This window comes from Rummeliibacillus suwonensis (assembly GCF_007896435.1).
In the GTDB taxonomy this organism is placed as follows: domain Bacteria; phylum Bacillota; class Bacilli; order Bacillales_A; family Planococcaceae; genus Rummeliibacillus; species Rummeliibacillus suwonensis.
Genome location: NZ_VCBL01000002.1, coordinates 173,014 through 230,684, shown reverse-complemented (window position 1 = coordinate 230,684; position 57,671 = coordinate 173,014). Strand labels below are relative to the sequence as shown.

General features: G+C 37.1%; 54 protein-coding genes and 1 riboswitch (2 of these 55 only partly in view). Of the genes, 49 read left to right on the top strand and 5 right to left on the bottom strand.

Annotated features, from left to right (window positions below):
- Window positions 1-1,070 carry the 3' portion of a CTP synthase gene (locus FEU33_RS14435; RefSeq protein WP_146550183.1) on the top strand. Its footprint begins 523 nt before the window's first position, so 1,070 of the gene's 1,593 nt are visible here — the last part of the coding sequence; its start codon lies beyond the left edge, outside the window; it ends in the stop codon at window positions 1,068-1,070.
- A gap of 680 nt (window positions 1,071-1,750) precedes the next feature.
- Here FEU33_RS14435 and FEU33_RS14430 read toward each other — a convergent pair.
- Window positions 1,751-2,269: a DUF2529 family protein gene (locus tag FEU33_RS14430; RefSeq protein ID WP_146550182.1), complete on the bottom strand. Its 519-nt coding sequence runs from the start codon at window positions 2,267-2,269 to the stop codon at window positions 1,751-1,753.
- Between the two features lie 166 nt (window positions 2,270-2,435).
- Here FEU33_RS14430 and FEU33_RS14425 point away from each other — a divergent pair, with 166 nt between their 5' ends.
- From FEU33_RS14425 to FEU33_RS14370, 12 genes are all read left to right on the top strand, one after another.
- Window positions 2,436-2,786 (top strand): response regulator, encoded by a 351-nt coding sequence (locus FEU33_RS14425; protein ID WP_146550181.1) that lies wholly within the window; start codon window positions 2,436-2,438, stop codon window positions 2,784-2,786.
- 94 nt (window positions 2,787-2,880) lie between these two features.
- Window positions 2,881-3,735, top strand: a complete 855-nt coding sequence (locus FEU33_RS14420) for a class II fructose-bisphosphate aldolase (RefSeq protein ID WP_146550180.1) — start codon at window positions 2,881-2,883, stop codon at window positions 3,733-3,735.
- An 89-nt stretch (window positions 3,736-3,824) separates the two neighbouring features.
- Window positions 3,825-4,472, top strand: a complete 648-nt coding sequence (fsa, locus tag FEU33_RS14415) for a fructose-6-phosphate aldolase (protein ID WP_146550179.1) — start codon at window positions 3,825-3,827, stop codon at window positions 4,470-4,472.
- 15 nt (window positions 4,473-4,487) lie between these two features.
- Window positions 4,488-5,780 carry a UDP-N-acetylglucosamine 1-carboxyvinyltransferase gene (locus FEU33_RS14410; protein WP_146550178.1) on the top strand — a complete coding sequence of 431 codons (1,293 nt, stop codon included), beginning with the start codon at window positions 4,488-4,490 and terminating at the stop codon, window positions 5,778-5,780.
- Window positions 5,781-5,873: 93 nt separating this feature from the next.
- Window positions 5,874-6,842 carry a class II fructose-bisphosphatase gene (glpX, locus tag FEU33_RS14405; protein ID WP_146550177.1) on the top strand — a complete coding sequence of 323 codons (969 nt, stop codon included), beginning with the start codon at window positions 5,874-5,876 and terminating at the stop codon, window positions 6,840-6,842.
- Window positions 6,843-6,976: 134 nt separating this feature from the next.
- On the top strand, window positions 6,977-8,260 hold the full coding sequence (gene rho / locus FEU33_RS14400) for a transcription termination factor Rho (RefSeq protein ID WP_146550176.1): 1,284 nt from the start codon (window positions 6,977-6,979) through the stop codon (window positions 8,258-8,260).
- A 196-nt stretch (window positions 8,261-8,456) separates the two neighbouring features.
- A complete protein-coding gene (rpmE, locus tag FEU33_RS14395; protein ID WP_119414086.1) occupies window positions 8,457-8,657 on the top strand; it encodes a 50S ribosomal protein L31 in 201 nt (66 codons plus the stop codon).
- A 200-nt stretch (window positions 8,658-8,857) separates the two neighbouring features.
- The gene (locus tag FEU33_RS14390) at window positions 8,858-9,454 is read left to right on the top strand and encodes a thymidine kinase (RefSeq protein WP_146550175.1); all 597 of its coding nucleotides are present in this window, start codon (window positions 8,858-8,860) and stop codon (window positions 9,452-9,454) included.
- A gap of 527 nt (window positions 9,455-9,981) precedes the next feature.
- The gene (gene prfA, locus FEU33_RS14385) at window positions 9,982-11,061 is read left to right on the top strand and encodes a peptide chain release factor 1 (protein WP_146550174.1); all 1,080 of its coding nucleotides are present in this window, start codon (window positions 9,982-9,984) and stop codon (window positions 11,059-11,061) included.
- Window positions 11,045-11,911: a peptide chain release factor N(5)-glutamine methyltransferase gene (gene prmC / locus FEU33_RS14380; protein ID WP_146550173.1), complete on the top strand. Its 867-nt coding sequence runs from the start codon at window positions 11,045-11,047 to the stop codon at window positions 11,909-11,911. The genes prfA and prmC overlap by 17 nt, the downstream gene beginning before the upstream one ends.
- A gap of 45 nt (window positions 11,912-11,956) precedes the next feature.
- Window positions 11,957-12,577, top strand: coding sequence for a stage II sporulation protein R (locus tag FEU33_RS14375; protein WP_186731436.1), 621 nt, complete (start codon window positions 11,957-11,959; stop codon window positions 12,575-12,577).
- A 114-nt stretch (window positions 12,578-12,691) separates the two neighbouring features.
- On the top strand, window positions 12,692-13,729 hold the full coding sequence (locus FEU33_RS14370) for an L-threonylcarbamoyladenylate synthase (protein WP_146550171.1): 1,038 nt from the start codon (window positions 12,692-12,694) through the stop codon (window positions 13,727-13,729).
- Between the two features lie 151 nt (window positions 13,730-13,880).
- Here FEU33_RS14370 and FEU33_RS14365 read toward each other — a convergent pair whose 3' ends face one another.
- A complete protein-coding gene (locus FEU33_RS14365) occupies window positions 13,881-14,426 on the bottom strand; it encodes a GNAT family N-acetyltransferase (protein ID WP_146550170.1) in 546 nt (181 codons plus the stop codon).
- A gap of 204 nt (window positions 14,427-14,630) precedes the next feature.
- On the opposite strand from FEU33_RS14365, the gene FEU33_RS14360 reads away from it, so the two are divergent.
- The 29 genes from FEU33_RS14360 to FEU33_RS14220 all read left to right on the top strand — a co-directional run bounded on the left by FEU33_RS14360 (window position 14,631) and on the right by FEU33_RS14220 (window position 40,940).
- Window positions 14,631-15,128, top strand: coding sequence for a manganese efflux pump (locus FEU33_RS14360; RefSeq protein WP_146550169.1), 498 nt, complete (start codon window positions 14,631-14,633; stop codon window positions 15,126-15,128).
- Between the two features lie 56 nt (window positions 15,129-15,184).
- Complete coding sequence (locus tag FEU33_RS14355) at window positions 15,185-15,625, top strand: low molecular weight protein arginine phosphatase (RefSeq protein ID WP_146550168.1); 441 nt, start codon at window positions 15,185-15,187, stop codon at window positions 15,623-15,625.
- Between the two features lie 2 nt (window positions 15,626-15,627).
- Window positions 15,628-16,920, top strand: coding sequence for a methyl-accepting chemotaxis protein (locus FEU33_RS14350; protein WP_146550167.1), 1,293 nt, complete (start codon window positions 15,628-15,630; stop codon window positions 16,918-16,920).
- Window positions 16,921-17,335: 415 nt separating this feature from the next.
- On the top strand, window positions 17,336-17,779 hold the full coding sequence (rpiB, locus tag FEU33_RS14345) for a ribose 5-phosphate isomerase B (RefSeq protein WP_146550166.1): 444 nt from the start codon (window positions 17,336-17,338) through the stop codon (window positions 17,777-17,779).
- Between the two features lie 25 nt (window positions 17,780-17,804).
- A complete protein-coding gene (locus FEU33_RS14340; RefSeq protein ID WP_146550165.1) occupies window positions 17,805-18,353 on the top strand; it encodes a TIGR01440 family protein in 549 nt (182 codons plus the stop codon).
- A gap of 21 nt (window positions 18,354-18,374) precedes the next feature.
- Window positions 18,375-19,637 (top strand): serine hydroxymethyltransferase, encoded by a 1,263-nt coding sequence (gene glyA, locus FEU33_RS14335; protein ID WP_146550164.1) that lies wholly within the window; start codon window positions 18,375-18,377, stop codon window positions 19,635-19,637.
- A gap of 124 nt (window positions 19,638-19,761) precedes the next feature.
- Window positions 19,762-21,945 carry an EAL domain-containing protein gene (locus FEU33_RS14330; protein ID WP_244951061.1) on the top strand — a complete coding sequence of 728 codons (2,184 nt, stop codon included), beginning with the start codon at window positions 19,762-19,764 and terminating at the stop codon, window positions 21,943-21,945.
- An 86-nt stretch (window positions 21,946-22,031) separates the two neighbouring features.
- Window positions 22,032-22,661: a uracil phosphoribosyltransferase gene (gene upp / locus FEU33_RS14325; RefSeq protein WP_146550162.1), complete on the top strand. Its 630-nt coding sequence runs from the start codon at window positions 22,032-22,034 to the stop codon at window positions 22,659-22,661.
- A gap of 16 nt (window positions 22,662-22,677) precedes the next feature.
- On the top strand, window positions 22,678-23,802 hold the full coding sequence (gene wecB, locus FEU33_RS14320; protein ID WP_146550161.1) for a non-hydrolyzing UDP-N-acetylglucosamine 2-epimerase: 1,125 nt from the start codon (window positions 22,678-22,680) through the stop codon (window positions 23,800-23,802).
- Window positions 23,803-24,383: 581 nt separating this feature from the next.
- Window positions 24,384-24,755 (top strand): ATP synthase subunit I, encoded by a 372-nt coding sequence (locus FEU33_RS14315; protein ID WP_146550160.1) that lies wholly within the window; start codon window positions 24,384-24,386, stop codon window positions 24,753-24,755.
- A gap of 28 nt (window positions 24,756-24,783) precedes the next feature.
- Window positions 24,784-25,497, top strand: coding sequence for a F0F1 ATP synthase subunit A (gene atpB / locus FEU33_RS14310; RefSeq protein ID WP_146550159.1), 714 nt, complete (start codon window positions 24,784-24,786; stop codon window positions 25,495-25,497).
- A 76-nt stretch (window positions 25,498-25,573) separates the two neighbouring features.
- Window positions 25,574-25,786 carry a F0F1 ATP synthase subunit C gene (gene atpE / locus FEU33_RS14305; RefSeq protein ID WP_066791746.1) on the top strand — a complete coding sequence of 71 codons (213 nt, stop codon included), beginning with the start codon at window positions 25,574-25,576 and terminating at the stop codon, window positions 25,784-25,786.
- A 169-nt stretch (window positions 25,787-25,955) separates the two neighbouring features.
- On the top strand, window positions 25,956-26,480 hold the full coding sequence (gene atpF / locus FEU33_RS14300; RefSeq protein WP_146550158.1) for a F0F1 ATP synthase subunit B: 525 nt from the start codon (window positions 25,956-25,958) through the stop codon (window positions 26,478-26,480).
- Window positions 26,477-27,013 carry a F0F1 ATP synthase subunit delta gene (locus FEU33_RS14295; protein WP_146550157.1) on the top strand — a complete coding sequence of 179 codons (537 nt, stop codon included), beginning with the start codon at window positions 26,477-26,479 and terminating at the stop codon, window positions 27,011-27,013. The genes atpF and FEU33_RS14295 overlap by 4 nt, the downstream gene beginning before the upstream one ends.
- A 28-nt stretch (window positions 27,014-27,041) precedes the next feature.
- On the top strand, window positions 27,042-28,562 hold the full coding sequence (gene atpA / locus FEU33_RS14290; protein WP_146550156.1) for a F0F1 ATP synthase subunit alpha: 1,521 nt from the start codon (window positions 27,042-27,044) through the stop codon (window positions 28,560-28,562).
- 53 nt (window positions 28,563-28,615) lie between these two features.
- Window positions 28,616-29,476, top strand: coding sequence for an ATP synthase F1 subunit gamma (atpG, locus tag FEU33_RS14285; RefSeq protein WP_146550155.1), 861 nt, complete (start codon window positions 28,616-28,618; stop codon window positions 29,474-29,476).
- A gap of 48 nt (window positions 29,477-29,524) precedes the next feature.
- Window positions 29,525-30,940, top strand: coding sequence for a F0F1 ATP synthase subunit beta (gene atpD / locus FEU33_RS14280; protein WP_146550154.1), 1,416 nt, complete (start codon window positions 29,525-29,527; stop codon window positions 30,938-30,940).
- Window positions 30,941-30,964: 24 nt separating this feature from the next.
- Complete coding sequence (locus FEU33_RS14275; RefSeq protein ID WP_146550153.1) at window positions 30,965-31,369, top strand: F0F1 ATP synthase subunit epsilon; 405 nt, start codon at window positions 30,965-30,967, stop codon at window positions 31,367-31,369.
- Window positions 31,370-31,531: 162 nt separating this feature from the next.
- A complete protein-coding gene (locus FEU33_RS14270; RefSeq protein ID WP_146550152.1) occupies window positions 31,532-31,777 on the top strand; it encodes a DUF1146 family protein in 246 nt (81 codons plus the stop codon).
- A 458-nt stretch (window positions 31,778-32,235) separates the two neighbouring features.
- The gene (gene murA / locus FEU33_RS14265; RefSeq protein ID WP_146550151.1) at window positions 32,236-33,534 is read left to right on the top strand and encodes a UDP-N-acetylglucosamine 1-carboxyvinyltransferase; all 1,299 of its coding nucleotides are present in this window, start codon (window positions 32,236-32,238) and stop codon (window positions 33,532-33,534) included.
- A 155-nt stretch (window positions 33,535-33,689) separates the two neighbouring features.
- The gene (gene spoIID, locus FEU33_RS14260) at window positions 33,690-34,700 is read left to right on the top strand and encodes a stage II sporulation protein D (RefSeq protein ID WP_146550150.1); all 1,011 of its coding nucleotides are present in this window, start codon (window positions 33,690-33,692) and stop codon (window positions 34,698-34,700) included.
- Between the two features lie 10 nt (window positions 34,701-34,710).
- Window positions 34,711-35,376: a M23 family metallopeptidase gene (locus FEU33_RS14255; RefSeq protein ID WP_243881201.1), complete on the top strand. Its 666-nt coding sequence runs from the start codon at window positions 34,711-34,713 to the stop codon at window positions 35,374-35,376.
- Between the two features lie 83 nt (window positions 35,377-35,459).
- A complete protein-coding gene (locus tag FEU33_RS14250) occupies window positions 35,460-35,741 on the top strand; it encodes a sporulation transcriptional regulator SpoIIID (RefSeq protein ID WP_146550148.1) in 282 nt (93 codons plus the stop codon).
- A gap of 246 nt (window positions 35,742-35,987) precedes the next feature.
- Entirely contained in the window at window positions 35,988-36,989 is a 1,002-nt protein-coding gene (gene mreB, locus FEU33_RS14245) for a rod shape-determining protein (RefSeq protein ID WP_146550147.1), read from the top strand.
- Window positions 36,990-37,363: 374 nt separating this feature from the next.
- Window positions 37,364-38,203: a flagellar hook-basal body protein gene (locus FEU33_RS14240; protein WP_146550146.1), complete on the top strand. Its 840-nt coding sequence runs from the start codon at window positions 37,364-37,366 to the stop codon at window positions 38,201-38,203.
- 114 nt (window positions 38,204-38,317) lie between these two features.
- Window positions 38,318-39,157 (top strand): flagellar hook-basal body protein, encoded by an 840-nt coding sequence (locus tag FEU33_RS14235; RefSeq protein WP_146550145.1) that lies wholly within the window; start codon window positions 38,318-38,320, stop codon window positions 39,155-39,157.
- A gap of 27 nt (window positions 39,158-39,184) precedes the next feature.
- A complete protein-coding gene (locus FEU33_RS14230; protein ID WP_146550144.1) occupies window positions 39,185-39,472 on the top strand; it encodes a DNA-directed RNA polymerase subunit beta in 288 nt (95 codons plus the stop codon).
- A 26-nt stretch (window positions 39,473-39,498) separates the two neighbouring features.
- Window positions 39,499-39,945, top strand: coding sequence for a 3-hydroxyacyl-ACP dehydratase FabZ (fabZ, locus tag FEU33_RS14225; RefSeq protein WP_146550143.1), 447 nt, complete (start codon window positions 39,499-39,501; stop codon window positions 39,943-39,945).
- Window positions 39,946-40,565: 620 nt separating this feature from the next.
- Window positions 40,566-40,940 (top strand): hypothetical protein, encoded by a 375-nt coding sequence (locus FEU33_RS14220; protein ID WP_146550142.1) that lies wholly within the window; start codon window positions 40,566-40,568, stop codon window positions 40,938-40,940.
- Window positions 40,941-41,335: 395 nt separating this feature from the next.
- Here FEU33_RS14220 and FEU33_RS14215 read toward each other — a convergent pair whose 3' ends face one another.
- A complete protein-coding gene (locus tag FEU33_RS14215) occupies window positions 41,336-41,773 on the bottom strand; it encodes a YwpF family protein (RefSeq protein WP_146550141.1) in 438 nt (145 codons plus the stop codon).
- A 251-nt stretch (window positions 41,774-42,024) separates the two neighbouring features.
- Between FEU33_RS14215 and FEU33_RS14210 the strand changes: the two genes are divergently transcribed.
- Complete coding sequence (locus FEU33_RS14210; RefSeq protein WP_146550140.1) at window positions 42,025-42,486, top strand: single-stranded DNA-binding protein; 462 nt, start codon at window positions 42,025-42,027, stop codon at window positions 42,484-42,486.
- A gap of 581 nt (window positions 42,487-43,067) precedes the next feature.
- On the opposite strand, the gene FEU33_RS14205 is transcribed toward FEU33_RS14210, so the two are convergent.
- Both FEU33_RS14205 and FEU33_RS14200 read right to left on the bottom strand, forming a co-directional pair.
- The gene (locus FEU33_RS14205; RefSeq protein WP_243881200.1) at window positions 43,068-45,842 is read right to left on the bottom strand and encodes a DEAD/DEAH box helicase; all 2,775 of its coding nucleotides are present in this window, start codon (window positions 45,840-45,842) and stop codon (window positions 43,068-43,070) included.
- On the bottom strand, window positions 45,839-47,410 hold the full coding sequence (locus FEU33_RS14200) for a hypothetical protein (RefSeq protein ID WP_146550139.1): 1,572 nt from the start codon (window positions 47,408-47,410) through the stop codon (window positions 45,839-45,841). Before FEU33_RS14200 ends, FEU33_RS14205 begins: the two co-directional genes overlap by 4 nt.
- Before the next feature lie 367 nt (window positions 47,411-47,777).
- On the opposite strand from FEU33_RS14200, the gene FEU33_RS14195 reads away from it, so the two are divergent.
- The 6 genes from FEU33_RS14195 to FEU33_RS14170 all read left to right on the top strand — a co-directional run.
- The gene (locus FEU33_RS14195) at window positions 47,778-48,242 is read left to right on the top strand and encodes an IDEAL domain-containing protein (RefSeq protein ID WP_146550138.1); all 465 of its coding nucleotides are present in this window, start codon (window positions 47,778-47,780) and stop codon (window positions 48,240-48,242) included.
- A gap of 1,465 nt (window positions 48,243-49,707) precedes the next feature.
- Window positions 49,708-54,108 carry a S8 family peptidase gene (locus FEU33_RS14190; RefSeq protein WP_146550137.1) on the top strand — a complete coding sequence of 1,467 codons (4,401 nt, stop codon included), beginning with the start codon at window positions 49,708-49,710 and terminating at the stop codon, window positions 54,106-54,108.
- Between the two features lie 257 nt (window positions 54,109-54,365).
- Window positions 54,366-55,592 (top strand): threonine synthase, encoded by a 1,227-nt coding sequence (locus FEU33_RS14185; RefSeq protein ID WP_146550136.1) that lies wholly within the window; start codon window positions 54,366-54,368, stop codon window positions 55,590-55,592.
- A gap of 19 nt (window positions 55,593-55,611) precedes the next feature.
- On the top strand, window positions 55,612-55,833 hold the full coding sequence (locus FEU33_RS14180) for a hypothetical protein (protein ID WP_146550135.1): 222 nt from the start codon (window positions 55,612-55,614) through the stop codon (window positions 55,831-55,833).
- Between the two features lie 294 nt (window positions 55,834-56,127).
- The gene (locus FEU33_RS14175; RefSeq protein ID WP_146550134.1) at window positions 56,128-56,877 is read left to right on the top strand and encodes a hypothetical protein; all 750 of its coding nucleotides are present in this window, start codon (window positions 56,128-56,130) and stop codon (window positions 56,875-56,877) included.
- 60 nt (window positions 56,878-56,937) lie between these two features.
- A riboswitch (TPP riboswitch) is annotated at window positions 56,938-57,047 on the top strand.
- A gap of 108 nt (window positions 57,048-57,155) precedes the next feature.
- On the top strand, window positions 57,156-57,671 hold the 5' portion of the coding sequence (locus FEU33_RS14170) for an ABC transporter substrate-binding protein (RefSeq protein WP_244951058.1). 480 nt of this gene lie beyond the right edge of the window; 516 of the gene's 996 nt are visible here — the first part of the coding sequence; the start codon lies at window positions 57,156-57,158; the stop codon falls past the right edge of the window.

Genomic DNA, 57,671 nt, shown 5'->3' with positions numbered 1-57,671 from the left:
GTACGCTTATCCCATATATTGCGGCAGCTGGTGAATTAAAAACAAAGCCAACTCAACACTCTGTAAAAGAGTTACGTTCTTTAGGTATTCAGCCAAATATTCTTGTTGTTCGTACAGATCGTCCAGTACCTCAAGAAATGAAAGAAAAATTAGCTCTATTTTGTGATGTAAAACCTCACGAAGTAATCGAATGTGTAGATGCAGAGCATTTGTATGAAATTCCCTTGAATCTACAATCTCAAGATTTAGATGATATCGTGCTTGAGCATTTCGGTATTCATGCACCAGAAGCAGATATGACAGATTGGAAAGTACTTGTAGATAAAGTGAAGAATCTTAAAAAATCCACAAAAATTGCACTAGTAGGTAAATATGTTGAACTACAAGATGCGTATATCTCTGTTGTTGAAGCCCTTAAACATGCAGGCTATGCATTTGACACGGATATTGAAGTAAATGCTATCAACGCAGAAAATGTCACAACTGAAAACGTGAAGGAATTACTAAAAGATGCAGATGGCATTCTTGTACCAGGTGGATTTGGTGATCGTGGTGTAGAAGGTAAAATTTTAGCTATACAATATGCTCGTGAAAATGATGTACCATTCTTAGGTATTTGCTTAGGTATGCAACTTGCAACAGTTGAATTTGCCCGTCATGTACTCGGTCTTGAAGGTGCGCATTCTACAGAATTAAATCCAAATACAAAATATCCAATCATTGATCTGCTACCAGAACAAATAGATATTGAAGATTTAGGTGGTACGCTTCGTCTTGGCTTGTATCCATGTAAACTAAAAGACGGATCTCGCGCGGCACAAATTTATAATGATGAATTAGTATATGAACGCCACCGCCATCGTTATGAATTCAATAACGAATATCGTGAGGCTATGGAAGCAGCAGGCTTAGTATTTTCTGGTACTTCACCAGATGAACGTTTAGTTGAAATTATTGAATTACCAGATAAGAAATTCTTTGTGGCATCTCAATTCCACCCAGAGTTCAGATCTCGTCCAAACCGTCCTCAACCATTATTCCGAGAATTTATTGGAGCAGCGGTTAAATAGAGAGTGATTTGAAAGTAGATGGTGCTTTCCTAAAATTCATCTCGTATTAACGGGAGGTGAGATCCTCACATCCAGACTCAAGGAGTAAATAGAGAATGAGTGTGTGGACAGCTACCTGTATAAGAAAACCTTGATGGGTTCAATTAGCGTGGGATAAAAAAGACCACTACTGAGTGAAGTTTTAACAAAATAATACGGAAACAAGTTAGTAAAAAATCTGCTCATTCTAATGTTAGATATGAGCAGATTTTTTGTAATGAGCACGAAACAGCAGGAGTGAATTGGTTGGAGAGAAAACACCTTATCAACTGAAGCGACAGGTGGCGAGTTTTGACATGTGTTGATTGAAAAAAATAGGTGATAAATGAAGACAAATCCGACGTCCCATGGAAAGAGCAAATAAACCTTCCAAGGGGGCGAATAAAGTCTCGGAAAGAGCGAATAAACCTTTCGAAAGAGCAAATAAACCCACGAAAAGAGCAAATAAATCCGCGGGAAAAGCGAATAGTTGAGACCCCACAGCGCAGTGAGGAGAGGATGCTCAAGCCACGCCCTCAGGAAAGCGAGCAAGCCGTAGCGAATACATTATATTTTATTAATCAAAAAGGTGTGTTATTAAGTAAAAATTTCAGTTTCTAAGCATCTAAAAAAATATAAAGGTTCTTAGAGTAAAAGCAAATTTACATTCCTGCTAGTATTTCATCGTAAGATAATTTAATGGCTTCATAGATAAATAATGCCGCCAGCGTATGTGGTAAAACAATTCGTTCGCCTAATTCATTGGGTAACAATCCTTTTTTAATACCTATTGGAATATAGGTGTATGCCAAGTTAGCCATTTCACCTGCATCTTCTTCTTTGTCATTTGCAACAACTGCAAATGGGATAAAAGCATCATACAATTGATGAGCCAGTGCCAATGCATCTGGCTGATTTGCATGACGGGTGAAAATACAGACACGATCTATATCCGTTATTTCCACATGTTTTGTCCAAGGACGCAATTTTTTGAATGGTTCAGCGGCTTTTAACGCATTCAATTCGATTGCTTGTAATTCATCAAAACAAGCGAAGTAAACAGTACCTTCGAAGGCACCAGCCTGAGCGAGTAAGCGAGCGGACTCTTCTATAGCTTCTTCTTGATTAGCAGCGATTTGAGCAAGCAAACCACCAGTTTGCGTCGATAGCATTTTTAACATTTTATTTCACCTCATGATTTTTATTATAAAGATGGCTGATTTTAATTGCAAAATCATCTTGAAAAGTGAGTATTTGTTTTTTACAATTTTATGCAGGACATAAAAGGGACAGGCACGAATACTATATATTGGATGTTAAAATAAGGAGTAGTGGTTCTGTGAAAAAATATTAATCGTCGATGATCAACAAGGAATTCGATTATTACTGAATGAAATTTTCAAAAACGAAGGTTATGAGACATTTTTAGCTTCTAATGGGATAGAAGCAGTTCAATATGTAGATAATAATGTGATAGATTGTGCTTTACTTGATATGAAAATTCCTGGCATGAATGGTCTAGAAATTTTAAAACATATCAAAAGTTTGTTCAAAGAATTACCGGTTGTTATGATGACGGGAAATGGGGATACGGACTTGATCCATCAGGCAAAAGAGCTGGGTGCGAACCACTTTTTTACAAAGCCATTTGATATTTTTGAAGTAAAGGACACGATCAACAAATTAATACAAGAATAAGTATAGACGGTAGTCAATGCTTATTCTTTTTGTTATTATGATAGTGTCATTATTCAAATTTATACCATGCTACATCCTAAAGGAGGATTTACTGATGGCTTTGGTTACAATGAAAGAAATGTTAATTACTGCAAAAGAAAATGGTTATGCTGTTGGTCAATTCAACATTAATAACCTTGAATGGACACAAGCGATCCTACAAGCAGCAGAGGAAGAAAAGTCACCTGTCATTTTAGGCGTTTCTGAAGGGGCAGGCAAATACATGGGCGGCTTTGTTGCTGTTGTTAATATGGTTAAAGGTCTTATGGAAAGTTACAAAACAACTGTTCCAGTAGCAATTCACTTAGATCATGGTTCAAGTTTTGATAAATGTAAAGAAGCAGTAGACGCAGGCTTTACATCTGTGATGATCGATGCTTCTCATTACCCATTTGAAGAAAATGTTGAAATCACTTCAAAAGTGGTGGAATATGCACATGCACATGGTGTTTCTGTTGAAGCAGAATTAGGAACAGTTGGTGGCAATGAAGACGGCGTGATCGGTGGAATTATGTATGCGGATCCAGAGGAATGTCGTAAGTTGGTTGAAGCGACTTCTATTGATTGTTTAGCACCAGCACTTGGCTCAGTTCATGGTCCTTACCAAGGCGAACCAAATCTTGGTTTTAAAGAAATGGAAGAAATATCAAAATTAGCGGGTCTTCCATTAGTATTACACGGTGGTACAGGTATTCCTACAAAAGATATTCAACATGCTATCTCTTTAGGAACTGCGAAGATCAATGTGAATACAGAAAACCAAATCGCGGCTACAAAAGTGATTCGCGAAATTTTGGACAAGGATAAAAAGGTTTATGATCCACGTAAATTCTTGGGACCAGCACGTGAAGCGATTAAAGCAACGGTCATTGGTAAAATACGCGAATTCGGTAGCTCTCAAAAAGCTTAAGCATATATTTTTAGTAGAGAGAATTGGGAGAAGACATCGATGGAAAATCGAATCTTCTCCATTTTTCCATCATTCAGGAGGAATACAAATTGAAATTTTTTATTGATACAGCCAATTTTGAAGAAATTAAAGAAGCCTATTCTTGGGGAATTATCTCTGGTGTTACGACCAACCCATCATTAGTAGCGAAAGAAAAAAACGTTTCATTTCACGATCGTTTAAAAGAAATCGCTGAATTAGTTGATGGTTCAGTAAGCGGAGAAGTTATTTCATTAGATGCTGAAGGTATGATCAAAGAAGGTCATGAATTAGCTAAAATCGCTCCTAATATTACGGTTAAACTACCAATGACACCAGATGGATTGACAGCATGTTCTGCTCTTTCAAAGGAGGGCATCCAAACCAATGTCACATTAATCTTTAGTGCAAACCAAGCATTATTGGCAGCACGTGCTGGTGCAACTTATGTTTCTCCATTCTTAGGTCGCTTAGATGATATTGGTCAAGATGGTACAGAATTAGTACGTGAAATCGCTGAAATTTTCGCTATTCATGAAATTCCAACTCAAATTATTGCAGCTTCCATTCGTCATCCACAACATATCACAGATGCAGCCCTTGCAGGCGCGCATATTGCTACTACACCATTTAAAGTCTTAAAACAATTATTTAATCATCCTTTGACTGCCAAAGGAATTGAAGGCTTCATGAAAGATTGGGCAAATAAAGATAAATAATATAAGGAGATTTACATGGACGTATATAAAATTGCAGGAGAAAAACATCTAAAAGGTACCATTAAAGTAAGCGGTGCTAAAAATAGTGCGGTTGCTTTAATCCCGGCATCTATTTTGGCTAATTCTCCTGTAACGATTGAAGGATTACCAGAAATCTTAGATGTTTGGACATTAAAGGCCTTGCTTGAGGAAATTGGTGGAAAAGTTGAATTTAAAGATGGGCATATGGTAGTCGATCCTCGTCTAATGATAGATATGCCCTTACCAAATGGCAATGTAAAAAAATTACGTGCCTCCTATTATTTAATGGGTGCCATGTTAGGACGTTTCAAAAAAGCGGTGATTGGTTTGCCAGGAGGATGTCATTTAGGACCTCGCCCCATCGACCAACATATTAAGGGATTTGAAGCATTAGGTGCACAGGTAACGAATGAGCATGGTGCTATCTATTTGCGTGCTGAAGAATTGCATGGCGCGAAGATTTATTTAGATGTGAGCAGCGTAGGAGCAACGATTAATATTATGCTTGCGGCTGTACTGGCTAAGGGGAAAACCGTTATTGAAAATGCTGCCAAAGAGCCAGAAATTATTGATGTTGCCACTTTATTAACGAATATGGGTGCAAAGATAAAAGGTGCAGGTACAAATGTTATTCGAATCGAAGGCGTTGAAGAATTGCATGGTACAAATCATACAATTATACCGGATCGCATAGAAGCTGGAACATATATGATTTTGGCTGCCGCAGTAGGGGATGGTGTCATCATCGATAATGTCATTCCGCTACATTTAGAGGCAGTGACAGCTAAATTGCGTGAAATGGGCGTAAAGATTATTGAAGAAGAAGAACGTATCATCATTCCCAAAACGGAAGCTTTAAAATCAGTCGATATTAAGACGCTTGTTTATCCCGGATTTCCAACAGATTTACAACAACCCTTTACGGTTCTCTTAACACAAGCAAACGGTTCTTCTATTGTTACAGATACTATCTATTCTGCGCGATTCAAGCATATTGATGAAATCAGCAGAATGAATGCAAATGCTAAAGTAGAAGGACGTTCCGCTATTATAACAGGTCCAACCAAGTTAGAGGCTGCAACGGTGACTGCGACAGATTTACGTGCAGGAGCTGCGTTAATTATCGCGGGATTACTTGCAAAAGGTGAAACAGAAATCCATGATATCTATCACATTGAGCGTGGCTACAGCAATATAGTTGATAAATTACAAGCATTAGGTGCAGATATCCGTAGAGAAACGATTGAACCCAACCGCAAAAGCAGTGTGACGAATAGATTAAACTGAAAAAAATCCGCAGATAATGTTCGGTATGCTATAATGGTTTTAGTGTGAAACGATTCCGGTCATAAGGCAGGAAAACGGGAGGAACAGTAAAAAATGAAACGCAGTTTATCAATGGAAGTAGTTCGTGTAACAGAAGCGGCAGCAATCGCCTCAGCAAGATGGATGGGCCGTGGACTCAAAATGGAAGCAGATGACGCCGCAACTACAGCAATGCGTGAAGTATTCGATTCAATTCCAATGAACGCAGTGGTTGTAATTGGTGAGGGAGAAATGGATGAGGCTCCTATGCTTTACATTGGCGAAAAACTTGGATCTGATCCAGAAGGTCCTCAAGTTGACATCGCAGTAGATCCACTAGAAGGTACGAACATCGTTGCGGCAGGAAGTGGCAATGCTTTAACTGTATTAGCCATTGCTGATCGTGGTAACTTACTCCATGCACCTGATATGTATATGGAAAAAATCGCAGTTGGTCCAGAAGCAGCAGGTAAAATCGATATTGATGCACCCGTTATTGACAACTTACGTGCAGTAGCAAAAGCAAAAAATAAAAATATTGAAGATGTCGTGGCTACATTATTGAACCGTGAACGTCATCAACCAATCGTTGATCAAATTCGTGCAGCCGGCGCACGTATTAAATTTATCTCTGATGGTGATGTAGCAGCAGCTATCAATACTGCATTTGATGAAACAGGTGTGGATATTCTATTGGGTACAGGTGGTGCCCCAGAAGGTGTAATTGCAGCTGTTGCATTAAAATGTCTTGGAGGAGAATTCCAAGGTAGACTGGTTCCTTCAAATGATGAAGAAATAGAACGTTGCCACAAGATGGGCATCGAAGTAAATAAAGTTTTAAAAATGGATGATTTAGTTAAAGGCGATGATGCCATCTTTGCAGCTACTGGAGTAACAGATGGAGAATTGTTGAAAGGTGTACAATTTAAAGGTAGTTTTTGTACAACAGAATCTGTCGTAATGCGTGCAAAATCAGGAACTGTTCGTTTTATCGAGGGCAGACATAGTTTGACAAAAAAACCAAAACTATATATACAAGACTAAACTTCCAATCTTTACTTGCCCGGCATATGCCGGGCCTCTTCTTAATGCATATTCCATTCAAAAATTCGCAAAACTCACATATCATAATTTGATTTTTTTTTTAATAATATTATATAAAGAGTGGTGTTACGCCTATGACGACAAAGACTATTTCCCAACTAGAAGATATGAAATTAAAGGACTTGTATGCGCTTGCACGTGAATACAAAATTTCATACTATGGAAAGTTAACGAAAAAAGAATTAATTTTTGCGATATTAAAATCACGTGCTGAAAGTGAAGGCTATTTCTTCATGGAAGGCGTATTAGAAATTATCCAACAAGAGGGTTTCGGCTTCCTACGACCTATTAACTACTCTCCAAGTTCAGAAGATATTTATATTTCGGCATCACAAATTCGCCGTTTTAGTCTTCGAAATGGTGACAAGGTAACGGGCAAAGTGCGCCCACCTAAAGAAAACGAGCGATACTATGGGCTTTTACATGTTGAAGCCGTGAATGGGGAAGATCCTGAGGTAGCAAAAGAACGCGTGCATTTCCCAGCACTTACGCCACTATACCCAGATCGACAAATCAAATTGGAAACAACTCCTACTAAACTATCCACACGTATTATGGATTTAGTTGCACCAGTTGGATTTGGACAACGCGGTTTAATCGTTGCTCCTCCAAAAGCGGGGAAAACGTTATTATTGAAGGAAATTGCCAATGCAATTACAGAAAAATATCCAGAAGCAGAGTTAATTGTTTTATTAATCGATGAACGACCTGAAGAAGTGACAGACATTGAACGTTCTGTTAAAGCGGATGTAGTGAGTTCAACATTTGATGAAGTACCTGAAAATCATGTAAAAGTAGCAGAACTTGTTTTAGAAAGAGCAATGCGTCTTGTAGAACATAAAAGAGATGTTATTATTTTAATGGATTCTATTACAAGACTTGCACGTGCATACAATCTAGTCATTCCACCAAGTGGTCGTACATTATCAGGTGGGATTGATCCAGCGGCGTTCCATAGACCCAAACGATTCTTTGGTGCTGCCCGTAATATTGAAGAAGGCGGAAGTCTAACTATTCTAGCAACAGCCCTTATTGATACAGGCTCACGTATGGATGAAGTGATTTATGAAGAATTTAAAGGTACAGGTAATTTAGAGTTACATTTAGATAGAAGTCTAGCAGAACGACGTATTTTCCCAGCCATTGATATTAGACGATCAGGCACACGAAAAGAGGAATTGTTGATTCCAAAAGATCAACTTGATAAATTGTGGGCAATTCGAAAGACATTTTCAGATTCCCCAGACTTCGCAGAACGTTTCCTAAAAAAATTGCGTAATACAAAGACAAATGAAGAATTTTTTGAAACATTGAATACCGATATGAAAGCAGCACGAAATGGTAAAGGCCTGATATAGTTTATATGGATGGAACCGCTGTTTACTGCGTGTTGGTTCCGAATTTTATATTGCACTTTTTTTGATTTCTTGTTATACTACGGATAATGCATTTCATATGCGTTGCATATGCGACAGATTAATTGGGGGTCGTGTAAGGCAACAGTTCTTATAATACTCTGTTCCGGATGGTTCAGGGCGAGAGGAGATACCAAACATGAAACCAGGAATTCACCCAGAATATAAAGAAGCAACAGTAACTTGCTCTTGTGGTAATTCATTTAAAACAGGTTCAGTAAAAGAAAATATCACTGTTGAATTTTGCAGTGAATGTCATCCATTCTATACTGGACGTCAAAAATTCGCGTCTGCTGATGGACGTGTAGATCGTTTCAACAAAAAATACGGTCTTAAATAGTAATGTTAATTTTAAATACCTGCCTAGCATTTCATTGCGAGGCAGGTATTTTTTCTTCTTGCTTCAATCAGTATTTTTGTGTAGTATAAAGCAGTTGCTTATATTAAAATTTATGTAATGAATATATGATGAATTATATAGAAAACCATGGAACAATATTTTCTTTAATGATAGACGTATAGTTGAAAGGAGTCTAGTTGATGTACACAATGACTCAAAATGGTTGGATCGAAGTAATTTGTGGAAGTATGTTTTCAGGAAAATCGGAAGAATTGATTCGACGTGTACGAAGAGCTCAATTTGCTAAACAAAAGATTGCTGTATTTAAACCCAGAATTGATAATCGTTATAGCGAAGAAGCAGTTGTCAGTCATAATGGAGCCACAATCATTGCACACCCTATTGAAAAATCAGGCGAAACGTGGAATTATATTACGGATGATTTTGATGTGATTGCTATTGATGAGGCACAATTTTTTGATGAAGATATTATCGATACAGCTCAAGGCTTAGCAAATCATGGGTATCGCGTCATACTAGCCGGACTCGATCAAGATTTTAAGGGTATTCCATTTGGTCCAATGCCTAAATTAATGGCAATTGCTGAACAGGTAACTAAGTTACAAGCTGTGTGTAGTGTCTGTGGTGCACCCGCTAGCAGAACGCAAAGATTGATCAACGGACAACCTGCCAACGCTGATGATCCTGTTATCTTGGTTGGTGCTGCAGAAGCCTATGAGCCTCGCTGCCGCCATCACCATATCGTACCAACAGGAAAAGTGCATATGGAAAAGTAGAGTGAACCATCATGCAATGAGGGTTTTTTCTATTATGTGTTAGCTGGATCAATGCGGCTTTTACAGGTAGAGAGTAATCGTCTACTTGTCACTTGAGTTTTGAAGTGAAATTCTACAGACCATTAATATGATAGAAAATGAATAAGATAGCGACTGTCTAAGAGTTATTCTACAAAACAATACGAAATCTATTGAGTAAAAATCTGCTTGTTCTAATTTCTAGATAAAAGCAGATTTTTTTGCGAGGAAAGCAAAGCTTTAAAATTCATTTTTGTTCAGGTAGTTCAATGCTTATTTCCTAAAAAAGTAGCGATAGCGACTTTTTTTCATTATACTATTTAAGGAGCGTATAATTGGAAACAGCTCGTTATCATACAGTGAGTACGAACTAATGGACTATATGTACTAGCTATATGAATCCAATCCATTAAAAAGTGTATCGTTTATGCGATTGAGTCAATTAAATAGATGAAATTGATTCGACTAATAAAATAATCAATGTTTATAGAAAGGTTCAGGTGAAAAAAATGTTTGATCGCCTACAAGCTGTTGAAGATCGTTATGAAAGGCTAAATGAACTTCTAAGCGATCCAGATGTGGTATCTGATTCAAAAAAATTAGCAAAATATTCAAAAGAACAGTCTGATATTCAAGAAACGGTAGATGTTTATCGCGAATATAAATCTGCAAAAGAACAGTTAGCAGAAGCTAAAGAAATGTTAGAAGATAAATTGGATACAGAAATGAAAGAAATGGTAAAAGAAGAAGTTAATACTTTAGAAAAACAAATCGAAAATTATGAAGAACGTCTTCGTATTTTATTGATTCCAAAAGATCCGAATGATAACAAAAACGTCATTATGGAAATCCGTGGTGCTGCTGGTGGAGATGAAGCAGCGTTATTTGCAAACACACTGTTCCGCATGTATAGCAAATATGCTGAAGCACAAGGTTGGAAAATCGACATTATGAATGCGAATCCAACAGAACTTGGTGGATACAAAGAAATCATCTTTATGATCAATGGTCAGGGTGCCTATTCTAAATTCAAATATGAAAGTGGTGCACATCGGGTACAACGTGTACCAGAAACAGAATCACAAGGTCGTGTCCATACATCTACAGCTACTGTTGTAGTTATGCCAGAGGCGGAAGAAGTAGAATTGGATCTTCAAGAAAAGGACATCCGAGTAGATATTTACCACTCATCAGGTGCAGGTGGCCAACATGTCAATAAAACCGCATCTGCTGTTCGTATGACACATATTCCAACAGGTATCGTTGTTGCTATGCAGGATGAGCGTTCTCAACTGAAAAACCGCGAAAAAGCGATAAAAGTACTTCGTGCACGTGTATATGATAAGCTGCAACAAGATGCACAAAGTGAAATTGATGCAGAGCGTAAATCAGCTGTTGGTACAGGGGATCGTTCGGAACGTATCCGCACCTACAACTATCCTCAAAACCGTGTAACAGATCACCGTATTGGTTTAACCATTCAAAAACTCGACCAAATTATCGAAGGTAAATTAGATGAAATCATTGATGCATTGATTTTAGAAGAACAAGCCAAAAAATTGGATGCACTGAATGACACAGCAATTTAAGTTTATTTATGAGGTCCTGAATAGGGCTTCTTCTTTTTTACGAGATAATGGTCGAGAAGAAATTGCCGCAAGACTTCTTTTACAACATGTATTAAAAAAATCATACACAGACTTATTAGTTAGTCTGCAAGACGAGATCGCGGAAGCTGATTGTCAAGTTTTCTGGAAAATGGTTGAATCCCATGCAAAGGGAATGCCCATTCAATATATTCTTGGGGAAGAAGAGTTTTACGGACGAACTTTTAGGGTCGATGAATCTGTTCTCATCCCAAGACCAGAAACAGAAGAACTGGTCTTAGAAGCAACTAAACGCATCAAACGTATTTTTGGAGAGCAGCCAGTCATTCAACTAGCGGATATAGGAACTGGTAGTGGTGCCATTGCTATTACGATGAAAAAAGAAATCCCATCTTTACTTGTAACAGCAACAGATATCTCACAAAATGCTTTAAAAGTAGCTAAAAAGAATGCCAAACTGTTGAATGCCGAAATTCATTTTGAGAAGGGCGATTTGACAGCACCGATCGAGCAACAAAAATGGCAAGTTATATTATCCAATCCACCATATATTGCATACGACGAAGCAAAAGAAATGTCTGAAGTTGTACTGGATCATGAACCACATACTGCACTTTTTGCAGATGACGAAGGACTAGCATTTTATAAAAGACTCGCAAAGAATCTACCAAATTTGATGGCGAAGCCTAGTTTTATAGGGGTTGAAATTGGCTATACGCAAGGACCAGCTGTGGCGAATTTATTTAAAGAAAGTTTTCCACAAGCAAAAGTTGATATACTGCAAGATATAAATAGAAAAAATCGCATGGTTTTTTGTGAACTAGGTGAATAATTAGTAATCTCGTTGTCCATGATAGAGTCATGGAGGGGATATAAGATGATAGAAGATTACTATATGATAAAACAACCACAAACATGGACATATGAAACTATTAAACAACCAAAACGACCATCACAAGCAACGATTTTTTTGCGATTTATCACAGCGCTTTTATTGATACAGTTAATCCTTATTGTGATTCAGGGATTTTTAACAGAGCAATATAGTGTGGAATTAGAACAACCAAGATTTCGTATTATTGCGAATAGCAATTCTGCAGAAGACCAACAGTATAAACATCAGCTAGTCAAAGAAATTAAACCCATCTTAGATCATGCAGTACAAAATTCATCGACAGATCTGAATCTATCAGCAATTGAAAAGGAAATCAAAAATAAATTAGCGACCGAAATGGAAAATGAAAATATTCAAATCACAACTGGAGCTGCATTATTTCCACCAAAACGTGATGAGGAAAAATTGTATGCTCAAGATAAGTATCAAGCAATCGTTGTGAAGATTGGTGCAGGCAAAGGAGATAATTGGTGGTGTGGTTTATTTCCTAAAGTTTGTTATCATGATGAAGAAGAAAAGAAAGAAGAGAAGAAAGAAGAAAAGGCAGAGGAAAAGCCAAAATTTTTTATCATTGAATGGTTGAAAGACTTATTTAAAGATTAAAGATAAAGATTAGAGTTACCCACAATATTTGGTAAATTGTCCACAATTCAAGCAATGTTATCAACAAATTGTGCATAACTTTCTGAAAACTCTTCTATAATGGGGGGAAACGATATGGAAACACAACGTCTAATTGTGGATAATCATGTGGATTCCGAAAAAAGTTATTCACAAGCTGTGGATTTGTTAAATGCGGGAGAATTAGTAGCATTTCCAACAGAAACGGTTTATGGTCTTGGAGCCGTAGCAACAAATGACACAGCCGTCAAAAAAATCTATATAGCAAAAGGGAGACCGTCTGATAATCCATTAATCGTACATATTGGTACTGTCGATGAAATTGGAAAATATGTAATTGATATTTCAGATAAAGCAAGAAAATGTATGGATGCATTTTGGCCGGGCCCCTTAACAATGATTTTCAAGGTAAAACCCAATGTACTTGCAAAAAGTGTGACCGCCGGGCTTGATACTGTTGGAATCCGTATGCCTAGTCATCCTGTTGCATTAAAATTACTGCAAAAATTAGGGAAGCCAGTTGCTGCTCCAAGCGCCAATCGTAGTGGAAAGCCAAGTCCCACAGAGGGCATTCATGTTGAACAAGATTTAGCAGGAAAAATCCCGATGATTTTAGATGGTGGAGCTACGGGAGTTGGAGTGGAATCTACGGTCATCGATCTAACATTAGAAACTCCTGTTATTTTACGACCAGGTGCTATTACAAAAGAAATGCTTGAAAAAATAATCGGACCTGTCAAACAACCAACACATATGGAACAAAAAGAAGGTGCTCCGCGTGCGCCAGGTATGAAGTATACGCATTATGCACCAAACGCACCTGTTTTCTTGATAGAAAAAGATGAACAGCAAGTTGCAGAGGCTCTTCAAGAATTACATCAAGATGGTCATAAGGTGGCATTATTAGCACCGCAAAGGTTTGAACAATTAGCGCCGGATTGGTTCTTTACTTTGGGGGAAAGTCAGGACGATATGGCAGCCAATCTTTTTCATGCGTTACGTGCGTGTGATTTAACGACCGCAGATATCGTTTTAGCAACAGTTACCACAACACAGGGAGTCGGCGCAGCTATTATGAACCGCCTTGAAAAATCCGCAGGTGGAAAATGGTATGCGAAAGACTTTCAAAAGTAAAAAAGGTTTAAACAATAGAAGGGAACTTTCTGTAGCCTAATAGCTTAATATAAAAGTAGCTGGACAAGTTATTTCTCATGACCGGCTACTTTTTAGTGGATAGTAATTTGAAGTATTAAAGAAAAATCATTAAAAAATTCCCATAGATTTCTTAATTCTTCAATCTACTCATTATAATAGTATGATAGTAATTCCCATCAGATAGAAGTTTGTCCTTTTTTAATATTCCTTCTACTTCAAAACCGTATTTTTGATACAGCATAATGGCTTTATCATTTGTTTCAAGAACATTTAAAATCATTTTTTTTATGCCAGTTGAATCTGCCCATCGAATGGATTCTTTTAATAAGTTACTGCCCATTCCGTATCCCCAGTATTCCTTTAATATGCAGACTCCAAATTCCGCTTTATGTGAAGTCCTTTTCAAATTGTTTCCTTCACATCTTGAAAATCCTACAATCTTTTTATGGGCTTCCACAACTAAGAATAGATTATGAGGACTTTCTGTATCATCTCTTATCATTTTTTTAAAGCCGATTTTATCTATGTACGCTTCCCCTTTTTCTCTATCTAAATTTTCTGTTTCGCCATCTATTTGTAATCTTATAATAGACAGATCTTGAGCATCCTGTTCATTTGCCGATCTTACAATATAATTTAGATGGTGAAGATGAAATTCTTTTGATTGGATTTTCATGATCATTTCCTCCTATGATTCATTCCACGATATGTATATAAAATCTTATTCGCTTTTTATTGTTAAAAGCCTTTAATTGAATTTTTAAATGCGTCCATTAAATGATGGAGTCATATTCTGATGATTCTAACCACAAAATTCCAGCATAACGGATAAAGTCCAAAACATAGGATAAAAGAGATTCCTATAGAACGGAGGGGCGTTGTGACTGAAATTGTTGCGGCTATTATCACAGCTATGGATGTGTTGACAATATACTTATTGATACCACACGTGAAATATCGCTTTTGGCTTTCACTCTGGACAGGTGCTCTCCATATGATTTTTCCTTTTATTGGTTTTCATGTTGGCGAATGGCTCATATTATATATATCTAATCTTGCACAGAATATTTCAGGTATATTATTAAGTATGATCGGTGTACAACTATTATTAGCAGTAAAGGAGCAGAAAACTGCCCATATACCCGTTATACTATTAGCAATTACTACCAGTTTAGATACCTTTTCAGTTAGTATATCTTTTGGTATGCTTCAATTAAAGGAATCACTACTTGTTTGTAGCATGGGAGTATTTGCATTTGCATTTTCATATATTGCATTAGCCCTAAATAAAAGGATCCCCATAAAAATAGGAGTATATTTACAGGTAATTGCAGGGATTGTATTACTTTTGATGGGTATTATTTCTCTCGATTTGTAAAAAAAGTGAGTACTATTGCTTCATTTTATTATATAATTGAAAGGTAAGGATGTCCGATGAATATTTATTTTATATGTACTGGAAATACTTGTAGAAGTCCAATGGCAGCAGCTATTTTAAAATCAAGAAATCTGCCGAAAACTGAAGTGAAGTCAGCAGGAATTTACGCTATGGCTGGTAGTCCTATGTCACCAAATGCAAAAAACGTATTAGAAGAGCAGCACATTGATTACGAACATATTTCGCAACCAGTTAGCTTAGAGGATCTACGCTGGGCTCATTTGATTCTAACTATGACAACTGGACACAAGGAATCCCTTTTGCAATTATTTCCACAAGTGGCGGATAAAACTTTCACATTGAAAGAATACGCGATTGAATCTAGTGATTTAGATGTATTAGATCCGTTTGGCAGGGATATATCAGCATATCGTCAAACATTTCAAGAACTTAGCATATTGATGGATGAACTTGAAAAGAAATTATTGGAGGAGTAACCATGACAAAAAAAAGTGTTCAACATTCTTTTGGTTTAAAAAAGAAACTTATTCTATTTGTAACTTGTTTGGCAGTCATTACATATAGCGTTAGCTTCTTCTTTATCGAGTATTTGCAACCTTATTTTTTTCCAAATGTTAAAGAAATCGTATTTCAAATCATTACATATACTTTAGGTATCATATGGTCTGGTATTTTAGCTGGAGTTTTTAGTTCTCTATTAGTCAAACCGTTGCAAAAACTGGAAGATGTAGCGATTGAAGCTGCCGAAGGAAAAATTGGCAAGGATATAGAATTACCAAATAGTTCAGATGAAATCCGTTCATTGTCAGAGGCTTTCCAAAAAATGCTTGTCAGTCTTCGCCAAATGGTTTCAAGTATCAATCAAAATTTCCAAACAACCAATAAAACAGTTATCAATTTGTCTGAAGAAACGGGACAAGCATCTAAGCAAACAGAGTCAATTGCTGAAACGATCTCTAATATTTCAGAAGGGGCTTCAAACTCAGCACGGGCTATTCAAGAAACAGCAGAAGCTTTAGAAGATGTTCGATTATTGGCAGAAAAAGTAAATCAACATGCAATAACGTCATCTAGTCAATCTACACAGATGATGAGTGAATTAAAACATACGACAGGTGCTATCAATCAATTAGTTGATGGGATTAAAAAAATTGCATCTGGCAATCAACTGGCGCTTCAAGATATACATCAGCTTGAACAAAATGCATTGAAAATAGAACAAATTATCCAATTAGTAGGAGATATTGCTGAACAAACAAATCTTTTAGCATTAAATGCTTCCATCGAAGCAGCAAGAGCAGGAGAACATGGTAAAGGATTTTCTGTCGTAGCGGAAGAAGTACGTAAACTTGCAGATGAAAGTGCAGAAGCTGTAAAAGGAATTACAGAGTTAATTCAAACGATTCAATTAGATGTTCAGACAGTCGTTGGTAAAATGACAGAACAAGTTGATTTTGCGAAAGGTGAAGTAGCACGTATTTCGGAAACAACTTCTGCAGTGGATGGAATGACCTCAACGGTTAGTGAAATGGCAGATTCTATTGTGGAAATTTCTGAATTTGTTAGCAAGCAGTTGCATAATATCGAAAAAACTGCACATCAATCTCAGGAAGTAGCTGCTATTGCAGAACAAACCTCTGCAGGCGCAATAGAAGTACAAAGTGCAACTGATGACCAAGTAAGATCCATTGAGCAAATTGACGAGTTATCTCAAATTTTAAAGAAACAATCCGAAGAATTATATCAAGTGATTCAACAATTCGAACGTTAATGTAAAAAAACATATTTCCAGTGACAAGCGTTTAACCAAAAAAGAAGTTTATTCCAAAATAGTATGCTAGAGGTGTTCCCTAGCATACTATTTTTTGATCTCAGACGAGTTGATCAGGAAAAAATCAGGATCTATATTTACTTCAATTCTAAAAAGCCCTGTATTTTTAGCTTCATTTACAGAGATTGAAATGTAGTCTTACAAAATCTCTTCAATCGTCAAATTACGAATTTATAACAATAAAATGACTTATATATTCGTAATTTCACGACAATATATCATATAATTTAGATTCAATCATAAAATTATTCGTATTTTATCAAACTAACCCTCGCATTTGAACGAAAAATATGTCATTATACATATAGAAGTGGTAAACTGATGATGAATAGAACAATTGAAAAGAGGGAACTCATTGAAAGTTGCAATTTCATCAGATCATGGTGGCAATCATTTAAGAAAAGAAATCATAGCTTTACTGGAAGAACTAGGGATCAGTTATGAAGACTTTGGACCAAAAACATCTGATTCAGTCGATTACCCAGATTATGCTTTACCAGTTGCTAATGGCGTAGCTAGTGGCAAGTTTGATCGTGGTATTTTAATCTGTGGAACGGGTATTGGGATGTCTATAACAGCCAACAAGGTAAAGGGTGTTCGTTGCGCATTAGTCCATGATGTATTCAGTGCAAAAGCAACACGTTGCCATAATGATTCTAACGTGTTGGCGATGGGTGAAAGAGTCATTGGTCCAGGACTTGCACGTGAAATCGTTCAAACTTGGTTATCAACAGATTTTGAAGGTGGACGCCATGAACGTCGTATCAACAAAATCAAGGCTTTAGAAGAACAAGAATAACTGACAGGATTCGAGGTCTTAAACGATGAACTTACAGCAAATAGAAGAACAGCTAAAAACATTGCTTTCTGAATTTGAACAACAGGTTACCTTTCGTAAAGGGCAAATATTTGTCATAGGTTGCTCGACTTCTGAAGTAAAAGGTAAAAAAATTGGAACTGCAGGTGGTTTAGAAATTGCTGAAGTTTTGTATAAACCATTCGAAGCGTTTGCTGAAAAACATCAACTTTATTTAGCGTTTCAAGGCTGCGAACATATAAATCGAGCCTTAACTATAGAAAGAGCTGTAGCTGAACAATATGGATTAGAGCCAGTCTCTGTCGTACCTGTTCAAAAAGCTGGTGGCTCAATGTCTACGTATGCGTATAGGCAATTTCAAGACCCAGTTGTGGTTGAAGAGATAGAAGCGCATGCAGGCATTGATATTGGTCAAACATTAATCGGTATGCATTTAAAGAAAGTGGCAATTCCTGTTCGCACTTCTATCTCACATATTGGAGATGCAGTTGTGACAGTTGCAAAAACTCGCCCTAAATTGATTGGTGGCGAGAGAGCAGTATATAACAAAGAGTAGAAATTAGGAGGAATAGATGTAATGGAAAATCTTGCAGCACAAGAACAATCAACTATTGCGTCACAAGACAAAGCAGTATTTGAAGCAATTGAAAAAGAATTTGCTCGTCAACAAGCGAATATTGAGTTAATCGCTTCCGAAAACATTGTTTCTAAAGCAGTATTAGAAGCACAAGGTTCCGTATTAACGAACAAATATGCTGAAGGCTATCCAGGTAAACGTTATTATGGTGGTTGTGAGTACGTAGATATTGTGGAAAATATTGCTCGTGATCGCTTAAAAGAAATCTTTGGTGCTGAGTATGCCAACGTACAACCACATTCAGGTGCACAAGCTAACATGGCGGTGTATTTTACAATTCTACAACCTGGTGATACAGTTTTAGGGATGAATTTATCTCATGGTGGCCATTTAACTCATGGGAGCCCCGTTAACTTCTCAGGTATTCAATATAACTTTGTAGAATACGGTGTTACAAAAGATACAAACTTAATCGATTATGAAGATGTCCGCCAAAAAGCTCTAGAACATAAACCAAAACTCATTGTAGCAGGTGCATCTGCATATCCACGTATCATTGACTTTGCTAAATTCCGTGAAATAGCTGATGAAGTTGGAGCTTATTTCATGGTTGATATGGCCCATATTGCTGGTCTTGTTGCTGCAGGTTTACATCCAAATCCTGTACAATATGCAGACTTTGTAACATCAACTACACACAAAACGCTACGTGGCCCTCGTGGTGGATTAATCCTTGCCAAAGAAGAATGGGGCAAGAAAATCGATAAATCCATCTTCCCAGGTATTCAAGGTGGTCCGTTAATGCATGTCATCGCAGGTAAAGCTGTAGCGTTCGGTGAAGCACAACAACCTGAATTTAAAGAATACATTGAACAAGTAGTCAAAAATGCAAAAGTATTTGGGGAAGCATTGCAAGCAGAAGGCGTCAAACTTGTATCAGGTGGTACAGATAACCACTTATTACTATTAGATGTACGTTCTCTAGGTCTAACAGGTAAAGTTGCAGAAAAATTACTTGATGATGTGAACATTACAGCCAACAAAAATACCATCCCATACGATCCGGAAAGTCCATTTGTCACTTCTGGTATTCGTGTTGGTACACCAGCTGTAACATCCCGAGGCTTTAAAGAAGAAGATATGAAAGAAGTTGCGTCTATTATAGCTGCAGTATTAAAAAATCCTGAAGATGAAGCAGTAAAACAAGATGCTATTAAACGTGTAAAAGCCTTAACAGATAATCACCCAATTTATTCAAAATAATAAATAAACGAAAATGACTACTTTTGCTATAATGCAAAAGTAGTTTTTTTGATTATCTATTTAGTATAATAGTTATATCAATGGTGTTCGTTATTTTGACAACGGGGAGGAAAATCTTGTGAATATGCATTCACCTCAATTATCCGATGAATTAATGGATTGGCTTCAAAACTTTAATGATGAACAGAAACATGGAGTTATTGGGGGAGTGGTGGTGTTTGATGCAGAAAGTAATGATTACCCAATAGTATTTGCAAATAGTAGCTTTATCAGATTAGCTGGATACAATGAACAAGAAGTAATAGGGGCGTCTTTATTTTCGTATCAAATGCCATCAGAAAATCAGGCAAAACTGCAAGAAATACAGGGAAAAATTTCTAAAACAAACCATCCATTTATGACGAAAATGTATATCATAACAAAGGAAAATAACATTGTACAATGCGAAGTAACATTTCGTCCGTTGCAATTTGATGGAAACGCAAAAACATTATACATGGCTACTTTTTATAATATAACAGAACAGACCAAAAATGAGATGTTATATGATATTTATCGAAGAACTATGCAAAGTTATAATCAGGATAAAGACCCTAGAATAATATTATCAGATATTTGTAAAACAATAGAGCAGCAATATACACCTAGCGATATTGCTTGTAGTCTCATACTTTATGACGAAGATGATACGGCACAAAAGATTTTATCAGAAAAGTTTTCGCAAAAAATAATTGATGCATGGAATAAAATTGAAATGTCTACATGTATCAGTTATTTAAAAAAAGCATTGAGAAAAAATTCTACATATACCATAGAAAATGTTTTAACGGAACCATACAGCTATTTATTAAATGATGATCGCACTCATTATGATAAAGCTATTTTAATAGCCATCCATGATGAACAAAAATTAATGGGTACATTTATGATTGCATATTCACAAAATTTAGTATTAGAAAAAATGGATGTATCATTTTTCCAACAATTATTTGTGGTTATTAAAGCTGTGGATAAATATAATAGGCAACAAAAGAAGACATGGAGATATATTTATAGAGATCCTAATACTGGATTGTATAGCTTGGAGTATTTTAAAAGAAAGATACAAGAAAAAATCTCAGAATGTCCAAAAGGTTATATTAGTATAATATCCCCTAAAGAATATGATGATATTGTGAATATATATGGTCGAAAAGCAGGATATGCATTATTGACACAGATAGCGAATAGAATGGCATCGTTAAAGGCAAATGAGAATGATATAATCGCATCTTTTGTGACAAATGCATTGATCATCTATACTTCAGAATCAAGTGAACGATTTAATTGCTATAAAAAGATAAAATCTCTTGTAGAAAGCCCATACATAATAGAAAACTCTGAAATTTATATCACCATAAGTGTAGGAGTGTGTCCAATAGACGATGATCATTCTTTAGAAGAGTGCATCAGACATGCTGATCAGGCATTTTCAAAATCGATGGAAAAACCGGGCGATCACATTCAACTTTTTAATGATGAAGAAAATGACAGAATATATCGACAACGAAAAATATATAACCAAATCATTTATGGATTGAAAGAAAAAGAGTTCAGGGCATATTTACAGCCAAAACTTTCTCTTCAAACAAAGAAGATTATTGGTTTTGAAGCTTTAGCCCGTTGGCAGATCCATGATGGGAATATGATTTATCCAGATGAGTTTATTCCAGTTGCTGAACATACAGGAAAGATTATTGAAATTGAGGATATGATTTTAGAAGAAGTATTAAAATGGCTATTTAATCGAAAATATTTGAATTTACCTTTATACCAAGTAGCAGTAAATGCATCACCGCAACATTTTTACAAGAAAGACTTTGTTGATAATCTAGTAGCAAAGTTACGTCAATATCAAATTGACCCATGTTATATTAAAATAGAGATTACCGAAAATATAGGTCTAGCTGATTTTAAAAAGGCAAGTACCATTATCAGTTGTTTAAAATTACATGGCTTTGAAACGTCAATGGATGACTTTGGAAAGGGATTCTCTTCCTTGAATTACTTGACTGAATTAGCCTTTGCAGAGATAAAAATCGACAAAAGCTTTATCGATCATATTGATCATCCAAAAACATTCGCTATTATTCGTACGATTGTGCAATTGGCGAATAATCTAAATATAAATACGGTGGCAGAAGGAATCGAATATAAAGAGCAATCAGATATATTAAGTGATATTGGATGTGATGTTGGTCAAGGTTATCATTTTTACAAACCGATGACGATGGATCAAGCAAACCAATTATTAAACGAACTGGGATAATTAAAAAAAGAAAAATCAAAATTACATAAGACCGTTTTTTTTCTGCTATAATAAGCAAGATAAATATAAAGTAGGGAGAGATCTTTTTGGGTAAAGTATTTGTATTTGACCATCCATTAATCCAACACAAACTAACATATATTCGTGATAAAAACACAGGAACAAAAGAATTTCGTGAGCTAGTGGACGAAGTAGCAACACTTATGGCATTTGAAATCACACGTGATATGCCAACTGAAGAAATTGAAATTGAAACACCTATTACCAAAACGAAAACACAAGTTTTATCAGGTAAGAAAATTGCTATTGTACCAATTCTTCGTGCAGGTTTAGGTATGGTAGATGGTGTTTTAAAGCTAATTCCAGCTGCCAAAGTTGCTCATATTGGTTTATATAGAGATCCACAAACTTTAAAACCTATTGAGTATTATGCGAAATTCCCAGCAGATTTAGAAGAACGTGACTTTATCATCGTTGACCCAATGTTAGCAACAGGTGGCTCGGCTATAGAAGCGATTAATTCGCTAAAAAAACGAGGGGCAAAAAATATTAAATTCATGTGTTTAATCGCAGCTCCAGAAGGTGTTAAAGCCATCCAAAAGGAACATCCTGATATCGATATCTACATCGCATCTTTAGATGAAAAATTAAATGATCACGGTTATATTGTGCCAGGTCTTGGTGATGCCGGGGATCGTTTATTCGGAACAAAATAATAGAGGGGGTGCTGAAATGTCTAAAAAGTGGAAAGTTATGACTGTTTTTGGAACTAGACCAGAAGCCATTAAAATGGCACCACTCGTATTAGAGCTAGAAAAGCATCCCGATGAAATCGAAACAATTGTTACAGTAACAGCTCAGCATAGACAAATGTTAGATCAAGTTCTTGAAACCTTTCAAATCACGCCTAATTATGACTTGAATATTATGAAGAATCGTCAGACGCTTCTTGATGTCACGACAAGAGGGCTTGAAGGACTTGATGCTGTTATGAAAGAGGCAAGACCTGATATTGTTCTTGTACATGGTGATACGACGACAACATTTATTGCAAGTTTGGCCGCATTTTACAATCAAATTGTGATTGGACATGTAGAGGCAGGACTACGAACCGGTAATAAGTATTCACCTTATCCAGAAGAAATGAACCGTCAACTAACAGGAGTGATGGCGGATATTCATTTTGCACCTACTGAACAAGCAAAACTCAACCTATTGCGTGAAAATAAGGCAGAAGAAAGTATCATTGTAACAGGTAATACAGCGATCGATGCGTTGAAAACAACGGTTAGTCATCACTATGAGCACCCGGTACTAAAACAAATCGGTCAAGATCGAATGATCCTACTAACAGCACATCGTCGTGAAAACTTAGGGGAACCTATGCGTCATATGTTTAAAGCGATCAGGCGCCTATTAGCGGAGTTTGATAATATTCAGGTTGTGTATCCAGTGCACTTGAATCCAGTTGTTCGTGAAATTGCTAATGAAATACTAGGAGATGAACCTAAAGTCCATCTCATCGAACCTCTTGAAGTATTTGACTTTCACAACTTTGCTTCAAAATCTTATATGATTTTGACAGATTCAGGTGGTATTCAAGAAGAAGCACCTTCACTTGGTAAACCTGTTCTTGTCTTAAGAGACACGACTGAAAGACCAGAAGGCATTGAAGCAGGTACATTGAAATTAGTAGGGACCAATGAGGATACAATTTATCGTGTGGCAAAAGAATTATTGGTAGATCAGCATGAATACCAAAGAATGGCGCAAGCATCCAATCCTTATGGTGATGGACATGCTTCTGCAAGAATTGTAAAAGCATTGCTCGATTACCTATCACAAAATAATAAGTAGGATAGATAAGGCTTCCTATAAAGTAAAATAGTATGCTAGATAGTATTCTAGCATACTATTTTTGGTATACAGAATAATTACTTATAAACACACCTCATGATTTATAGTTCTTTTTTAACAATTTTATATTTTTTGTCGTAAAAGAAAAATTCTGAATTGAAATATTTTGTTCAAAATTTGTCTACAATTTGACAAAATAACATTGCTTGTGAAGTTTTTCACTCTAACCAATTGACATGAAATATTCACTATTGTATGCTTACAAAGGGTAAGAATGATAAGGGTTTCATGGCTCAAAATCATAATGGAAACTCTTTAGATACCAAGTTTCTACTAATTTTGCAGTAAAAATTATTTTCTGTAAAGTTTTAGCGGTTTTTGTACGTCTATTAGATGTCCTTATGAGGCGGTAGTTTATCATTAAAGCTTATCTCTCACCATTTGGATCCGATTCAACTCAAATGTGAGTTTAAACGGCTTCCACCTCTAGTGTAGTTTTACACTACTTATCCGACATCCATTCGGTGGTCAGTTATACTTCCATCATTCGAAGAAAATAAGATTCAGGAGATTAAAGACCAATGCTAGAATTGCATCAAATTTTTGCTAAGCAGAAGAAGGCTGTCTTTTTTTTGCTCGCATTTTTTGCGTTAGGCTGGGGATTTACGGCATATAAAACTGTATTTGCTGGTCTCGCAGTGGGTGTGCTTTTTGGTCACTATAACTTTTGGATTCTCGTCCGAAGAATGGAACGCTTTGATCAGGCATTAAGTGAAGGCAAAAAAGTACCATCTATGGGATCGGGCTTACGCTTTGCATCTGGTGTTGCCTCTGTAGCAGTGGCAATTACTTGGCCAAAGTATTTTCACTTGGTGAGTGTGGTCATTGGGCTAATGATTCCGTACGTTCTGCTTTTAGTAGACAGGATCGTATTTCATGAAAAAAACCAATAAGCACATTTGAAAGTGAGGTGAATGCAAAGTGCAACATGGAAATCCGCATTTTGAGTTATGGGGATTAGGATTTAACCCAGCAAATATTTTAGTATTACTGGTTACCGCTGTAATTGTTTTCTTAATTGCTTTCATTTCTACTAGAAATCTGAAGTTAAAACCAACAGGCATGCAAAACTTTATGGAGTGGATAATGGATTTCGTAAAGAATATTATCAATAGCAATATGGACTGGAAAACTGGTGGAAGGTTCCATGTTTTAGGAATCACACTGATTATGTTCATCTTTGTTGCGAACATGCTGGGTCTTCCTTTCTCAGTACAAGTAAATGGAGAACTTTGGTGGAAATCGCCAACAGCAGATCCTACAATCACAATGACTCTAGCCGTAATGATTCTAGTATTATCAAACTATTATGGAGTTAAACTACGTGGTATGAATCATTATATCGGGTCGTTTACTAAACCAATGTTTTTCTTGTTCCCATTGAAAATCATTGAAGAGTTTGCCAATACATTGACATTGGGTCTACGACTTTACGGTAACATTTATGCAGGTGAAATTCTACTAGGTTTACTTGCAGGTCTAGGTACTGCATGGTCAGGCTGGGGCTTCCTAGCAGCAGCAGTTCCAACTCTAGCATGGCAAGGGTTCTCCGTTTTCATCGGTTCAATCCAAGCATTTATTTTCGTTATGTTAACAATGGTTTACATCTCTCACAAAGTGAGCGAAAACCATTAAGTATAAATTGTTTAGCTCTTTGCTAGACAGCTGACAACCAAAAAATAAGAACTATTTCCAAGGAGGAAAATTTACAATGGGTTTATTAGCAGCAGCAATCGCAGTTGGTTTAGGTGCACTTGGTGCAGGTATTGGTAACGGATTAATCGTTTCAAGAACAGTAGAAGGTATCGCTCGTCAACCAGAAGCTCGTGGCGTTCTTCAAACAACTATGTTCATCGGGGTAGCATTAGTCGAAGCCCTTCCAATCATCGCGGTAGTTATCGCATTTATCGTTATGAATAAATAATCGTCTGTAATTGTTTTATGAGATGGCGAAGAAAATTTCATTAGGAATCCTTCGCCATTCCTTTATGCCTTTATATTTATAAGGCAAAATTCCTTTAGAATTTATATCTAACAAAGATTCCAATCATAAATGATTTGAACTCTAAGCTCTTGAAGGGAGTGAAACAATCGTGTTTTTAGACTATCTATCACTAGGTGAAGCAGCGCACTCTGGTGTGAACTGGGGAGATATCCTAGTTACTTTGATCATTTTCATCGTCCTAATGCTTCTTTTGAAAAAGTTCGCATGGGGTCCTTTGATGGGAATTATGCAACAACGTGAAGAACAAGTTGCTGGTGACTTAGAAACAGCTGAAAAAAGTCGTCAAGAAACGAAGAAATTATTAGAAGAACAACGTAGCCTTCTTAAAGAAGCTCGTGTGGAAGCGCAAGCAATTGTTGAAAACGCTAAGAAACAAGCAGATCTTCAAAAAGAAGAGATTGTTTCAGCAGCTCGTAATGAAGCAGCACGTTTACAAGAATCTGCGAAACGTGACATCGAGACTGAAAAAGAAAAAGCAATTACCGCTCTTCGCGAAGAAGTGGTTTCACTTTCTGTTCTTGCCGCTTCTAAAGTGCTTAACAAAGAAGTCTCAGAAGAAGATAATCGTTCTCTAATTGAAGAAACGATTGCGAAGGCAGGGGAAAATCGATGAGTCAATCGACTGCAGCGAATCGCTATGCTAAAGCATTGTTTCAATTAGCACAAGAAAAAAATCTTTTAAAAGAAGTAACAGAAGATTTGCGTGAAGTGAAAGTCGTTTTTGAAAAAAATCAAGAATTATTCAAATTACTTGATACGCCAAAAATCGATGCTGACAAAAAGAAAGCAATCCTTTCTGAGTTATTCGCTTCCGTACAACCAATTATTATCAATGCTTTAAAACTTTTAATTGATAAAAAACGTATACATGAAGTAGTAAGTGTTATTGATGCATTTATCAATCAAGCAAACAATGCTCAAGGTGTTGCAGATGCAGTCGTATTCTCAACACGTGCACTTACTGAAGAAGAAGCAAACCGCATTTCTACTGTATTTGCTCAAAAAGTAGGAAAAAATGCGCTTCGTATTACTAACGAAATCGATGCATCACTACTTGGTGGAATTCGAGTTCAAATCGGAAACCAAATTTACGATAACTCTGTCGCAACAAAACTTGCTGGCTTAAAACGTGAATTGATCGGTTAATCCAATAATTATTTGAGAGGTGACAAACGTGGGCATCAAAGCTGAAGAAATCAGTGGACTTATTAAAAAACAGATGGAAAATTACCAATCTGAATTGCAAGTTAGCGAAGTCGGTACAATCATCACTGTTGGTGACGGTATCGCTCGTGCTCACGGCCTAGACAACGTAATGGCTGGAGAATTATTAGAATTCTCTACTGGTGTTCTTGGTATGGCACAAAACCTAGAAGAAAATAACGTTGGTATCGTTATCCTAGGCCCAGCTAAAGGCATCAAAGAAGGCGATGAAGTTCGTCGTACAGGTCGTATTATGGAAGTACCAGTCGGTGAAGAACTAATTGGTCGTGTTGTAAACCCACTAGGTTTACCAGTTGATGGACAAGGTCCAATCAATACTACTAAAACTCGCCCTGTCGAAAGCCCTGCTTTCGGTGTAATGGCTCGTAAATCAGTTGATACACCATTACAAACAGGTATTAAAGCAATCGATGCTTTAGTTCCAATCGGTCGTGGTCAACGTGAATTAATCATCGGTGACCGTCAAACAGGTAAAACATCTGTTGCAGTCGATGCAATTTTAAACCAAGCTGACCAAGATGTAACATGTATCTATGTTGCAATTGGACAAAAAGAATCAACCGTACGTAGCTTAGTTGAAACTTTACGTAAAAACGGTGCTTTAGATTATACAATCGTTATTACTGCAGGCGCTTCTTCTCCAGCACCATTATTATACTTAGCTCCTTATGCGGGTGTATCTATGGGTGAAGAATTAATGCTTCAAGGTAAAGACGTATTAATCGTATATGATGATCTTTCTAAACAAGCAGCTGCTTATCGTGAACTTTCATTATTATTACGTCGTCCTCCAGGTCGTGAAGCTTATCCTGGTGATGTATTCTACTTACACAGTCGTTTATTAGAACGTGCTGCTAAATTGAACGAATCTTATGGTGGCGGTTCAATCACTGCTCTTCCATTCGTTGAAACACAAGCAGGGGACATCGGTGCTTATATTCCAACAAACGTAATCTCCATCACTGATGGACAAATCTTCTTACAATCTGACTTATTCAACTCAGGTGTTCGTCCAGCAATCAACGCAGGTCTTTCTGTATCACGTGTTGGTGGTTCAGCACAAATCAAAGCAATGAAGAAAGTTGCTGGTACACTACGTCTTGACTTAGCTGCTTACCGCGAACTTGAAGCATTCGCTGCATTTGGTTCTGACCTTGATGCCGCTACTAAAGCGAAACTTGAACGTGGTAAACGTACAGTAGAAGTGTTGAAACAAGATCTTAACAAACCAATCAAAGTTGAAAAACAAGTTGTTATTTTATATGCATTAACTAAAGGATTCTTAGATGATATCCCAGTTCAAGATATCGTTCGTTTTGAACAAGAGCTATATGCTTGGTTAGATGTTAATGATGAAAATGGCGCCGGCGTTTTAAATCAAATTCGCACTACTAAAGGTCTTCCATCTGATGAGGATTTAGCTTCAACAATCAATGCTTTCAAAAAAACTTTCGCTTCTTCAGCTGAGTAAGATGGCATAGTTTTGTGAATTTTAAAATAAAACTGTAAGGTGGTGAAATACCAGTGGCATCATTACGTGAAGTAAAACAACGTATTAAATCTACAACTAGTACTAGTAAGATTACGAACGCTATGCAGCTCGTGTCATCCTCAAAAATGTCACGTGCTGAAGCAAATGCGAAAGCCTACGTTCCATATATGGATAAAATTCAAGATGTTGTTGCCGCAATCGCAGCAGGTACACCAGATGGTTCACATCCAATGTTGATCGCTCGTCCTGTGAAAAAATCTGCTTACTTAGTGATCGCTTCCGATCGTGGTTTAGCAGGAGCATACAACTCAAATGTTATTCGTGCAGCACTAGATGGAATGGATAAACGCAATCAAACAAAAGATAATGTTGTTATTTTTGCAGTTGGTCGTGTAGTTAGTGATTTCTTTAAAAAACAAGGTTTTAACGTAGTTGATGAAGAAATTGGTCTTCCTGACCAACCTTCATTTGCAGATATTAAACAAATTGCTCGTAAAGCTGTTGGTATGTTCACAGATGGTACTTATGATGAACTTTATATGTACTATAGTCACTTTATCAGTGCAATTTCTAACGAACCAACGGAGAAAAAAGTACTTCCAATTACTGATCTTACTCCAACAAGCACTGTAACAGCTTCTTATGAATTCGAACCATCAGGTGAAGCAATTCTAGAAGTGTTATTACCACAATATGCGGAAAGCTTGATTTATGGTGCGTTACTAGATGGTAAAGCGAGTGAACATGCTGCACGTATGACAGCAATGAAGAGCGCTACAGATAACGCTCATGACTTAATAAATGATTTAACAATTCTGTATAACCGTGCACGTCAAGCGCATATTACACAGGAAATTACCGAAATCGTTGGTGGAGCTGCAGCCTTAGAATAGGCTCTCCCTAACCTTTTGTAATTAGTTTGATAGGAGGGAAATACAAGTATGAACACAGGACACGTTCTTCAAGTAATGGGTCCAGTTGTCGATGTACAATTCGATAACAACACATTACCAGATATTAATAACGCGCTAACTGTAGAAATCAAACGTCCTAATGAAGATGCTGTAACACTTACATTAGAAGTAGCTCTTCATTTAGGCGATAATGCTGTTCGTACCATTGCAATGTCATCTACAGATGGCTTACAACGTGGCGCAGAAGTAACAGACAAAGGTGCTGCAATTTCAGTACCAGTTGGTGAAGTAACATTAGGTCGTGTATTCAACGTACTAGGTGATACAATCGACTTACAAGATCCAATCTCAGCAGATGCTCGCCGTGACCCAATTCACCGTGAAGCACCTCAATTCGAAGAACTTTCAACAAATGTTGAAGTACTTGAAACAGGTATTAAAGTAGTAGACTTATTAGCACCATATATCAAAGGTGGTAAAGTAGGATTATTCGGTGGTGCCGGTGTAGGTAAAACTGTTTTAATCCAAGAATTGATCAACAACATTGCTCAAGGACATGGTGGTATTTCCGTATTCTCTGGTGTTGGTGAACGTACTCGTGAAGGAAATGACTTATTCTATGAAATGAGCGATTCAGGTGTTATTAATAAAACAGCGATGGTATTCGGTCAAATGAATGAGCCACCAGGTGCTCGTATGCGTGTAGCCCTAACTGGTCTTACAATGGCTGAATATTTCCGTGATGAAATGGGACAAGACGTTCTATTATTTATCGATAACATTTTCCGTTTCACTCAAGCAGGTTCAGAAGTATCTGCCTTACTAGGTCGTATGCCTTCTGCCGTTGGTTACCAACCAACACTTGCTACTGAAATGGGACGTTTACAAGAACGTATCACTTCTACAAACAAAGGTTCTGTAACATCTATTCAAGCTGTATATGTACCAGCCGATGACTATACTGACCCGGCTCCAGCTACAACATTTGCTCACTTAGATGCTACAACCAACCTTGAACGTAAACTTTCTGAAATGGGTATCTACCCAGCTGTTGACCCATTGGCTTCAACTTCTCGTGCATTATCACCTGAAATTGTGGGTAAAGAGCACTATGATATTGCTCGTCGAGTTCAAGCAACATTACAACGTTACAATGAATTACAAGATATTATCGCTATCTTAGGTATGGATGAATTATCTGATGAAGATAAATTGATTGTAGCACGTGCTCGTCGAATTCAATTCTTCTTATCTCAAAACTTCCATGTAGCTGAACAATTTACAGGTCAACCAGGATCATATGTACATGTAAAAGATACAGTTCGTGGCTTTAAAGAAATTCTTGAAGGTAAATACGATAAATTACCTGAAGATGCATTCCGTCTTGTAGGTACAATCGAAGAAGTTGTTGCGAAAGCAAAAGATATGGGCGTAGAACTTTAATACTAGGGACTTGGAGGAAAAAATATGAAGACGACTGTAGTCAACATTGTCACTCCCGACGGCCCAGTATACGATTCAGAAGTTAGCATGGTTATCGTAAAAACTGTAACTGGTGAAATGGGTATTCTGCCTGGACATATTCCAACAGTTGCTCCTTTAGTAGTTAGTGCTGTTCGTCTAAAAAAAGACAATAACACGGAAGTCGTATCAGTAAGTGGTGGCTTTGTTGAGATTCGTCCCGATAAAGTTACTATTTTAACTCCTTCTGCAGAACTTGCCGATAATATCGACATTGCTCGAGCAAAAGAAGCAGTTAAACGTGCTGAACAACGACTTCAAAGTAAACAAGATGACATTGATTTCAAACGTGCAGAACTAGCTTTAAAACGTGCGATGAATCGTATCAACGTTAAAGAGGGTAACATCTAAGTAGTGGATTAACTGTAAAGCGAGCAGAATTTTATTTCTGCTCGCTTTTTAAAATAGGGCTGTTAAGTCTTGGTTGATCAGTAAAAAGTATTTACTTAAGTAAAATCAGATAAACAACAGTATTTCTAAACAGAACCTTTAAATAAAAAATGGGGGAAAAGTATGGAATCAATATCATTTGGAATCGGACAAAATGCTCTAGTAAGTACCTGCTCACATATTTTCTTTATCGCTATAACATTTTATGCATTACAAGCACTCATGTATGAAAAGGTTTTTAAAAAAAATCATGTTTTTCAAATTCAACTTTTACTTATTTTATTAAGTATCGCGATTGGATCAACTGTATCCAATTTTTTCATTGATATTTCAACATGGTCAAGACAATTACCATATTTATTCAATTAAATATATGCTGTATGCAAAAGAAATAACGGCACAAACTTATTGTACAAACATTAACAAAATTAATCAGCACTTTGGTAAATTTTATATTACAATAAGGGTATGTGCGTTTTTAAACACATTATGTGTTTATATTATTTCTTTTGCATATAGCATAACCATTGCCCAGGAAATATTTTGGTGAAACTTGTTTAATTTTCTCAAGAATTGTGTTTCTTCATAACGAAGAGAAACAGAAATTTACTAACACACTTCTAGCATTTTAACGTAATATAGTATTACTATAGTTATTTATTCGTAGAAATTTAAAATAGTGTAATCGGTTCTTGTCAACAACATGAAAAACAGGTATTATGTAAGTTGTTTTGTTACTAATTATTGACATTGATCAACTAAAAAAAGAATTTTATGAGCTGAAATATAAGAGAGAGTTATTTAGATTAAGTTCGGAGGGACATATTGTGGAGAAAATTGTTGTAAAAGGCGGCAAGGTTTTACACGGAATTGTAAAAGTAGAAGGAGCAAAGAATGCAGTTCTACCTGTTCTTGCAGCATCATTATTAGCATCTGAAGGAAAAAATATCATTAAAAACGTGCCGAACTTGGCAGATGTTTATACAATTGATGAGGTCTTAAAAAGTTTGAATGTACACCTCACATTCTCAAGCGAAGAAAATACTGTTGAAATCGATGCATCTAACCAAATATCATCTGAAGCACAATTTGAATATGTGCGTAAAATGCGTGCATCTATTTTAGTAATGGGGCCACTTTTGGCGCGTAACGGTTATGCAAGGGTTGCAATGCCTGGTGGATGTGCTATTGGCTCTCGACCAATTGATATACATTTAAAGGGCTTTGAATTAATGGGGGCAAAAATTTCTACAGGACATGGTTATGTCGAAGCCTCAACAGAAGGACGTTTAAAAGGTGCTAAAATTTACCTTGATTTTCCTAGCGTAGGTGCCACTGAAAATATTCTTACAGGGGCAGCGCTGGCAGAAGGTACAACAATTATTGAAAATGCCGCAAAAGAACCTGAAATAGTGGATCTAGCTAATTTCATCAATGAAATGGGCGGAAAAGTAGTTGGTGCTGGTACAGATACCATTCGTATCGAAGGTGTTGAGAAATTATATGGTACAACACATTCAATTATTCCTGATCGAATTGAAGCTGGAACATTTATGGTAGCTGCTGCTATTACTGGTGGAGATGTCTTAATCGAAAATGCAGTGCCTGAACATATGACAGCACTTATCGCCAAAATGCGAGAAATGGGTGTTGAAATCGAGGAAGAAGTAGCAGGTTTACGTATTTGTGCAACACATCCTTTAAAGGCAGTAGATGTAAAGACAATGCCACATCCCGGATTTCCAACAGATATGCAATCACAAATTATGGCTTTGATGCTTGTAGCACAGGGAGCAAGCGTTATTACAGAAACCGTTTTTGAAAATCGATTTATGCATGTCGAAGAGTTCCGTCGAATGAATGCGAATGTAAAAATTGATGGACGCTCCGTTATTATCGATGGTCCATGCAAGCTACAAGGCGCAGAAGTAGCTGCAACCGATTTACGGGCAGCAGCCGCATTGATTCTTGCAGGATTAGTTGCAGAAGGCATTACATGTGTTTCTGAACTAAAACATTTAGATAGAGGATATGTCGATTTCCACAAAAAGCTGGCCGCTCTAGGTGCGGATATTGAACGTGTCTCATCTGAAGAAGTATTCGAAAAAGAGCTTCAACCAAATTAGTCGTTATGGAGGTTTATACAATCCAATCGTTTGATCGAACCCACTACATACTTATGTTTGCAGTGGGTTTTTATATTCAAAAAGCATAAAAATTTTTTACGATAAAATTGAAAGAAACCAATCATAAAAAACATTCCGATAGCATACCTTTGAATATGAAAAAAATACACCTCTATATTCTAATTTTTATAGCTATCTTATTCATATTGCCCACTTTTTTTGCGATGGACAAGGAGTATGTGTCAATTCCGACCTCTGGTACTGTGGCAAAGGGACAGAGAGAGGAAAATACAGTAAAGGACGAAGAATGCAATATCCAAATACAAATACAAGGAGAAAAAAAGGCATACTCACTGGAAGAGTATCTCGTTGGGGTTGTAGCTGCAGAAATGCCTGTTTCCTTTGATTTAGAAGCATTAAAGGCACAAACTATTGCTTCACGCACATTCGCCTTAAAACGAACGAATTTAGGCGAAAATTCGATAGAGCCAAATGTCTCAGCTCAGGCTTTTGCTGACGAAGCACAAAGAAAGAAAGATTGGGGAAAAAACTTTGAAAAAAATGAAAAGAAAATTCGAAAAGCTGTACAAGCAACAAAGAGACAAGTATTAGTTTATCAAGATGAGTTGATTACGGCTATGTTCTTTTCGACTAGTAACGGCCAAACTGAAAGTGCGAAAAGTTATAGTGGTCATTCCATTCCTTATCTACAATCTGTCACAGTTCCAACTACTGAAAAAGAATCTCCAAGATATGAAACTAATTACAATTTTACGCTACAACAATGGAATACAGCTTTCCAACAGCAATGGACAAAAGCGCAAATACAAAATATCCAAATCTCTCATAATAATTCAGGAAGAGTTGAAACCATTAAATCAGGAGATTTTAAATGGTCTGGTAGAGAAGTACGTGAAAAGCTTCAGTTGGCTTCTACAGATTTTACGATTAAATGGAATGCTGAAAAGAAAATTATTCAGGTCAAAACGACGGGTTATGGTCATGGTGTAGGGATGAGTCAATACGGTGCCAAGGCACTTGCAGAAAAGGGGGCCACTGCAAAAGAGATCTTGCAACATTTCTATCAACACGTAAAAATAGAAAAACTAAAAAAATCTTCTTCTCTATGTTTAAACTCTCAAGCTATTGACAACAATAGCAAATGAGGTGATGAAAATGAGAGAGGATAATAAGCAAAAACCTACTCCACAAAAAACAAATGTTACAAAACAACGCTGGTTTTGGCCAGTAATCTATGCAAGCTTTTCCATTCTTTTAGTTGCAGGTGTTTGGGGTTATTCAGCATTAACGAACTCTCCTAAAGAGACAGGGACTAGCCAATTGACAGCTACTAATGATAATAACGAAAGTCCAACAGTAGAAACAAACGCAACTGCCGAGTCCGTGAAGTATCCGTTCAAAGAAGCACTTTTAAAAGATGCAAAGGTAATCCAGGACTACTATGATGTTGAAGCAAACGAACAGTCTAGAGAAGGTGCATTGTTGGTATTTAACCAAACCTTTACGACTAGTGAAGGTATTGCTATTTCAGTTAACGGTGAAGGCTTCGACGTACTTGCTGCTCTTAGTGGAACAGTAGAAGAAGTAAAAGATGATGCATTTGTTGGAAATGAAATTACAATATCCCATTCTAACGGTATGACCACTAAATACAGTTCTGTTGGTGATATTGCAGTTAAAAAAGGCGATAAAGTAGATCAAGGGCAAGTGCTTGGTAAAGCGATATCCAATGAATACAATCCAAATGCTGGTACACATCTTTATTTTGAAGTAATGCAAGAAGGTAAACACATCAATCCAAAAAGTTTACTTGCATTTTAGATAATTCGGCTGTCTAGGTTCTAAGCACAAGGTTTTAGACATAAGGTGAAGAAACGTTCGTACATTGTGGAAAGGAAGAGAATGTGCACGAACATATTCGCAATCGATGTCTAAAACTTGGTTTAATGCTTAAAGAGTCGCAACAGACTGTGAGAGCTTTAGCTCAAAAAACTGGATATTCCAAGAGCACGATTCATAAGGATCTCACTGAAAGATTGTCACAGGTAAACGAGGAATTAGCGAAAGAGGTAAGCGAAATTTTGGCTTACCACAAATCCATCCGGCATATTCGTGGTGGAGAAGCGACACGCCAGAAATGGCTTTCACGCAATACAGAAAAAAAGACACCTTCGCAGATTGATTAGCGGGTGTCTTTTTCTATCTTTTATTTTAAAAGAAGATTGCTAACACGATTTTGTTTTCCATATCCATTCCATTTTGTTAAAAATTGATATAGAAAAATATTATGTGAAAATTCTTACGATATATACAAAATTGCCTACAAATTAAAGAAATATTAGATGTAATTAACTCAGTGCTATGTTAAAATATTCTAGATACATATTCATTACTATAGGCAGATATTGATACACAAAGAAAGGGGAAAATACATGTTTTCTAAAGATATAGGGATCGATTTAGGAACAGCAAATGTACTCATTCATTTAAGAGGAAAAGGGATTGTCCTAAATGAACCATCTGTTGTAGCGATTGACAAAGATACAAAAAAAGTGCTAGCTATTGGTGAAGAAGCTCGTAGAATGGTCGGTAGAACACCCGGAAACATTATTGCGATTCGTCCATTAAAGGATGGAGTTATTGCTGATTTTGATGTAACAGAATCAATGTTAAGGTATTTTATTAATAAATTAAATATTTCGGGTTTTATGTCTAAACCGCGTATATTAATCTGCTGTCCTACAAATATTACCAGTGTTGAACAAAAAGCGATCCGTGAAGCTGCTGAAAAATCAGGCGGTCGAAATGTTTTTTTAGAAGAAGAACCAAAAGTAGCGGCAATTGGTGCTGGAATGGAGATTTTCCAACCAAGTGGGAACATGGTCATCGATATTGGTGGAGGTACTACCGATGTTGCGGTGTTATCAATGGGGGATATTGTAACATCTGAATCCATCAAAGTAGCCGGGGATTTATTTGATAATGATATTTTGCAATACATCAAAAAGAATTACAAGTTATTGATCGGTGAACGTACTGCAGAAAATATTAAAATTTCTATTGGGACAGTTTATCCTGAAGGTCGAGATGAAAGTATGGAAATTCGTGGACGTGATCTCGTTACAGGGTTGCCTCGAACAATTGAAATTCACTCAAATGAGATCGAAAAGGCATTACATGAATCAGTGGCTCTGATTGTTCAATCTGCCAAGAACGTACTTGAAAAAACACCACCAGAGCTATCAGCAGATATTATTGATCGCGGTGTGATGGTCACAGGTGGCGGAGCATTATTGCATGGTTTAGATCATTTATTAACAGAAGAATTGAAAGTACCTGTATTTATCGCAGAAAATCCTATGAACTGTGTAGCGGAAGGAACAGGCCTTATTTTAGAAAATATTGATAAAGCACCAAAACATCGAAAAAAATAGCCGAAATAATATAAAAGGACCTATATAGACAAAGATTTTAAATGAACAGACGTGTTGATCAGGAAAAAACTAGGATGATTATATGAGGCGTAATATTAGAAAATCCCCTGTATAGTTCCATGCATATTGATCGGAGTGGAGGATTTACTTGAGTCCTTGGAAACGTATGCGCATTTCCTTCGTAGGGTGCCCGCTTAGTAAAGTCCATTCAATGTCCTGTGGGAAAAGCGAGCAATCTGTAGTGGAAATCAGCCAATCATCTCTATCTTTGCGAATACATATAGACTATCAATCAACACACCTATTAAATTAGTATTGTTATATAAACGAACGCTTGCTTTTTAAATTTTATTTTTATTGAAAGGGTGAAATCGATGTTTCGTGGTTTTTATACAGTTGCTTCGGGTATGATCGCTCAACAACGTCGTACAGAACTTTTATCAAACAACATTGCAAATGCGAATACTCCCGGCTATAAAGCAGACCAATCGACGATTCGCTCGTTTCCAGAAATGCTCTTATCACGTATTACAAAAAGTGGACCTGCAAATGTGGAAAACGGCTTTGAAGGTAGCTCATCAAAACAAATCGGGGCGGTTGGGACAGGTGTTTATATGCAAGAGACATTACCTGATTACTCCCAAGGGCAAATTACAGAAACAGAATTACCTACAGATGTAGCCTTAATAGATGGCAATCTGCCTGTTAATAATGCAACAGGAAAGCCAGGCGCGATCTTCTATCGTTTACAAGATCCTACTGGTGGAGAAGCGTATACTCGTAACGGGAATTTTACATTGGACGCAGCAGGTAATTTAGTAAATGCACAGGGGTATTATGTGCTGTCAGACCAAGGTGAAAAGATTACTTTACAAAGTGATGATTTTCAAATTACAGAAGATGGTTATATTACAGAGAATGGTCAACGAGTAGCACGTCTAGGTGTATCTTATTCAGCAAATCCAGATACATTGGCAAAACGTGATACGGGTTTATTTTATACAAGTGACGAGCAACCATTACCATCAGCTTATAATGTAAATAACGTAAGTTTTTCATTAAAACAAGGCTTCATAGAACGTTCAAATGTTGATGCAGCCCGTACGATGACAGATATGATGACAGCTTATAGAGCTTTCGAAGCAAATCAGAAAATACTTCAAGCATATGATAGAAGCATGGACAAAGCTGTAAATGAAGTTGGAAAGGTATAGTCCTTTCAGCAGTTGTCATAGCTTCTGAAAGGCAAAGGCAATTTTAAATGGAAAGGTAATTATGTCAAGGCTTTTTGATTGAAGTATTTTAAGGTTACTTAGGAGGTATACTGAATGATACGTACTATGGTTTCAGCAGCAAATACAATGTCCCAGCTACAACAGCAATTAGATACCATTGGTAATAATATGGCAAATAGTAATACACATGGATTCAAAGCGAAAGAAGCTAAGTTTGGTGAGTTACTGTACCAAGAATTTAAAAATGATAAACAAGATAAAACAAAACGTCAATCACCAGTTGGTATCCGAATCGGGGTTGGTGCTCGTCTGGCACAAGCACAAATGAACTCAAAACAGGGTGGCATTCAACAAACGAATCGTTCACTCGATTTCACTTTTACAAAAGAAAAACAATATTTTAATATATTAATGCCGGATGATAATAATGGTACAAAAACGGTTTATACAAGACAAGGTAATTTTTATCTTTCCCCATTAAATAATGGTAATGTAATGCTAGTCAATGGAGATGGTTATCCAGTTGCAGATGCCAATGGTAATGCTATTGTATTAAAAGATAATGCGAAAGACTTTGCTGTTACAGCAGACGGAACGCTAAATGTTCGGTATAATGATAATACGAGTGCTAACATTCAAATGGGTGTCACGCAGGTTAAAAAACCTCAGCTAATGGAGCACATCTCGGATACGTACATTGGATTACCTGATAATTTCAATCAACTTGGTGTTGCACAAGCCGATGTTTTACAAAACTTGCAAGGTGCAAATCGAAACCAAGTAGCCATGCAAAATGGTGGTCTTGAAATGTCTAATGTGGATATTTCAAAAGAAATGACAGAGCTTATCAATACACAACGCTCCTATCAATTCAATGCACGAACGATCACAATGGCTGATCAAATGATGGGGCTCGTTAACGGAGTAAGATAAGTAATTGTTTATAGAGGAGAACAAGTAATGGCAAATAATTCAACAGAAAAGAAAACTGAAAACCAATCTTCACCACGTACTCGCCAAGAAGCCAAGCAGAATAGAAAAGTAGTAAATGAACGTGTAGGAAGAAATTGGATGACAACAGGAATATTTTCAATCGGTTTTAAGCTTATCATTGTTGTTGTTTTACTTGTCGTTGTCGCGATTACTGGCTCTATGGTTGGGTATAGCATAATTGGAAATGGCAAGCCTCTAGCTGTTTTCAATCCATCAACATGGCAACATGTGTTTGATATTATGAATGGCAAATAATCCATATAAGCAGTAGGAGGAAGAACATGCTAACTGCAGATCAAATTCAAAAAATATTACCGCATCGTTATCCTTTTCTTTTAGTAGATCGTATTACTGAAATAGAAGAAGGTAAACGAGCTGTAGGGATAAAAAACGTTTCTATCAATGAACCATTCTTCACCGGTCATTTTCCTGGTTATCCAGTCATGCCGGGTGTACTAATTATTGAAGCAATGGCGCAAGTTGGTGGTGTAGCGCTCTTGAAATCGGAAAAATTTCAAGGTCATTTAGCATTTTTGACAGGTGTTGATCATGCACGTTTCAAACGTCAAGTAATCCCTGGAGATCAACTCCAAATTGAAGTTGAATTCACAAAACTTCGTGGAGTAATGGGCAAAGGTCATGGGAAAGTAACAGTAGATGGCGAGCTTGTCAGTGAAGCCGATATTCTGTTTGCTATTGGACCAGCTCAACAAAACGAAGACAAATAAATCTTTAAAACAAACCATTTCGGACATACTAGTCTGAAGTGGTTTTTCATTTTAGATCTTGTTTAATAATGCTGTTGTCGCTTTTTATTGATGGAAAATCCTACAAAAGAACACGATTTAAAAAAGATACAACCTTGGTAAGGGGAAGGTCAAAAAATGATGTATTTCATCACATGTGTTGATTTTACAAAAATTAGAAATACTCGTTTAGCGTAATTTTGAAAAACCCTGTATTTTTAGGATTATTTATATAGATTGGAGCGGAGGCTTGCTCGACTCCCGCGGGAAAAGCGAATAGATGAGACCCCACAGCGTAGTGATTAAGGAACGGAGTCTAAGGGCGCCACGTCCTGTGGCAACGACTCCGTGACCAACATCCTGTTGCCCCCAGCATTCGCCCGCAGGAAAGCGAGTAAGCCGGAGCGGAAATCAACGAATCCCCTTATTTTTATGGATTAAATTGGATAATCAACACGCCTGGTATTTCATTTTATTATCCCCAAACAAGCCAAAATCATTTTTTAATCTCAAGGATAGTTTCATTTTTTTCGCGCATGCTATTTTTGAATCGCACACAGTGTGTAGTGGTTTAAAAATGGTGGAAGGAGGAAAACAAAAAAATGTGGAAGCAGTCAGCTGCAATCTTACTTTTTTCTGGACTCTTATTGGTTGGATGTAACAATAAAGCAGTCGAGGATACTCGTACCGAAACACCTATGGAGGATGTTAACAGAGGTGTTAACGAAGGGGTAAACGATGACGATGGTATAACTGAAGATGGCGTAAACGACAGCGTCAATCATCCAGTTGAACGAGGTATTAATGAGGGTGTAAATGACATTGAAAAAGGCGTCAATGATGTAACAGAAGATGTTAAACGTGGCGTCAATGATGTTACACCAGATAATGATACTGTTGTTGAAGATCGAACCATTGTTGATGATAAAGCTTCAAATGGTTACGATGTTCATCATGAAAAAGATGACAACAAATAATAGCAACTTGGCATATCCTTATTAAAAAGGGTGTGCCAAGTTTTTTAGTTATTCACGTTTATCCCGCTTTAACGGGCAATAAGACCCCATCTCAAGATGTAGAGAGAAACAAGAAAGATAGATGGGAACAATTGCCCGTAAAAGTTCGATTGGTTCGGGCGGGCAGGATGTTGGTCCCTCAGGTGTTGCCGAGGCGCTTTTAACCTGAGTTCCTCTAGTTCAGAGGGGGATGAAGAAAACACCCACTGATGGAGTTTCACTTTATCCCACATAAAGCTGTAATTTCACGTATCAAGACCCCCAAAAAAACAGAGGATCGGTGAAAAAGCAACTCTCAGTAAAGTAAGCTCAACTAATTCCCATTAGAGAATGAAGAAAACTCCCTGAAAGAAGTTTTACTTTGTGGAATTTCTCAATCGAGGTCTAGCACGCATATCCGATTTGAATTTTTCGAGTAGATCATCACCTGTTAAACCTTTTTCAACAAGTTCTAAAAGTAATTGTTCAGCATATTGTCGTCGTCCTGAATCTAACGTTCCTTTTAATAAAACTGAAACATGCTCATGATCTGGCATTTCTACAATGTCTTGAACAACAACACGAAAAAGCGCAGGTTCATTATCTGGATAAGAAATAACGGCACGGACATTTATTATAGTATCAGTACCTAAATATGGGGCAAAATCAGCGGCATATTGTCGATCCATATACATTTCTAAAATCCAAGACTTATGGCTATTTTCTTGATTGATAATAATTCCATCGGTTAATGGATATGATTGTAATTTTTCATCTTTCAATAGTTCCAACGATAACATTTTAAATGTCTTCACTGAACGGGATCACCTATCTTTCGACGAATTTCGTAAATTAATTATATCATATAAAAAATCAGCTAAAATAATATTTCGCATGCTTTTTGAAAATTAAGAAAACAAGAAATGACGTGATTTGTTCAAAATTAGGCATTTTCAAAATGCAATTTCGTATTCAAAAATCAATATAAAATCGCTATTTCATGATTTTGCACAAAACTTGTAATTTTCCTATGATAGGGATACTTCAAAGGAGAGGAGGTGATCGCTTGAATCAGGTTGCTCTTGTAGGAAGAATTACAAAAGATCCAGAATTACGGCAATTATCGGAAGGGAGGGTGCAAACAAATTTTATCCTTGCCATCAATCGAAATTATAAAAATTCAAATGGAGAGATTGATGCTGATTTCATACCCTGTTCTGTTTGGGGAAAGCTCGCTACAAATGTAGTAAAGTATTGCGGGAAAGGCTCATTAATTGGGGTTGGTGGCCGACTGCAAACAAGATCTTATGAGCGTGAGGATGGAAAAAGAATATTTGTTATCGAGGTAGTTGTAGAAGATGTTCGTTTCTTAGTATTAAAAGAACGTGAGAATAAGGCAATTCAAAAACATAACAATTCAAATGGATCAAAGCAGCCAACTTCGCAGAATAATTCTGGACAAACGCAAGAAATACCTGCAGGCTTTGCATTACCAAAAGAAGAAGTACAAGGGTTGCCAATAAGATAAAGTTTTTTCGTGATGAGAAAAAGTGAGGCTTATGTGATGACAGCCGGTCCTATTGAAAAGACCGCACCAATGGGTTTGATGAATTGATCCAAATAAAATCTAACCAGTTATCATCCACTGGAACAATTCAAAATGGCTGTCTAAATAACAAAAATTCGTTATGCATAACACATACATAACGAATCCATTAGTAAAAGGTTAAAAATGACAATAAAAGTATATGGGGATATACTATATAAAAGTTGAATGGGAAAAGGTGTTTTTTACTGTCTATGGGGAAGACAGCGGATGAAGCCATCATTAGTATGGCTTTATCTGTACATAACAATTAAATTTAAAGAAGTGTCCTAAAGAATTTTTCATTCTTTAGGACTTTTTTTAGGTTGCAAAGAAAAGAATCTATGAAATTTTCCTTTATCCACGGGAAATGACGTCTAATCCACGAAAAATTATATCCAATCCATGAAAATCTTCATTCAATCCACGGAAAATCAAACTGTATCCACGAAAGGAAAAATTTAAGTCTTATTCACAACGACCATTTATGAAGAAAAATCAATATCCAGCCAACTCAATGAGTTCTAAAAACTAAATGAAAGTAAATCTATGATTTCTTCATCTTTTAGTTCTGTAATCCATTGACTGGATTGAATCAATTCTTCTGATAATGCTTGTTTTTCAGAAAGCAGTGTATCGATTTTTTCTTCTATAGTTCCTGTTGTGATGAATTTATGAACATGCACAAATTGAGTTTGACCAATACGATATGCGCGGTCCGTAGCTTGGTTTTCTACCGCTGGATTCCACCAACGATCGGCATGAAGCACATGGTTTGCAGCAGTTAAGTTTAAACCTGTTCCTCCTGCTTTTAAGGATAAGATGAAAATAGGAAACTCACCTTTTTGAAAGGATTCAACGAAATAATCACGCTGTTGTTTTGGCATACTGCCTGTCAAGAATGGTGCATCAATATCGTAAAGCTCAGAGAAGCAATGTTGCAATAGATGCCCCATTCCAATATACTGCGTGAAGATTAAGCATTGTTCCTGATTGTTGGCAATATCGGCAGCAAGTGTCACAATCCGATCTAGTTTTTCCGAACGTTTCAGCATCTCCTCAGCGCCTTCAAATGGCTCTTTTAAATAGAGAGCTGGATGATTACAAAGCTGTTTCAACTTGCTCAACATTTTCAATATAAGACCTTTTCGTTCAAAACCAGATAATGTTTTCAGCTTTTGCAAAGTTTCTTGTATAAAACTTTCATACAGAACGGCTTGTTCTTCAGTAAGTGGACAATATTCCCGTTGTTCAAGTTTATCCGGTAGATTCAACATAAGGGCTGGATTTTGTTTTGTACGGCGCAATAAAAATGGCTGAATTTTTTTTCTTAATCGTATCTTATGATTTTCCGAGTCATCACGTTCAATCGGTGCGATGAATTCCTCTTGGAAGCGGGAAAAGCTACCAAGATAACCTCTGTAGATAAAGTCAAAAATAGCCCAGAGCTCAGATAAACGATTTTCAACAGGTGTCCCTGTTAAGGCAATATGATGCTTCCCATGTAATCGTCTAATGGCTTTTGATTGTTTGGTATGCATATTTTTAATATTTTGGGCCTCATCAAGCGTAATATTTGTCCAACTCCGATGTTCGAGCATGTCAATATCTTGTGTAATAGTGCCATAAGTAGATAAAACCACTTGAGGCTTTTCTTTATGAAGATAGGCATCAAAATTTTCATCCTTTAGACGGTTCGATCCATAGTGCAGATACACTTTCAAGGATGGAGCAAAACGTTCCAATTCTTTTTGCCAGTTTCCCAGTACAGATGTAGGGCAAATGATTAGAGTAGGTGGTGCATCTATTTCAGCATCATATACATGTAGTAAGTAAGAAATAAGCTGGACCGTTTTCCCAAGCCCCATATCATCAGCAAGGCAAGCACCGAAGCTTTGTCCACGCATGAAGACGAGCCATTCAAAGCCTTCTTGCTGATAAGGACGCAAAGAGGCCTTTAGGTGATCAGAAACCTTTATGGCAGGCATTCCTTTCTTATCAACCAATGTTTGTACGTAATCCCGTAAAGATTTTTGCATTTCGAATTGGAAGAAAGGGTCGTCACGATCCTCATCATTTTCCTCTTCAATTGGAGCGGTGAGTTCTTCCGGTAACTCTTGGAATAACAAATCTCGAATCGTCCAATTTTCATTTTCTGCTTTGTCCATCAATTGTCGAATTTCCTGCATCCAAGCTGCATCTACTTTTACCCATTCCGTACCAGCACGGATAAATTCGCGACTATCATTGACCATTTGCTGAAATTCTTCGATCGATATGTCTTGACCATTTAAGGATAATTTCCAGTCAAATGTTAAAATTTCTTGTAAACCTGCCGCAGATTTATAATTTGATGCAGTACCTGCACTGGCACGGACCTTGATACGAGAGTCCTTTATATTTTTGAGCCATGCAGGAAGTACAATTTCAAAACCAAGAGCTTGCAAACGAACGAAATCTGTACGCAAAAATTCACGGACATCAGGGTCTTTCAAATGTAATGAAAGAAAATAGTTTGGATCTGTGTCCTCCATGTAATCACTTGTATGCAATAATTCGATAATCTGTTGTTGTAATTGTTTGATGCCTTCAACATGATGTTTCCATTTTTCCGGCAATGCATAGTCAATTGGAAGCTTGCGTTTTCGCATAGGGGGTGTCCAATAAGTAGAGCTTTTCTTATTGCGAACCACTGTTTCAAGAAACCATTCATCTTGATCTTCTGCAGGCTCACGTAAGCGCAAGCCCACATAGATTTCATCATCTACGATTTTTGACTGAATAGGCCAACCGCCATTACGGAAAAATGGAAGCAATGGTGGTATATCATGAATAGTCAGTCCTGCTTCCAGCAACTTTTGAATAAGTGCCATTTGAAGTAGCTTTTCCGTTAGTTCATCAATTGGTAGATCTAGTATAAAAGCATCATTGTCGATTTGGATATGTTGCCATAAATCTTTGCTATACCAATAGGTAGAAGAATGAAAAGCAGCTTCTAGCCAATGGCTCGCATTTTCATCGATTCCGACATAAGTAATAAATGGATGCTTTTGCTCTTCGGAAAATAACTCCACCATTTCAAGTGGTGAAAGAGTAACATGAAAAGATGAATGGTTTGCAGTAAGCCCATAAAAAGCGGGTTCATATTGGAAAAAAAGAAAGGAAAGCCATTCTGTCACAAGTATAGGTGTGCCATTTTGCTCGTGTGCTTGCAAAGTGAAGGATTGTCCTGTTTCAGTTTCTATGCTAAGTTGGATGGTTTTCAAGAAGGTATCCGGTACATTTGCATTCATTGTCATAGCTTCAAGTTTCCTTTCTCAATTTCTTCTTGTAATGCACGAAGGCGTTTATATTGTTGACGAGTCTGATCAACGTAATGATTCCAAAATTCCGTTTTTCCACTTTTTTTTGCAGCAGTTTTCATCTTTTTCCAAACACGTACAGCTTGTTTATAATGTTGCCGCGATTTTTGATTTAATTCGGACATAGCAAGAGCGTGATATAAAGGTAAAAGAGCATCTGGTTTTTTTTCAAATACAGTTTTTAAACCACACAGTTCTAAATAGGCTAATGATGAAGGAAAACGATGATGAAGTGCTGCCCACTCTGTGTAACGACCACGTTCTATTAAAAATAGAGAATAGGGTTGCATACCGTACATACCAGAGGCAGAAAATAAAACTTCAGCTTCTTGGTCATTAAGATGGACTTTTGAACATAATTTATTGAAAGCGTTGACAAATGCTGAGCGATACCGAGTTGATAACCAGGTATTGATGAACGAATTTAAACAAGGAAGCATTGCGCGTACAATCATTGAAAGTGCCTGATCATCCTCATTGCGATCTGCAAACCGTGCCAAATCCATCCAGACAAGCATATCTGCTTCGTTAATCCCTGCAAGTTTATGCTTAAGTTCATCGTATTTTTTCAACATGATTAAGAACATAGATTCAATACTTTCCAATTTAACATCATCTGCAATATGGCGATCATTTTCGATCAAAGCTAGTTCCGATTGACGTCGAGATTTTTCGTTGAACATAGACTCCCAGAAAAAAGTATAAATATATAAACGTTGTTCAAAATAACCCGTTTGATGTAACAGAAAATAATTAACAATTTTTTGTAATGTATCATAGAAAGGATCTGTAGCAAAAAGACGGGACTTTGAAGAAGTCAATCGAATATGTTCCTTCACTTTTTCCGCTTCATGTTCGATAAATTGATTGTAATAGGTTCTATAAGACTCATTCGTTGGTGTCAAATGTTTCCAAGCATGAGATAATAATGCCATATGGGTAAATAACTTATACAAGTTTTGCCACTCATGTTCGAATGGAGTATGTTGGAAAACCTGCCTTTGCATATCAGAGAAAATGCTCTCTACAAGATAAGGATTCAACACAGGTTGATTGTATAAATTTGCTTTATAAATATTTTGCACAAGTCGCAGCCAAGATTCAGGAGATCGCTCATCTTTTAAAAAGTTCATCTGCACCATCTTTTTTGCACGAAATCCCTCAAGCCATGTGGATAAGGAATCAATATATTGATATAGAACAAACAAGGCTGCTAACTTATGACGGCACCAATGTTCTTTTGGACAATCACAAGTTAGATCGCTTGTGTTTATATGAAGGGTTACGCTCGTCGGTGTTGCATCTTGAACTACGAATGAGATGACGTTACGTTCTTCACTATAAGTACTAATTTTCACATAGTTATGACGAGCCAAAAATGCAGCACGTCTCACCAATTCATCATCTTCAGTGTTTGTTGTGTGAAGATCTAAACTTATTTGAGCCATTTGATTGCGAATAAAATCCTCGTAACTTTTGGCAATATCAGAAATATTCGTATTCATATCATTCGCTCCTGCAAAAAAACTTTCCTTTCATTATAAATCTTTTTGATACCATTCGTAAATGCAAAAGGAAATTTTTCACGATAAAGCTTTCATATATAAGCAAATTTTATCTTGATTCACTAAGGAGACACCCACCTCTAGAGATGGAGGGATGAATGCGATTTTAATCCATATCCGGTTGTACAAACGCTCGTTGAAACAATAAAAATCGGGGCTAAAAGAGCAAGCTCGAAAAAGCTGTGGGCGTGATTGATAAAGATTGGGGGAATGTTTAGAAAAGGCGAGAAATATTTTTGTGTCAATTATCAGTATTTCATGATATTATATTAATAATCAGAATATTCCTTCAAAGGAGGGAGCTTGTATGTTAGAAGTGAAAAGAATGGAGCCATTCTACACGAAACGAGATGGAGCACGACTTAAAATGGTTTTTGCCTATCAATACTTCACCATTGTAAAGGATGAAGAACTATTTCATTTCATCCCTGTAGAAGGAAAAGAAATAGTGATTAATTTAACGTCATTACAAATTGAAAACCTGTCTGAAGTTTTCGTATTCCAAAAAGGAACTCGTTTTATCCGATTGCCATTATATCAATTACTCTTAGTTTCAAATATTCATGATCATTTAGAACTTATTTTAGACGAACTTGAATTGAAATCTGGCGAACAACTTTTAGAAGCACCATCAGAGACAGATTTACTAATTGTAGAACTAGAAGATTCTAATCGTTTACGTCTGATTGATCAAGCTTTAGAGCAAGGAGATAAAGACTTATTTTACAAACTCACCGAAGATTTAAAACCTATGGAGGACTTAAGAAATTGAACATGCAGCACTCATAGAAAGCACCTTTTCATCAATTGTATGATTAGGTGCTTTGTTTTTGCCCATCATCATCTTCTCATTTAAAATCAAACAATATCTTAAAATAACACCCCTGAAATTTCACCTTATCTTCAATAAACAATTGCCTATCGTAGAATACTGACTTTTTCCTAATTAACACGCCTATAAATATATCTCCAAAATCCTAACGTTCGACTCAATTTCGACACAAATAAGAATTGGAGTACATTAAAAAGATACATACCAATACTTTCTAAAATATAAAAATGAATATTTAATCCTGTTTTTATAAAAATATGCACCCATATTTACCTATGCTGGTAAAAATTATATTTACTCAATTTTTTTCTAAAAATAAACATTCCAGCTTACGTTGATTCTAACAAATACCATATTTTAGATAATAACAAATCACGCGTGTTGATTTTATAAAAATTAGGTATGTTCGTTTGGCGTAATTTTGCAAAACTCTGTATTTTAGCGTCATTTATAACGATTGGAGCGGAGGCTTGCTCGACTCCCGCGGGAAAAGCGAATAGATGAGACCCCGCAGCGTAGCGATTAAGGAACGGAGTCTAAGGGCGCCACGTCCTGTGGCAACGACTCCGTGACCAACATCCTGTTGCCCCCAGCATTCGCCCGCAGGAAAGCGAGCAAGCCGGAGCGGAAATCAACGAATCTCCCTATTTTCATGGATTAAACTGGATAATCAACACGCCTGATAACAAATAAATATATCATGCATTCTTTATCCCGCTTTAACGGGCGGTAAGACCCCTATCTCAAGATTTAGAGAGAAACGGGAAAGATAGATGGGGGATTAACTGCCCATAAAAGTCCGATTGGTTTGGGCCAACAAGATGTTGGTCCCTCAGGTGTTGCCACAGGACGTGGCGCTTTTAACCTGAGTTCTTCTATTTCAGTGAGGGATGAAGAAAACCACCACTGATGGAAGCTTCACTTTATCTATTTAACTAGTTCTATTAGCCTTATTTATAAACTATGAATCTAATAGGTGAGTCCTTTATCTTTCCATTTAATGGGATAAAATACGCATTTTTTGATCAATAGTAGAGTCATAGTTTTTTATGATAATTATTCATAGTCCCCATAATTCCAGTGATATCAAGAGTTTTGTGCATACTAATGGATTTTTCAAAGACCTCTATTTTGTTCATTTAACTACTAAAGTCCCTTTTGAAATTAGGATATAAGTATTAATTTTTAGAATAGTTAAAAAAATCGACACATTATAGCAAAATTTTCATTTCTGTTAATTTATAGTAACTATAACAACTAGAGATTTTTTAAAGCACCTTTGGTTCTGTTACCTAAATGTCACTTTAGGAAAGGAGGAAAGGTTTTTTCTTTCGATTATTTTTTACTTAAATTTCCGCTGTGCTGGAAATGGTAGTATCTAAAAAAGAAAAAGGGAGGAATGTAAATGAGAAAGAAAGAAGGTTTTGTCAAAGCATTTAGTATTGCGACATCTGCGCTTATAGCACTTTCACTAATTTCACCAAATATTGCAGGAGCAAAAACGAATGATCTTTACCAGTCTTTCAGTGACTCCAGTCAAAATGCGATTGTTGTAAAAAACAAAGTAAGTAGTAGACTCCTTGAAGATTTTAAAGATGATGAAAAATTAACTTTCTTGATCAAATTCAAAGAAAAAGCATCTGTCGGAAAAATAGCTACAGAAGCTAGAAAAAATGCAGAGAAGAACAAATTGTCAGCACAACAAACAAAATTTGTGCAGCGCTCTGCAGTGGTATCAGATTTGAAGGCAACATCACTTGAATCACAGGAATCCGTAAAGCAATACCTTGAAAAGGAAGTAGATAAAGGCAATGCAAAAGACATTGAATCTTATTTCATCGTAAATGGAATAGCTGTTACAGCTACAAAAGAAGTGGCTGAAAAAGTTGCCACTTTCGATGAAGTCGAAAAAGTATTGCCAAATGAAACACGCCAGCTCTATACAACGAAAACAAGTACAGAAGAGGTTTCAAAAACGAAATCAGTAGCAACAAAAACAGCGACGGATAAGAAATCTAAAAGTGCCTCAGAGGAAAAGGCTAAAACTTCAAGCATCGAATGGAATGTCGAGCGAGTGAAGGCCCCAGAAGCATGGGAGCTGGGGATAGATGGAACTGGAACTGTCGTGGCAACTATTGATACAGGTGTTCAATGGGATCACCCCGCACTTAAACAAAAATATCGCGGCTACAATGCTTCAACCGGACAAGTTTCGAATGATTTTAACTGGTTTGATGCAACCTCAGCTGGACGAGCTACACCATATGATGATATTGGACATGGAACACATGTAACTGGAACAATGGTAGGGAGTGAACCAAATGGCTCTAACCAAATCGGTGTTGCCCCAGGTGCGAAATTTATTTCTGTCAAAGCATTTACGGAAGATGGCGGAACGGATACAGATCTTTTAGAAGCTGCACAATGGATATTGGCGCCTACAGATTCAAGTGGTAACGCACGCGTTGATCTGGCACCAGACGTTGTCAATAATTCATGGGGAGGAGGTCCAGGGCTTGATGAATGGTATCGTGATGTTGTACGAAACTGGCGCGCAGCTGAAATTTTCCCTGAATTCTCTGCGGGCAACACGACTTTAACCAATCCAGGTGGTCCTGGATCTGTTGCAGCACCAGCAAATTATCCTGAAAGCTTTGCCACTGGTGCAATTGATATTAACAATACAGTAGCAAGTTTTTCTTTGCGAGGCCCATCACCATATGATGAAATCAAACCTGATGTTTCTGCTCCTGGTGTTAATATTCGTTCATCTGTACCGGGCAGTGCATATGAAGGGGGATGGAATGGTACATCAATGGCGGGACCTGCCGTTTCTGGTGTAGCAGCTCTTCTTCGTCAGGTGAATGCAAGCTTAACTGTTGATGAAATGGAGCAAATCCTCATCGATACAGCAACACCTTTAACAGACTCCCAGTATCCGCAGACGCCTAATCATGGCTATGGCTATGGTTTAGTAGATGCGTATCAAGCTGTATCTTCGATTGCTTCAGGTCTTGGTACTTTGCAAGGTCAAGTGACAAAACAAGGTGAAGATAACGAAGCGCCAGTATTAACACATACAGCGCCAAAAGAAACTTATGCAGGTATGGATTTTGAACTGACAGCTTCTGTCACTGACAATATCAGCATCTCATCTGTCGTCTTGAAATATAAGGATACTGATGGGGAATGGCAAAGTATCGATGCAAGTCGTAAATCAGGCGATTATAAATCAGGTGAGTTTAGTGTTACCGTTCCTGGTGAACAAATCGCAGTCGGTGATTTCAAGTACAAATGGGTCATTAATGACTTTGGAAACAATGAAGTGGTAAGTGATGAATACACTGTAAAGGTAAAACCAGGCATTACAGTTGGCTATTTTGAAGATTTGGAGTCCCAACCAATCGGTTGGACATCATTTGGCAACGAAGATAGCTGGGAATGGGGAAAACCAACTTCTGGTCCAGGGAATGCAGCATCTGGTGAAAAAGTATATGCAACCAATTTAGAAGGAAATTATGCAAACAATATGAATGCAACATTAGTAATGCCTCCTATCGATTTGCCAGAAGGCAATGCTTATTTGCAATTCAAGCAATGGTATAATTTTGAAAAATCATCTTCTGGTAGAGCATATGATTATGGCAATGTCTTTGTATCGACAAATAAAGAAGATTGGACACAGTTGCTGACAGTCTCCGGTACGTCAACTAGTTGGGAAAATGCAGAGGTGGATCTATCTGCATATGCTGGTCAACGTATTTACATCGGCTTTAATGCATTTTCAGATTCTAGCATCGTCAAAGATGGTTGGTATATTGATGATGTAGCATTAGCAGATGTTTCCCAAACTGGTAAAGCGACAAAAGGGAAGGACAAAGCAATAAGTATTATTAATGGAAAAGGAACAGATAAAGAAGCGAAAAAAGAAGCTGTCGATCCGAAAAAAATTACACCAGTATTACCTAAAAAAGAATCTGCACCTAAAGAAGAAAAGGTCGTAAACCCAACACTTCTACCATTAGGGGCACAAATAAATATTCTTGAATCGAATCGTTCTGTTTATTCCGATCCGGCTACTGGATCTTATTCATTGAAAAACAGTGCAGGTACTTTTACTGCGAAAGCGGAAGCTTATGGATTCAAATCGAAACAGCAATCCGTCACAATCAGGGCAGATGAAACGACAACAGCCAACTTCACACTAGAAGAAATCGCTCAAAACACAGTGAGTGGCAAAATAACAGATGAGTCTACAGGAGAAGGCGTAGAAGGTGCGACCATTCTACTTGAAGAAGATGCGAATATCACGCCTGTAACTACAGATGCTGAAGGCAATTACTCTTTAAATGCCTATCATGGAGATTACACATTAAAAATAGTTGCTCGCGGCTATCATAGCCAAGAAATACCTGTCACGATCGGTACAGAAGCGACAACAAAGAATGTCAGTCTAAAACCATTCTACACTTATCCAGGTGGAGAAATTGGTTACGATGATGGTACTGCAGAAAATGCACACGCATTTAATGCTGGCGGCAATGCATGGGCTGTGAAAATATCATTGCCAGAAGGAAAAGAACAAGCTATCGTAACAGATGGCGTATTCCGATTCTGGGATACAACATGGCCAACACCTGGTGATACGGCATTTGAAGTTGAAGTATGGGATGCAGGTGGAACGGATGGTACTCCTGGTAAAAAAATTGCCGGTCCTTTTGACGCGACTGCTCTACGAAATGGAGAATGGACAGCTGTTGATCTAAGTGAGCATAATATCATTGTCAAAGATGATTTCTTTATGGTATATCGTCAAACAAACGCACATCCAAACACACCAGGACTTGCAACCGATGAAGATGGTCAAAATGCTGGAAGAAGTTATCAAAGCGTTTCAGGAAGTTGGTCAAAATCACCAGCTGATGAAGGAAACTATATGATTCGTGCACGCGTAAGCTATGAAGTGAATAATCCAGTCATTACATCTCCAACCGCAAACAAAGTGACAAATGAAGCAGCCATTCAGGTTGAAGGTACGGCTTCGCCAACAACTGAGATCACGCTCAAACAAAACGATCAAGAAATAGGACAAGCGGTTGTAGGCGATGATGGCAAATTCTCGATTCCAGCTACATTACAAGAAGGTGCTAATACATTCTCAGCAGTTTCTAAGCTAGACGGTAAAGTAACAGGTGAATCCGAATCTGTCAAAGTGATCCTAGATACAAAAAAACCATCCCTAACCATCGATAGTCCAAAAGATGGTTCTAAGACAAATCGAGAGACGGCTACCGTTGAAGGCTCCATTAACGACGAAAACCTTGATTGGGTACGAGTAAATGGAAAAGATGCTAAAGTAACGGACGGTAAATACACTCTTCGTATTCTTTTAGATGAGGGAGTCAACGACATTAAAGTTGTGGCAAAAGATAAAGCTGGCAATAAAATAACGAAAAAAGTTTCGATCGCTGCGGATTATTCAGCACCCGTTATTGAAAATTTAACGCCTGCGGATGACATTACGCTGACAACTGGTAAAACGGTTAAAATCACATTTGATAGCGAGCCAGATTTAAAATCAACATTCTATATTCATATGCCGTTAACGAACGTGAACGGTACCACACAAAATGCAACAGAATTGCCACTATCCGAAGAATCACCAGGACATTATGTAGGATACTGGACTGTACCAGAAGGAACCGTAGCGGATGGAGCGGTTATCGAAGTAAAAGCAGTAGATAGCTTTAAAAACGAAACACTTCAAAAAGCTGCAGGCAAACTTTATATCAACATTTCAAAATAATGAAAAAGCCTCTGATTGCTTAGTCAGAGGCTTTTTATTTTCCGACAAGAAGACTTCCGCTTCAAGTAATGTCGCACTGGCTTCTCTATTAATTTTTTTACATTCAAAAACATAGTTGGTTTATAGGAAAAGTAATGTTAAAGTATTACTAATTTGATAGGAAAATAGTTGATTGGAAAAAACAAAGACTACAATTTTTCTCATGCTTAAAAAGCAGGAGGATTATTGTAGTCTTTTATCTTTTAGGGGGAAGAAAAATGAAAGACTACAGTTATATTTCACATCTGGAGTGTCCAAAGTGCGGAGAAAGATATGAGGAAAATGAAATACAGCAATTATGTAAATGTGGTTCGCCTTTATTGGTTCGTTATCATTTAGAAAAAGTAAAAGCCACCGTATCGCGTGAGGATATATCAAAACGTTCCAATAGCTTATGGCGCTATCATGAGTTACTACCTATACATAATAAAGAGAATGTGATAACGCTCGGTGAAGGTATGACACCACTTGAAAAACTGCCATCACTAGGAGCAGAGTATGGATTAAATAATTTATATATAAAAGATGAAGGGGTTATTCCAACTGGATCATTTAAAACTCGAGGAGCAAGTGTCGGCGTTTCAAAAGCAAAAGAGCTAGGGGTAAAGCAATTAGCTATGCCGACAAATGGCAATGCAGGTGCAGCGTGGGCATTATATGCTGCAAAAGCGAAAATTAAAGCAACGATTGTGATGCCTGTAGATGCTCCACAAATTACTCGTAAAGAGGTTTATGTTGCTGGAGGTGACTTATATCTGATCAATGGTCTAATCAGCGATGCGGGAAAGGTTGTCGGCAAATTAGTTCAAAGCCATGGAGTTTATGATTCTTCTACATTAAAAGAACCATACCGGATTGAAGGGAAAAAGACAATGGGCTACGAGATTGTCGAGCAATTTGGATGGAAGGTTCCAGATGTTATTTTGTACCCAACAGGTGGTGGTGTCGGCATCATTGGAATTTATAAAGCGCTGCTTGAATTACAGGAATTAGGGTGGATTGAAAAAGGAAAACTGCCTCGACTAGTTGCTGTACAAGCTGAAGGCTGTACCCCAATCGTAGAGGCTTGGAAAAAAGGTGAAAAGGAATCTAATTTCTTTGAAAATTCCACGACATGTGCGTTTGGAATTAACGTACCAAAAGCGTTGGGAGATTTCTTAGTACTTGAAGGAATTTATGCAACGCAAGGTTGTGCTCTTGCGATTTCAGAAGAGGAATTACTGCAGGCGCAAAAACAAGTAGCATCATTAGAAGGAAATTTTATCTGTCCGGAAGGTGCGGCAACATTTGCAGCAGTAAGAATTTTGCGCGAACAAGATTGGATTCAAGAAGATGAACACGTTGTATGTTTAAATACAGGATTGGGCTTAAAATATCCTGAAACGGTTGAAATCGAAGGTGTACAAACACTTCAACCTGGACAAGACATTTTCGTAAATAATTAATTGTTAGCTGGTGGGAAAATTGACGATAGATTGGCAATATTTTGTAGAGGTATTACCGCAATATAAAGCCGCACTATGGTTAACAGTGAAGCTTGCAGCAATTGGAATCTTGTTAGCCATAGCAGTCGGAATTATTTGCAGTATGATTCAATATTTCAAGGTAAATGAAACATTAAAACCAGCATTCGGTGAAAATATAAGTGCAGACGATGTGGTTGTAGAAGGAAAAAAAGAAAAATAATCGTTCATTAACTATCCACCAGAGGCAAATGAACTTGCACTGATTTAAAAATATGACAAGCAAAAACACCTTTCGTTGAAAAACGGGTATGAACCTTTACAACGCGAAGGTGTTTTTTCTATAGGAATGGGAGCTTGCTATTCTGTAGAGGTTAAGGAAAAAATAAAAATTTTTACTGTATTCCTTACGCAATTAACTTTCAAAAAATCCATGGAATTTTATGAATGACTATCACATCTAACTATTTCTCACCTCCATACCACGCATACAATACGGTAAAAAGGTGGGTAGATAATGGATGAATTTGAACAATTATTGGAGAGTATATTGCCACCAACAGCCACTATTTTGAAAATACAAAACGCCAATAACAGACCTGCAATATTATTGGCAGATATAGATGGCGACAGATTAAAGGAGCTAATTGTTGCATATGAGTTTAAAGGTGAAAATTATCTACTATTACTAAAAAAATCTTATAATTTGTGGTGCCCGATGATTGAAATAAAAGGTAAAGGTTACGCAATTACTGATTTAATGGCTGTCCCACTGACTACTCAAGGTGTTAACTCATTAGTAGTGGGGTGGCAAATAGAAGGTATATGGTCACAACTTGTTTTGCTGCAATGGAAAGTCTATGGTTTTATCAGTTTACTAACAAATTACGTATATTATAGTAAGCTTTTTGTAGAAGACATGCCCGGAAAATTCGGTAAAGATGGCCAATTCGAGTTGGCTATATGGATTCATGATACTGGAGAGGCTAACATGGTGGAGGTTTACCGCTATAACGGTACAGATCTTGAGATTGCTCAAGAGGTATATCCATACTATTTCAAAAAAATGGTTGCTTACTATAAGCGACTATTACAGAAATATGATTTCTCATGCTATTGGTATTACTTGGCAGACGCACAACTGAAGGCGGATGAAGCGGATCAAGCGCTTGTTTCAATTGACAAAGCATTAACTTCTGAAATACTATATCCATCCAAAAAACAAATGTTAGAACTAAAAGAACGAATATTGCATAAAACATCTTAAAAGATGTTCCTTCCTATTTTCATTCATTTTGATATAATGAAACTGAAAAGTTCATATGTATGAAGAATGTAGGGGGGCTGGTGATGCCAGCTGAGAATGTATCCGATAGATACTGACCCTTAGAACCTGATCTGTTTAATATCAGCGGAGGGAACATCAATTAAAAATCATGGCATATTATAGTAAACGATTTTTTAAATGTATGTTAACGTCCGGAATGGTTCCGGGCGTTTTTCTTTACTTTGAACTAGTCAAAAAACAAAATGGAGGCAAGAAGGTTGAAAAAATTTTATATGTTTCTATTAGTATGCATATTAGCATTGGCGGGTTGTCAGTCCAACAACTCAAAAGATGCAAAGGAAACCTCAAAGAAAAAATTGAAAAAGGTAACAGTTGTTTTGGACTGGACACCAAATACAAACCATACGGGACTATATGTAGCGAAGGACCAAGGATATTTTAAAGAACAAGGCTTAGATGTAGAGATTATCCAACCAGGTGATACAGGGGCAGATCAACTTGTAGCATCTGGAAAAGCTGATTTTGGGGTAAGCTATCAAGAGGGAATCACACAAGCTCGTGTACAAGGGGTTCCTCTCGTATCGATTGCAGCAGTTATTCAACATAATACTTCTGGTTTTGCGTCACCAGTAGCCAAAAACATTAAAATGCCAAAAGATTTTGAAGGAAAAACTTATGGTGGATGGGGTTCACCCGTTGAAAAAGCCGTTATCGATTCATTGATGAAGACAGAAAATGCAGATGTTAAAAAGGTAGATATTATCAATGCAGGA

What these genes read in the sequence shown, in the direction of transcription:
- FEU33_RS14355 (WP_146550168.1), top strand. Translation starts at nt 15,185, where the DNA reads ATGAATATTTATTTTATATGTACTGGAAATACTTGTAGAAGTCCAATG.
- FEU33_RS14410 (WP_146550178.1), top strand. Translation starts at nt 4,488, where the DNA reads ATGGACGTATATAAAATTGCAGGAGAAAAACATCTAAAAGGTACCATT.
- FEU33_RS14230 (WP_146550144.1), top strand. Translation starts at nt 39,185, where the DNA reads ATGGCAAATAATTCAACAGAAAAGAAAACTGAAAACCAATCTTCACCA.
- FEU33_RS14240 (WP_146550146.1), top strand. Translation starts at nt 37,364, where the DNA reads ATGTTTCGTGGTTTTTATACAGTTGCTTCGGGTATGATCGCTCAACAA.
- FEU33_RS14390 (WP_146550175.1), top strand. Translation starts at nt 8,858, where the DNA reads ATGTACACAATGACTCAAAATGGTTGGATCGAAGTAATTTGTGGAAGT.
- FEU33_RS14205 (WP_243881200.1), bottom strand. Translation starts at nt 45,842, where the DNA reads ATGACAATGAATGCAAATGTACCGGATACCTTCTTGAAAACCATCCAA.
- fabZ (WP_146550143.1), top strand. Translation starts at nt 39,499, where the DNA reads ATGCTAACTGCAGATCAAATTCAAAAAATATTACCGCATCGTTATCCT.
- FEU33_RS14375 (WP_186731436.1), top strand. Translation starts at nt 11,957, where the DNA reads ATGATAGAAGATTACTATATGATAAAACAACCACAAACATGGACATAT.
- prfA (WP_146550174.1), top strand. Translation starts at nt 9,982, where the DNA reads ATGTTTGATCGCCTACAAGCTGTTGAAGATCGTTATGAAAGGCTAAAT.
- FEU33_RS14330 (WP_244951061.1), top strand. Translation starts at nt 19,762, where the DNA reads ATGCATTCACCTCAATTATCCGATGAATTAATGGATTGGCTTCAAAAC.
- atpE (WP_066791746.1), top strand. Translation starts at nt 25,574, where the DNA reads ATGGGTTTATTAGCAGCAGCAATCGCAGTTGGTTTAGGTGCACTTGGT.
- wecB (WP_146550161.1), top strand. Translation starts at nt 22,678, where the DNA reads ATGTCTAAAAAGTGGAAAGTTATGACTGTTTTTGGAACTAGACCAGAA.
- glyA (WP_146550164.1), top strand. Translation starts at nt 18,375, where the DNA reads ATGGAAAATCTTGCAGCACAAGAACAATCAACTATTGCGTCACAAGAC.
- FEU33_RS14255 (WP_243881201.1), top strand. Translation starts at nt 34,711, where the DNA reads ATGAGAGAGGATAATAAGCAAAAACCTACTCCACAAAAAACAAATGTT.
- FEU33_RS14190 (WP_146550137.1), top strand. Translation starts at nt 49,708, where the DNA reads ATGAGAAAGAAAGAAGGTTTTGTCAAAGCATTTAGTATTGCGACATCT.
- prmC (WP_146550173.1), top strand. Translation starts at nt 11,045, where the DNA reads ATGACACAGCAATTTAAGTTTATTTATGAGGTCCTGAATAGGGCTTCT.
- FEU33_RS14185 (WP_146550136.1), top strand. Translation starts at nt 54,366, where the DNA reads ATGAAAGACTACAGTTATATTTCACATCTGGAGTGTCCAAAGTGCGGA.
- rpmE (WP_119414086.1), top strand. Translation starts at nt 8,457, where the DNA reads ATGAAACCAGGAATTCACCCAGAATATAAAGAAGCAACAGTAACTTGC.
- FEU33_RS14175 (WP_146550134.1), top strand. Translation starts at nt 56,128, where the DNA reads ATGGATGAATTTGAACAATTATTGGAGAGTATATTGCCACCAACAGCC.
- FEU33_RS14370 (WP_146550171.1), top strand. Translation starts at nt 12,692, where the DNA reads ATGGAAACACAACGTCTAATTGTGGATAATCATGTGGATTCCGAAAAA.
- FEU33_RS14195 (WP_146550138.1), top strand. Translation starts at nt 47,778, where the DNA reads ATGTTAGAAGTGAAAAGAATGGAGCCATTCTACACGAAACGAGATGGA.
- FEU33_RS14315 (WP_146550160.1), top strand. Translation starts at nt 24,384, where the DNA reads ATGCTAGAATTGCATCAAATTTTTGCTAAGCAGAAGAAGGCTGTCTTT.
- FEU33_RS14275 (WP_146550153.1), top strand. Translation starts at nt 30,965, where the DNA reads ATGAAGACGACTGTAGTCAACATTGTCACTCCCGACGGCCCAGTATAC.
- FEU33_RS14350 (WP_146550167.1), top strand. Translation starts at nt 15,628, where the DNA reads ATGACAAAAAAAAGTGTTCAACATTCTTTTGGTTTAAAAAAGAAACTT.
- FEU33_RS14270 (WP_146550152.1), top strand. Translation starts at nt 31,532, where the DNA reads ATGGAATCAATATCATTTGGAATCGGACAAAATGCTCTAGTAAGTACC.
- FEU33_RS14295 (WP_146550157.1), top strand. Translation starts at nt 26,477, where the DNA reads ATGAGTCAATCGACTGCAGCGAATCGCTATGCTAAAGCATTGTTTCAA.
- spoIID (WP_146550150.1), top strand. Translation starts at nt 33,690, where the DNA reads ATGAAAAAAATACACCTCTATATTCTAATTTTTATAGCTATCTTATTC.
- atpD (WP_146550154.1), top strand. Translation starts at nt 29,525, where the DNA reads ATGAACACAGGACACGTTCTTCAAGTAATGGGTCCAGTTGTCGATGTA.
- mreB (WP_146550147.1), top strand. Translation starts at nt 35,988, where the DNA reads ATGTTTTCTAAAGATATAGGGATCGATTTAGGAACAGCAAATGTACTC.
- FEU33_RS14200 (WP_146550139.1), bottom strand. Translation starts at nt 47,410, where the DNA reads ATGAATACGAATATTTCTGATATTGCCAAAAGTTACGAGGATTTTATT.
- glpX (WP_146550177.1), top strand. Translation starts at nt 5,874, where the DNA reads ATGAAACGCAGTTTATCAATGGAAGTAGTTCGTGTAACAGAAGCGGCA.
- FEU33_RS14220 (WP_146550142.1), top strand. Translation starts at nt 40,566, where the DNA reads ATGTGGAAGCAGTCAGCTGCAATCTTACTTTTTTCTGGACTCTTATTG.
- FEU33_RS14235 (WP_146550145.1), top strand. Translation starts at nt 38,318, where the DNA reads ATGATACGTACTATGGTTTCAGCAGCAAATACAATGTCCCAGCTACAA.
- rho (WP_146550176.1), top strand. Translation starts at nt 6,977, where the DNA reads ATGACGACAAAGACTATTTCCCAACTAGAAGATATGAAATTAAAGGAC.
- FEU33_RS14430 (WP_146550182.1), bottom strand. Translation starts at nt 2,269, where the DNA reads ATGTTAAAAATGCTATCGACGCAAACTGGTGGTTTGCTTGCTCAAATC.
- FEU33_RS14420 (WP_146550180.1), top strand. Translation starts at nt 2,881, where the DNA reads ATGGCTTTGGTTACAATGAAAGAAATGTTAATTACTGCAAAAGAAAAT.
- FEU33_RS14365 (WP_146550170.1), bottom strand. Translation starts at nt 14,426, where the DNA reads ATGAAAATCCAATCAAAAGAATTTCATCTTCACCATCTAAATTATATT.
- FEU33_RS14340 (WP_146550165.1), top strand. Translation starts at nt 17,805, where the DNA reads ATGAACTTACAGCAAATAGAAGAACAGCTAAAAACATTGCTTTCTGAA.